Annotated in this window: 62 protein-coding genes (1 of these 62 only partly in view); 12 read left to right on the forward strand and 50 right to left on the reverse strand. The window is 49.4% G+C overall.

Annotated elements, in window-relative coordinates:
- The 20 genes from ACSHWX_RS00005 to ACSHWX_RS00100 form a co-directional block, all read right to left on the reverse strand.
- Positions 1–512, reverse strand: a 512-nt coding sequence (locus ACSHWX_RS00005) for a glycoside hydrolase family 108 protein (protein WP_435666112.1), incomplete at its 3' end; no start/stop codon positions are given.
- Between the two features lie 3 nt (positions 513–515).
- Entirely contained in the window at positions 516–1,853 is a 1,338-nt protein-coding gene (locus ACSHWX_RS00010; protein ID WP_435666113.1) for a DUF2793 domain-containing protein, read from the reverse strand.
- On the reverse strand, positions 1,850–5,692 hold the full coding sequence (locus ACSHWX_RS00015; RefSeq protein WP_435666114.1) for a baseplate multidomain protein megatron: 3,843 nt from the start codon (positions 5,690–5,692) through the stop codon (positions 1,850–1,852). The genes ACSHWX_RS00010 and ACSHWX_RS00015 overlap by 4 nt, the downstream gene beginning before the upstream one ends.
- A 3-nt stretch (positions 5,693–5,695) precedes the next feature.
- Positions 5,696–6,127, reverse strand: coding sequence for an NlpC/P60 family protein (locus ACSHWX_RS00020; RefSeq protein WP_435666115.1), 432 nt, complete (start codon positions 6,125–6,127; stop codon positions 5,696–5,698).
- Positions 6,127–7,017 carry a DUF2163 domain-containing protein gene (locus ACSHWX_RS00025; RefSeq protein ID WP_435666116.1) on the reverse strand — a complete coding sequence of 297 codons (891 nt, stop codon included), beginning with the start codon at positions 7,015–7,017 and terminating at the stop codon, positions 6,127–6,129. The genes ACSHWX_RS00020 and ACSHWX_RS00025 overlap by 1 nt, the downstream gene beginning before the upstream one ends.
- Positions 7,014–7,637 (reverse strand): phage distal tail protein, Rcc01695 family, encoded by a 624-nt coding sequence (locus ACSHWX_RS00030; RefSeq protein WP_435666117.1) that lies wholly within the window; start codon positions 7,635–7,637, stop codon positions 7,014–7,016. Before ACSHWX_RS00030 ends, ACSHWX_RS00025 begins: the two co-directional genes overlap by 4 nt.
- Positions 7,637–8,191 carry a phage tail tape measure protein gene (locus ACSHWX_RS00035; protein WP_435666118.1) on the reverse strand — a complete coding sequence of 185 codons (555 nt, stop codon included), beginning with the start codon at positions 8,189–8,191 and terminating at the stop codon, positions 7,637–7,639. Before ACSHWX_RS00035 ends, ACSHWX_RS00030 begins: the two co-directional genes overlap by 1 nt.
- The gene (locus ACSHWX_RS00040; protein WP_435666300.1) at positions 8,184–8,399 is read right to left on the reverse strand and encodes a rcc01693 family protein; all 216 of its coding nucleotides are present in this window, start codon (positions 8,397–8,399) and stop codon (positions 8,184–8,186) included. The genes ACSHWX_RS00035 and ACSHWX_RS00040 overlap by 8 nt, the downstream gene beginning before the upstream one ends.
- Positions 8,396–8,707: a gene transfer agent family protein gene (locus ACSHWX_RS00045; RefSeq protein WP_435666119.1), complete on the reverse strand. Its 312-nt coding sequence runs from the start codon at positions 8,705–8,707 to the stop codon at positions 8,396–8,398. Before ACSHWX_RS00045 ends, ACSHWX_RS00040 begins: the two co-directional genes overlap by 4 nt.
- A complete protein-coding gene (locus tag ACSHWX_RS00050; protein WP_435666120.1) occupies positions 8,707–9,123 on the reverse strand; it encodes a phage major tail protein, TP901-1 family in 417 nt (138 codons plus the stop codon). Before ACSHWX_RS00050 ends, ACSHWX_RS00045 begins: the two co-directional genes overlap by 1 nt.
- Before the next feature lie 11 nt (positions 9,124–9,134).
- Positions 9,135–9,548: a DUF3168 domain-containing protein gene (locus tag ACSHWX_RS00055; RefSeq protein ID WP_435666121.1), complete on the reverse strand. Its 414-nt coding sequence runs from the start codon at positions 9,546–9,548 to the stop codon at positions 9,135–9,137.
- Entirely contained in the window at positions 9,541–9,894 is a 354-nt protein-coding gene (locus ACSHWX_RS00060; protein ID WP_435666122.1) for a phage head closure protein, read from the reverse strand. The genes ACSHWX_RS00055 and ACSHWX_RS00060 overlap by 8 nt, the downstream gene beginning before the upstream one ends.
- The gene (locus ACSHWX_RS00065; RefSeq protein WP_435666123.1) at positions 9,891–10,469 is read right to left on the reverse strand and encodes a head-tail connector protein; all 579 of its coding nucleotides are present in this window, start codon (positions 10,467–10,469) and stop codon (positions 9,891–9,893) included. Before ACSHWX_RS00065 ends, ACSHWX_RS00060 begins: the two co-directional genes overlap by 4 nt.
- 78 nt (positions 10,470–10,547) lie before the next feature.
- Entirely contained in the window at positions 10,548–11,786 is a 1,239-nt protein-coding gene (locus tag ACSHWX_RS00070; protein ID WP_435666124.1) for a phage major capsid protein, read from the reverse strand.
- A 9-nt stretch (positions 11,787–11,795) separates the two neighbouring features.
- A complete protein-coding gene (locus tag ACSHWX_RS00075; protein WP_435666125.1) occupies positions 11,796–12,275 on the reverse strand; it encodes an HK97 family phage prohead protease in 480 nt (159 codons plus the stop codon).
- A gap of 170 nt (positions 12,276–12,445) precedes the next feature.
- Entirely contained in the window at positions 12,446–12,634 is a 189-nt protein-coding gene (locus ACSHWX_RS00080; RefSeq protein WP_435666126.1) for a hypothetical protein, read from the reverse strand.
- A complete protein-coding gene (locus tag ACSHWX_RS00085) occupies positions 12,635–13,840 on the reverse strand; it encodes a phage portal protein (protein ID WP_435666127.1) in 1,206 nt (401 codons plus the stop codon).
- Positions 13,841–13,859: 19 nt separating this feature from the next.
- Positions 13,860–15,125 (reverse strand): DNA-packaging protein, encoded by a 1,266-nt coding sequence (locus ACSHWX_RS00090; protein WP_435666128.1) that lies wholly within the window; start codon positions 15,123–15,125, stop codon positions 13,860–13,862.
- On the reverse strand, positions 15,112–15,543 hold the full coding sequence (locus tag ACSHWX_RS00095; protein WP_435666129.1) for a hypothetical protein: 432 nt from the start codon (positions 15,541–15,543) through the stop codon (positions 15,112–15,114). Before ACSHWX_RS00095 ends, ACSHWX_RS00090 begins: the two co-directional genes overlap by 14 nt.
- A 143-nt stretch (positions 15,544–15,686) precedes the next feature.
- Positions 15,687–16,145: a YcgN family cysteine cluster protein gene (locus ACSHWX_RS00100; RefSeq protein ID WP_435666130.1), complete on the reverse strand. Its 459-nt coding sequence runs from the start codon at positions 16,143–16,145 to the stop codon at positions 15,687–15,689.
- A gap of 137 nt (positions 16,146–16,282) precedes the next feature.
- Between ACSHWX_RS00100 and ACSHWX_RS00105 the strand changes: the two genes are divergently transcribed.
- The 3 genes from ACSHWX_RS00105 to ACSHWX_RS00115 are packed head-to-tail and all read left to right on the forward strand — an operon-like array spanning position 16,283 to position 19,561.
- Positions 16,283–18,445: a transglycosylase domain-containing protein gene (locus tag ACSHWX_RS00105; RefSeq protein ID WP_435666131.1), complete on the forward strand. Its 2,163-nt coding sequence runs from the start codon at positions 16,283–16,285 to the stop codon at positions 18,443–18,445.
- Positions 18,446–18,449: 4 nt separating this feature from the next.
- Positions 18,450–19,022, forward strand: coding sequence for a DUF1214 domain-containing protein (locus ACSHWX_RS00110; RefSeq protein WP_435666132.1), 573 nt, complete (start codon positions 18,450–18,452; stop codon positions 19,020–19,022).
- Positions 19,019–19,561, forward strand: coding sequence for a DUF1254 domain-containing protein (locus ACSHWX_RS00115; RefSeq protein WP_435666133.1), 543 nt, complete (start codon positions 19,019–19,021; stop codon positions 19,559–19,561). Before ACSHWX_RS00110 ends, ACSHWX_RS00115 begins: the two co-directional genes overlap by 4 nt.
- Before the next feature lie 38 nt (positions 19,562–19,599).
- Here the strand turns inward: ACSHWX_RS00115 and ACSHWX_RS00120 are convergent, their stop codons facing one another.
- Positions 19,600–20,481 carry a hypothetical protein gene (locus ACSHWX_RS00120; RefSeq protein ID WP_435666134.1) on the reverse strand — a complete coding sequence of 294 codons (882 nt, stop codon included), beginning with the start codon at positions 20,479–20,481 and terminating at the stop codon, positions 19,600–19,602.
- A 288-nt stretch (positions 20,482–20,769) separates the two neighbouring features.
- Here ACSHWX_RS00120 and ACSHWX_RS00125 point away from each other — a divergent pair, with 288 nt between their 5' ends.
- Positions 20,770–21,939: a DUF2336 domain-containing protein gene (locus ACSHWX_RS00125; protein WP_435666135.1), complete on the forward strand. Its 1,170-nt coding sequence runs from the start codon at positions 20,770–20,772 to the stop codon at positions 21,937–21,939.
- Here the strand turns inward: ACSHWX_RS00125 and ACSHWX_RS00130 are convergent.
- The 3 genes from ACSHWX_RS00130 to ACSHWX_RS00140 are packed head-to-tail and all read right to left on the reverse strand — an operon-like array spanning position 21,936 to position 24,935.
- Positions 21,936–22,271 carry a DUF1491 family protein gene (locus ACSHWX_RS00130; protein WP_435666136.1) on the reverse strand — a complete coding sequence of 112 codons (336 nt, stop codon included), beginning with the start codon at positions 22,269–22,271 and terminating at the stop codon, positions 21,936–21,938. The genes ACSHWX_RS00125 and ACSHWX_RS00130 overlap by 4 nt on opposite strands.
- Positions 22,272–22,275: 4 nt before the next feature.
- On the reverse strand, positions 22,276–23,115 hold the full coding sequence (locus ACSHWX_RS00135) for a peptidoglycan-binding domain-containing protein (RefSeq protein WP_435666137.1): 840 nt from the start codon (positions 23,113–23,115) through the stop codon (positions 22,276–22,278).
- Between the two features lie 17 nt (positions 23,116–23,132).
- Positions 23,133–24,935: an ATP-binding protein gene (locus tag ACSHWX_RS00140; protein WP_435666138.1), complete on the reverse strand. Its 1,803-nt coding sequence runs from the start codon at positions 24,933–24,935 to the stop codon at positions 23,133–23,135.
- Positions 24,936–25,191: 256 nt separating this feature from the next.
- Here ACSHWX_RS00140 and ACSHWX_RS00145 point away from each other — a divergent pair, with 256 nt between their 5' ends.
- A complete protein-coding gene (locus tag ACSHWX_RS00145; protein ID WP_435666139.1) occupies positions 25,192–25,485 on the forward strand; it encodes a hypothetical protein in 294 nt (97 codons plus the stop codon).
- Between the two features lie 150 nt (positions 25,486–25,635).
- Positions 25,636–26,043: a SufE family protein gene (locus ACSHWX_RS00150; protein ID WP_435666140.1), complete on the forward strand. Its 408-nt coding sequence runs from the start codon at positions 25,636–25,638 to the stop codon at positions 26,041–26,043.
- Between the two features lie 35 nt (positions 26,044–26,078).
- On the opposite strand, the gene ACSHWX_RS00155 is transcribed toward ACSHWX_RS00150, so the two are convergent.
- The 11 genes from ACSHWX_RS00155 to ACSHWX_RS00205 all read right to left on the reverse strand — a co-directional run bounded on the left by ACSHWX_RS00155 (position 26,079) and on the right by ACSHWX_RS00205 (position 34,789).
- A complete protein-coding gene (locus ACSHWX_RS00155) occupies positions 26,079–26,774 on the reverse strand; it encodes a DUF6456 domain-containing protein (RefSeq protein WP_435666141.1) in 696 nt (231 codons plus the stop codon).
- Positions 26,775–26,791: 17 nt separating this feature from the next.
- Complete coding sequence (locus ACSHWX_RS00160) at positions 26,792–27,202, reverse strand: helix-turn-helix domain-containing protein (RefSeq protein WP_435666142.1); 411 nt, start codon at positions 27,200–27,202, stop codon at positions 26,792–26,794.
- A gap of 201 nt (positions 27,203–27,403) precedes the next feature.
- On the reverse strand, positions 27,404–27,778 hold the full coding sequence (locus ACSHWX_RS00165; RefSeq protein WP_435666143.1) for a MucR family transcriptional regulator: 375 nt from the start codon (positions 27,776–27,778) through the stop codon (positions 27,404–27,406).
- Positions 27,779–27,972: 194 nt separating this feature from the next.
- Entirely contained in the window at positions 27,973–28,308 is a 336-nt protein-coding gene (gene mnhG, locus ACSHWX_RS00170) for a monovalent cation/H(+) antiporter subunit G (protein WP_435666301.1), read from the reverse strand.
- A complete protein-coding gene (locus tag ACSHWX_RS00175; protein WP_435666144.1) occupies positions 28,305–28,619 on the reverse strand; it encodes a cation:proton antiporter in 315 nt (104 codons plus the stop codon). The genes mnhG and ACSHWX_RS00175 overlap by 4 nt, the downstream gene beginning before the upstream one ends.
- Positions 28,616–29,098 (reverse strand): Na+/H+ antiporter subunit E, encoded by a 483-nt coding sequence (locus tag ACSHWX_RS00180; protein WP_435666145.1) that lies wholly within the window; start codon positions 29,096–29,098, stop codon positions 28,616–28,618. Before ACSHWX_RS00180 ends, ACSHWX_RS00175 begins: the two co-directional genes overlap by 4 nt.
- Positions 29,095–30,708: a proton-conducting transporter transmembrane domain-containing protein gene (locus ACSHWX_RS00185; RefSeq protein ID WP_435666146.1), complete on the reverse strand. Its 1,614-nt coding sequence runs from the start codon at positions 30,706–30,708 to the stop codon at positions 29,095–29,097. Before ACSHWX_RS00185 ends, ACSHWX_RS00180 begins: the two co-directional genes overlap by 4 nt.
- A gap of 16 nt (positions 30,709–30,724) precedes the next feature.
- Complete coding sequence (locus tag ACSHWX_RS00190) at positions 30,725–31,102, reverse strand: Na+/H+ antiporter subunit C (protein WP_435666147.1); 378 nt, start codon at positions 31,100–31,102, stop codon at positions 30,725–30,727.
- Positions 31,102–31,527: a Na+/H+ antiporter subunit B gene (locus ACSHWX_RS00195; protein ID WP_435666148.1), complete on the reverse strand. Its 426-nt coding sequence runs from the start codon at positions 31,525–31,527 to the stop codon at positions 31,102–31,104. The genes ACSHWX_RS00190 and ACSHWX_RS00195 overlap by 1 nt, the downstream gene beginning before the upstream one ends.
- On the reverse strand, positions 31,524–34,004 hold the full coding sequence (locus ACSHWX_RS00200) for a putative monovalent cation/H+ antiporter subunit A (protein ID WP_435666149.1): 2,481 nt from the start codon (positions 34,002–34,004) through the stop codon (positions 31,524–31,526). The genes ACSHWX_RS00195 and ACSHWX_RS00200 overlap by 4 nt, the downstream gene beginning before the upstream one ends.
- A 182-nt stretch (positions 34,005–34,186) precedes the next feature.
- Positions 34,187–34,789, reverse strand: a complete 603-nt coding sequence (locus ACSHWX_RS00205) for a GNAT family N-acetyltransferase (RefSeq protein ID WP_435666150.1) — start codon at positions 34,787–34,789, stop codon at positions 34,187–34,189.
- 198 nt (positions 34,790–34,987) lie between these two features.
- Between ACSHWX_RS00205 and ACSHWX_RS00210 the strand changes: the two genes are divergently transcribed.
- A complete protein-coding gene (locus ACSHWX_RS00210) occupies positions 34,988–37,060 on the forward strand; it encodes a S9 family peptidase (RefSeq protein WP_435666151.1) in 2,073 nt (690 codons plus the stop codon).
- 135 nt (positions 37,061–37,195) lie between these two features.
- The gene (locus ACSHWX_RS00215; RefSeq protein ID WP_435666152.1) at positions 37,196–37,792 is read left to right on the forward strand and encodes a superoxide dismutase; all 597 of its coding nucleotides are present in this window, start codon (positions 37,196–37,198) and stop codon (positions 37,790–37,792) included.
- Positions 37,793–37,886: 94 nt separating this feature from the next.
- Here the strand turns inward: ACSHWX_RS00215 and ACSHWX_RS00220 are convergent, their stop codons facing one another.
- Complete coding sequence (locus tag ACSHWX_RS00220; RefSeq protein WP_435666153.1) at positions 37,887–38,366, reverse strand: GNAT family N-acetyltransferase; 480 nt, start codon at positions 38,364–38,366, stop codon at positions 37,887–37,889.
- 85 nt (positions 38,367–38,451) lie between these two features.
- Positions 38,452–39,483 carry a ribosome small subunit-dependent GTPase A gene (rsgA, locus tag ACSHWX_RS00225; RefSeq protein WP_435666154.1) on the reverse strand — a complete coding sequence of 344 codons (1,032 nt, stop codon included), beginning with the start codon at positions 39,481–39,483 and terminating at the stop codon, positions 38,452–38,454.
- A gap of 345 nt (positions 39,484–39,828) precedes the next feature.
- Here rsgA and ACSHWX_RS00230 point away from each other — a divergent pair, with 345 nt between their 5' ends.
- Complete coding sequence (locus tag ACSHWX_RS00230) at positions 39,829–40,365, forward strand: response regulator (RefSeq protein WP_435666155.1); 537 nt, start codon at positions 39,829–39,831, stop codon at positions 40,363–40,365.
- A gap of 6 nt (positions 40,366–40,371) precedes the next feature.
- Here ACSHWX_RS00230 and ACSHWX_RS00235 read toward each other — a convergent pair whose 3' ends face one another.
- Positions 40,372–40,938, reverse strand: coding sequence for a hypothetical protein (locus tag ACSHWX_RS00235; RefSeq protein WP_435666156.1), 567 nt, complete (start codon positions 40,936–40,938; stop codon positions 40,372–40,374).
- A 6-nt stretch (positions 40,939–40,944) separates the two neighbouring features.
- Positions 40,945–42,495, reverse strand: a complete 1,551-nt coding sequence (locus tag ACSHWX_RS00240) for a helicase HerA-like domain-containing protein (RefSeq protein WP_435666157.1) — start codon at positions 42,493–42,495, stop codon at positions 40,945–40,947.
- A 175-nt stretch (positions 42,496–42,670) separates the two neighbouring features.
- Between ACSHWX_RS00240 and ACSHWX_RS00245 the strand changes: the two genes are divergently transcribed.
- Both ACSHWX_RS00245 and ACSHWX_RS00250 read left to right on the forward strand, forming a co-directional pair.
- Positions 42,671–42,997, forward strand: a complete 327-nt coding sequence (locus ACSHWX_RS00245) for a YbjQ family protein (RefSeq protein WP_435666158.1) — start codon at positions 42,671–42,673, stop codon at positions 42,995–42,997.
- Positions 42,998–43,103: 106 nt separating this feature from the next.
- Positions 43,104–44,444: a TIGR03808 family TAT-translocated repetitive protein gene (locus ACSHWX_RS00250; RefSeq protein WP_435666159.1), complete on the forward strand. Its 1,341-nt coding sequence runs from the start codon at positions 43,104–43,106 to the stop codon at positions 44,442–44,444.
- Positions 44,445–44,454: 10 nt separating this feature from the next.
- Here ACSHWX_RS00250 and ACSHWX_RS00255 read toward each other — a convergent pair whose 3' ends face one another.
- From ACSHWX_RS00255 to ACSHWX_RS00305, 11 genes are all read right to left on the reverse strand, one after another.
- Positions 44,455–45,483, reverse strand: a complete 1,029-nt coding sequence (locus ACSHWX_RS00255) for an asparaginase (protein WP_435666160.1) — start codon at positions 45,481–45,483, stop codon at positions 44,455–44,457.
- A gap of 70 nt (positions 45,484–45,553) precedes the next feature.
- Complete coding sequence (locus ACSHWX_RS00260) at positions 45,554–47,467, reverse strand: beta-galactosidase (protein ID WP_435666161.1); 1,914 nt, start codon at positions 47,465–47,467, stop codon at positions 45,554–45,556.
- Positions 47,468–47,469: 2 nt separating this feature from the next.
- A complete protein-coding gene (locus tag ACSHWX_RS00265) occupies positions 47,470–48,321 on the reverse strand; it encodes an SMP-30/gluconolactonase/LRE family protein (RefSeq protein ID WP_435666162.1) in 852 nt (283 codons plus the stop codon).
- A complete protein-coding gene (locus ACSHWX_RS00270; RefSeq protein WP_435666163.1) occupies positions 48,311–48,928 on the reverse strand; it encodes a 2-dehydro-3-deoxy-6-phosphogalactonate aldolase in 618 nt (205 codons plus the stop codon). Before ACSHWX_RS00270 ends, ACSHWX_RS00265 begins: the two co-directional genes overlap by 11 nt.
- Positions 48,925–49,842 carry a 2-dehydro-3-deoxygalactonokinase gene (locus ACSHWX_RS00275; RefSeq protein WP_435666164.1) on the reverse strand — a complete coding sequence of 306 codons (918 nt, stop codon included), beginning with the start codon at positions 49,840–49,842 and terminating at the stop codon, positions 48,925–48,927. Before ACSHWX_RS00275 ends, ACSHWX_RS00270 begins: the two co-directional genes overlap by 4 nt.
- 5 nt (positions 49,843–49,847) lie before the next feature.
- On the reverse strand, positions 49,848–50,618 hold the full coding sequence (locus ACSHWX_RS00280; protein ID WP_435666165.1) for an SDR family NAD(P)-dependent oxidoreductase: 771 nt from the start codon (positions 50,616–50,618) through the stop codon (positions 49,848–49,850).
- Positions 50,618–52,333 carry an IlvD/Edd family dehydratase gene (locus ACSHWX_RS00285; protein WP_435666166.1) on the reverse strand — a complete coding sequence of 572 codons (1,716 nt, stop codon included), beginning with the start codon at positions 52,331–52,333 and terminating at the stop codon, positions 50,618–50,620. The genes ACSHWX_RS00280 and ACSHWX_RS00285 overlap by 1 nt, the downstream gene beginning before the upstream one ends.
- Positions 52,330–53,703 (reverse strand): alpha-glucosidase/alpha-galactosidase, encoded by a 1,374-nt coding sequence (locus tag ACSHWX_RS00290; RefSeq protein ID WP_435666167.1) that lies wholly within the window; start codon positions 53,701–53,703, stop codon positions 52,330–52,332. The genes ACSHWX_RS00285 and ACSHWX_RS00290 overlap by 4 nt, the downstream gene beginning before the upstream one ends.
- A 7-nt stretch (positions 53,704–53,710) precedes the next feature.
- Positions 53,711–54,559, reverse strand: a complete 849-nt coding sequence (locus ACSHWX_RS00295) for a carbohydrate ABC transporter permease (RefSeq protein WP_435666168.1) — start codon at positions 54,557–54,559, stop codon at positions 53,711–53,713.
- 1 nt (position 54,560) lies between these two features.
- Entirely contained in the window at positions 54,561–55,550 is a 990-nt protein-coding gene (locus ACSHWX_RS00300) for a carbohydrate ABC transporter permease (protein WP_435666169.1), read from the reverse strand.
- A gap of 69 nt (positions 55,551–55,619) precedes the next feature.
- Entirely contained in the window at positions 55,620–56,855 is a 1,236-nt protein-coding gene (locus tag ACSHWX_RS00305) for an ABC transporter substrate-binding protein (protein WP_435666170.1), read from the reverse strand.
- A 139-nt stretch (positions 56,856–56,994) separates the two neighbouring features.
- On the opposite strand from ACSHWX_RS00305, the gene ACSHWX_RS00310 reads away from it, so the two are divergent.
- Positions 56,995–57,306, forward strand: partial view of an IclR family transcriptional regulator gene (locus ACSHWX_RS00310; RefSeq protein WP_435666171.1) — the 5' end (the start) only. The gene runs 471 nt beyond the window's last position; 312 of the gene's 783 nt are visible here — the first part of the coding sequence; the start codon lies at positions 56,995–56,997; the stop codon falls past the right edge of the window.

Genomic DNA, 57,306 nt, shown 5'->3' on the forward strand with positions numbered 1-57,306 from the left:
ATACGGTTGCGCCAACCTGTTCCAAAAACCGGGTAGGTTTTCAGCTTTCTCAAAAAGCTGTGCCGATTTTCGATGTATTGGGAAAGAAGTGCCTTCAAACTCGACCGCTCACAGTATTTTTCAATGGCCGACGTGGTTTTGGGTCCAATCACACCATCTACTTCTGTTTTCACGATTTTTTGCAGTTCTGAAATGGCTCTTTGCGGACCGCTATTCACGGCATAATCGAACATGGTGAAAGCGAGTGCTTCGGGTAACTCATCCGCTCGTATTCGGCTCCAATAGTATTTGAAGTAAATTTGTGCGGCTTCAACCCGCCCCATTTGCCTAACGGCCATTTTGGGCAACTTCCACCAAGGAGAGACCTTTCGAAATCGCGCTAGTGTTTTTCTTGTTATGCCGAACTTGGTCGCGCCACCCGGGTCCCTGGGATGATCCACATAACCGCCCTCATAGCGCAAAATATGTGATAGTGCCGATTGAAATGCTTCGTTTTTGGTTGGGTCAGACATCGATTAACCCACCATCATCATTGCAGGCACGATCCCATCATCTCGCCCTACGCGCACTCTGTCAGGAATGACAGCAGGCAAAGCGATTAACATTTGCGTTCCACTTGAGGCGAACGCGGGTAACAGCTCAGAAATTTGATGTGATGCAAATCGAGGGGCAACGTCTGAACACGCGTTGACATGTTGCCAACCGTCGGAGGGGTTTAACTCAATAAAATCAGGAATGCGTGCTCCATTTACCCAAAGCTGGTGGTTCAAGCCAGACAAGCAAACTGTGCCCGACAGCGCACAGATATAAACGCTAAGGGTTTGTCGCGCGCCGCCAATTAGATCGTATGAGCAAAGCCGATATTTTGAACTCCCGCCTTGGGTATTTTCATATTGAGTTCCCGCCCCAGCAACAATTTTGGCGACCCAAAACTCTGCGAAATATCTTGCCGCCGACGGTTCTCTGATTTGGTCCACCAATTGCTTGACGATCACATCATTGGCAGCACCTACGCCACCATAATCAACGCTATCGAAATTGAATTTGGCATGGCTTGAAATTGCCGCCCCATTTTCCATTTGCAAATAGGTCGGCGCGTTAAAGGTTGAGACTGCACGTGTTTTTTCCGTTGCAAACCGACCACTATCACCAAGCGCATTGATCTTGTGTGTGCTGCCTTTGCTATCAGGGGAAAGGCCTTGCGTTAGTTCAATTTCACCAGTTTGCGAGGAGATGCGCAGAGATGACGTCCAGTCAGATCCGTTGTGGCTGACTTTAATGGCGAAGTCATCGTCGCCAGCGATGCCCATTTCAGCTCGGCCAGACCAATTGCTCTGGAATGTCATGCTCGATGTGTTTGATACACCAGCTTTGTTGATGTTTAGGCGCACATCACCTGAACCCGTCTCATCGTTGGAAAACAAGATATTGTCTGATTTCACCGCCAACTTATTGGTTGCGTCTGCTGTTGCCCCAACGCCGACGAACTGGGCGTTTTGCAACAGCGAAGGTTGTTGGTCAAATCGCTGCCAACTACCAGCCGAAAACGAAAAGAGTTCTTTACTAGGTTTCACCCAAACCAGAGTGCCTTCAACGCCCGCATGATATTGCCATCCGTTGACATCATAGGTCGCAATTTTGCGTTCTTTTCCCGACCAAATGCCTGTCGGCATCGCCCCGATGATCCAAGAGTTACCGGGTTCAGGCGATGCAGGTGGATCATTGGTTTCAACGCTCTCCACCGCGAGATGCAATAGCGCATCAATCGCTCGGATAGATTCATTGTGAGTAATATGTTTTTGCGCCTGATTGGTTTCAATCAATGGCAGTTTATGGCGATCAGTATTTGTCAATTGAAGACACCTAAATTGCTATGGCCTGGCCCAAGTGCCAAGCTAATTTCGCGGACCTTAAAATCAAATTTTTCAGGTAAAAGCCCGAAGTCGGCGGTTTGATCTGCTGTAGAATATTGGAAAATCGGCGTCCCCGTTTCGATTGTTCGTAAAACGCCTGACGTGCCGATTATGTCGACTTGAAACCCAGAAGTTGCTACGTCTTGGGCAATATCGCTGCCCAACCAGATGTTTCCGTCTGCCCGGCCACGCCTTTTCCATGAAAGAGTGACGTTGCCGGTCACATCTCTTTGGGCGCGCAAGTGAACAGGAGCCAATGGAAGGTTGGGGCTAATCGAACTGATGCAATCGATCTTCTCGCCATTAACATCGTTTGGCCCAGCCAAAGCGGCTAAACTTGAGGTTTCTAGAGTGCTTGTAAATCTCGCAGCACCGTCTATGAGCATGATCGGCGATCCGGCGGATGCCGGTGTTTGAGCCGCATATTCTGTTTTGCCCAGTCCCCGCAAAAGATCAGATATTTTGTACCTATGTGGCGCTATTAGTGACGCCGTCGCAAAGCCAATAATTTCCCATTGGGCCAGATCATTTTTAACCAATAGCCAATTTTGCCCAGCAAGCACGCGGGCTCTATCAAGAGAAGAAATATGGCCGCTAAATAGTTCTATTTCCAATTCGGATTGCATGTCCCATGTTGCTAAATTCCGGGCCGCTGAAAGTTCGGATTTCAAAATACCAAGGGCGGCAGGTTTCGTTAGTTGCGCAATTTCGAGCTGATGTTCATCAACAATATTTATGATCCCCGGCCATGGCTTGGCATAGGAGCCAACCATCAAGTGCGATGAAAACTCGTCGGTAGCGTTTATTGCAGGCACTTGAGCAAAATAAGTGATTGGCAGCGACGCAGAAGCTTCGACAATCGCTGGCGCCGGTCGATTGCGAGAAATTGCTGACGCGACCTGTGGTTGTTGACCAATGCTTTGCGCCGTCACTTGGCGGGCAATTCCGTCTACAATCTTCATGATCACATATTTGGCGGGATCACTTGGAATTGAAATGACATCTCCAACTTCAAGCGACAGCCAAGCGGTAGAAACCGAAAGACCTATGGTCTTTTTATCCTCGCTGGCCGCGTCCAATTGAAAATCTGCAATGCGTCCGGCCGCGCCTTGGTCGAGCGTAAAGGGCAGCGTGACATTGGCAATTGCGCCATCTTTTTCAGAACTGTTGCGAAACAGGGAAGCCGAATTGTAATCCGCAAGCCGGTCTGCATAGCTTACATTCACCCGGCGAACGCGCTCGGCTCGGTCTTGATGTGAGCGCTCCAATCGTCCGTCACGTTCCATGACGTAATCGTTTTCGCTAAGTTGATGCACAATATTATCGCGTTGCCTGGTCAACGAAAGCCCATCTGGCCGATCTCGCAGCAACAAATGATCTGTCTTGATCAGCAATTCCACGTCTTGGCGCGCAGCTGAAGGCGCGCTGACCAAACAGCCCTCGACGAAACTTGGCGCACTGTCATCAACTTTAAGGTCGACACCAATATCTTGGGCAATTGAAGCCGCTAACTCACTTGCTGTCGCACATCCAAATCGTCCGGTCGTCCAGTGTCCCGTGTAAAATGACGGGCTATCCGACCAAACATCTTCTCGCAACGGAAAAGCAGGAAACGGACGGGCATCCCACGCCCATAAATATGTGCGTTCCGGGTCCAGCATTTTGCCGTCATATAAAGGCGAATTGGGATTGTTGGCGGAAACAAATTTTTGTTGCTCAGGCTGCCAATGGTCATAATGGGCGCGCAAAAACTGGCGCTGCATAGTTGGCTCTGTCTGCCCGATTGAATGGTATGGCGATTTATTTTCCGCGCTTTTCGGATCGGTAAAAGCGTTGGGCTGATTAGCCCCATTATTGACCGCACCGCACCCTAGTTCTGTAAACCAAAATGGTTTTGAGTGAGGGACCCAAGCCGTCGCTACCCCCTGTCGAATGCCACCCACTCGGTTGTGGTGGGCGTTTGACCACCAGCCTTGCAAATCCTTATATTTCCAAACCCAGTCTTCGTTGTGGTCTCCGTCACTGATAGGCGAGCGGATCTGCGCATTTCTGTCAGCGTCGCTCGCATAGTACCAATCAAACCCTTCACCTCCGGCGATATTCGACTTGAGATAGTCAAGGTCATGAACGATATTCTGTTGGATGAAATCAACATTTTCGCCAACATCGCGCCAATCGGAAAGCGGCATGTAATTGTCGATGCCAATGGCGTTAATTTCGCTATCGCCCCACAGTTCGTCGAGATGAAATAGTTTATCGCCTGACGCATCTCCAGGTTGATATCCGTGATATTCGGACCAATCAGCTGCATAGGTTATCTTTGTTTGGGCACCCAGAATTGCCCTTGCGTCATGGGTGATCGATTTGAGTGCAGAAACGAAGGGAAAACTCGTGGCGTTTGCCCGGACAGTGGATAAAGCGACCATTTCCGAACCAACCAGAAAAGCATCAACACCGCCTGCAGCCCGCGCGAGATTAGCGCAGTGCAGAATAAATCGACGGTATGACCATTCGTCAGGCCCAGTGTAAGTTGGCATGTTCCCGCTGACCGAGAAATGGCTTGCCATTGCTGTTCCAACAAAGTTGCTAATCTGCGCCGCAGCACCGGCGGTTTGGTCAACTGTTCCCGTTCGACCGATCGCCGGGTTGCAGGTAACCCGCCCCCGCCACGGGTAGTTTGCCTGACCAGTTTCGCCGCTATAGGGGTCTTCAAGCTGGTTACCCGCTTCAATGTCCATCATCATGAGCGGATAGATCGTGACTTTAATCCCGCGTGCTTTAAGGTCATTAATTGCCGCGATGACACTTTGGTCACTTGGGGTGCCACCATAAGCAGGGCCACCGTTGACTTGGCTACAAACTTTTGCTTGCTGGCGGGATAACCCAGCAACGCCCCACTCTACATCCTTGATGTTGCGGTCATGCCCCATAACGCGCGGTGTAACGGTACACTCCCCGCTGCGCAGGTCATCACCAAACCAACTCACCACCAATGCGACGTGCTTTAGGTTGGGACAAAGGGACGTTAGTTCTGTGATTGAAACTTCCCAGTCGGACTTGCCCAAGGTCTGGTGACTATTTTCTGACAGAACCTCGCCGTTGCCCAATAGACGGACGCGTGGCGTGGGGTCATAGCCGAATTCTGTCGCGCCGGGGATGACGCATATAGCTTGCGTACGTTCCTCAAGATCGCCAACTGGCTTGCAAAGCTCCACAGAGATTTGCGGAATGCGGTTGCCATATGGGGTTAGATCAAGCTGTTCAAACACCAAATAGGCTAGATTTCGGTACGCGGGTGCGTTGCCGGCACCCTGCTTTCCCTCGATCAAACTATCGGCCAATTGATCTTTTGTGCCGGTGTAAAAGCGATGGTTGACCTGCCGCAGGTCCATCAATTCTCCATCCGCCCAAATCCGACCGATATGGGGCACCGTTCCTTCACAAAGACCTATGGCAAAGTTTGCCGCGATGACCTCATCTTCTGATCCGCCGATAGATTTTATGCCCCCACCCGCCTTGGTAAGCCGTTCTAGTTCCGTTGCCCAGATGATGTTGCCTGAAACACGGGACCAGCCATAAAGCCGAGAAACGGGGTGCCCTTCCCGCGAATTGAGAAGCCTGATGTCGTTGGAAACAGGCTGTGAATGTTGTCCAAACAGTTGATTATCAACCACATTGCCTGCAAGTGCGCCGACGGCTCGTCCAATGGTCGCGCCCAAGGGGCCACCAAGCGCGCCGCCGATAAACTGGCCGCCCGCAGCAAGAAGTAATGTTGCCATTTGTTAGGCTCTTTCTGGAAAACTAAATTGAGCAATAATCCGACGTCGCCACCAATTGCTAAATGGAACTTCAACGACGCCCACCCGTTCTTGCGCGTGGATAAAATGATCGCTGTCGACAATAATCCCGCAATGTTTGGCTGCAGCGCCTGCCCGCATGTTGAACAGAACGACATTGCCTGTTTTCAACGGGGAACAGTTTTGCGTGATCAAGTATTTTGCGGCAATTTTGCCCAGTTCATGGGCATGTGTCTGGTCTCGCCAATTCGCGGAATATGGCGGCAGATCAAATTGGATGTCATCGATCAGATCACGCCAGACCCCCACAATCAGCCCTAGGCAATCGCAGCCCGCATGTTTTGTGGCCGCCTGATGGCGGTATGGTGTGCCAACCCAACTTCGGGCGCTGGCGACAACTTCATTTTGGGAAGCCATCAACGTACAAGAACTTTGCCGTCCAACGGATTTTCTCGCGTTGGATATTTCAACACGAACGCTTCACCAGGGATGTGAGGAAACCCTTGGAAGTTGAGCTGGTTTGAAAACTTAGCCATGCAAGTGCTAAAAGACTTATCGCACCCAACCACCACTTTTACCTGATCGCCAACAGCAACCAGCTCATTGTCAAATTGCTCGATGAACAGCGTGACTTCATTTGTAGATTTTGCGTGTTTTACAATGCGAATGGATCGGTTCTTACGTTCGCCGCTCATCCAAACCAGTGTGCCACCATTTGCCCAATTTTGTTCCCGTGCCTCAAGACCCGTCACCGTCAGCATGTTGTTGACCGGCGGTGCTGAGACCACGCAATTGGATGAATAAAGTGGATCATTTGCGTCAATAGCACATGCAGCATCGCCGAAATTCGCATTGCAATCTCGCTGATACAACCGCCCGCGCATTTGGTTGAAAGCAATATGTTGAGATCTCAACTCTGCTTTAAAGACTCCATCTTTTTCTGTAATTTCCCCAACAATATCGCGCCGAAAATGATGCCTGACCGATGAGTCACCCCAATTCACTTTCCATGTATCAACAATGGCACCTGCATATTGGCCATCTCGGATGTGCGACGCGATTATCCGATTGTCATCCAACCATCCCATCACGTCAGATGTATCAATGGAGCTTTCACTTTTTTGCACGGTGGCGGTCGGCGAAAACCCAGCAGAGGGGTGAAATTCAAGGCCATCAAAATTTATGGCCTGATCATGATCCGTAAAACCGAGCTTCTTGTCGTTGGTCTTTGTGATTATCCAGCAATTGCAGAGACTGGTTTGGCCAGTTTCAATATGGGTTTGAAATGCAGGATCAAACGTTCTCATAAACGGACCTCGACAAGTTTGATGGTTGGTGCAATCGCGGCGTTAAAACTGGTGATTTCAATATCTAGCCGGTCAGATGCAAAACGTACTGGCACGTCAAATTCAAACCCTGCTGAAACCAGAACACCAGCCGCCGGGGCCACATTTAGTGTGACGATGCCGGTGGCTTCATCCACGCCATATTGACTTGGAGCAAGCGCAACCCCAGCAACGCCGATCAGCGCGGTTCCCGCAATTGGTTTGTTGATCTCACGAAAATAGGGATCGAACGCAGCGCCATATTTCTTCTTCAATTGAAATTGTGTTTTTATCCCATCGCCAGTGCCAATCGCTTGATCCAGCGCTGTCGGGGCGTTTTCAGACGAGCTAAAATCAATAGGGTCTTTAAACAAAAACCCATGGAAGCTGCCGCGACGCTCTTCGAAGAAACTTAAGATTGTGCGTAAATCTGCCTTTGATTTCACCCCAAAACCAGCGTCATAATGGCGGCGTGAGTGTGCCCAACGTGAATTGCGATGTTCCGCGCCAGACGATAGTTCCACGATGTCTGTCGCCCATTGTGGACCACCTCTCGCCCCTAAAGATATCTCCACTGGAAATCGAATATGATGAAAGCCCATTAGCTTGCCCTCTGCCCTCTTCTGACGGCCCCAAGCAACGATGCGCCAATCTCTGCTTCTGCATGTTGGAAACTCTGCGCATCCGTCGCGTTTACGGTCATTGAAATATGCACTGGCGCGACGGAATTGGCCGCAACACCAAGCTGGCCAGAACTATCTCGGCTTAGCGGTAAAATTGCTTCAGCCCCTGCTTCACCCGCCAAACCAATACCGCCAGAATTCGGAAAAAATGTCGGGCGGTTAATCACGCCGCCTTTGGCGAAAGCCTGAACCTTTGGCAGCACTGGATTTGCCCCCGTGAAAATACCTTGTACAAGGTCTGAGAACATCCCGCCGACCGGCTTCAGGGCAGCCTTTAGGGCAATGTCAGCAAAACTCTTCGCAATATTGTTCAAGATAGAACGTAACGAACTGCCTTTGCTGATTGCATCGCCAAGCCCTGCGGCCAATGACTTACCGACCCCATCCGCGAGTTCCTTTATTCTTTTGACCTCGTTGTCTAGGTCGTCGAACTCATCGCGCCAATTCTCAGCAATTTTCTCGTCATCATTCATTAATTTGGTCCTCATCCGGGTACTTACGCGCAAGCTCTTCAAATGAATTGCGGTCTAGATTTAGGGGAACGGGGTGGCCACTGGCTTTGGCGATCATCAGCAACTCGCGGGGGGTTAGTTTCCAAAACGCGGTGGGCGACAGCCGTAAATAGTCAAACCCAATTCGGGCTGCGTCTTCCCACGGGAAACCTGTTACTTTGGAAATTATTGCTCACCAAAAGCTGCTGCGAGCAATTTCACAGCAATCGTAGCCGCCCCACGCGCGCCACCATTGATGCTCATATTTGCCAGTTCAACATCGCTTACCGCGTTGCCACCACCACGCAGGCCCGCCCCCACAATGGCGATCAAGTCTCTGGCCGAGACCCGTCCACCCTCAAACCGTTCCGCTAGTCCATTGAGGTCGCTTGATTGCAGTGATGCTTCTAGTTCGGCTAGCGCGCCAAGTGTGAGACATAATGTGTAGGTTTTACCGTCGATTTCTGCGTCGACTTCACCACGCATTTCATTTGCCATTAAGCTGCTGCCGAAAAGCTGATTTGACCGGCACTTTCCAGCGCAATTTCGAATGAAACTTCGCTTGTGTGATCAGCAGAGAACTCCAATGATGTAATTTGAAACTGACCTTCAATCGTGCCGAAGTCTGGCAGAATAAGTTGCCAATTGCGCAACTCACCTGAGAAAAACAACTCGCGAATTCGGGCGTCTGATGTCGCATCTTTAAAAACGCCACCACCCGATATGGAGGCTGTTCTGATACCGCCGCCCGCCAATAATTCACGCCATTGGCCAGCGGAATATGAATCTGTCGTATCGATGGACTGTGCGTTAAATGACATTTGACGGGTTCGAATGCCTGCAACAGTTGCGAAGGCTCCTGCGCCGGTCTCATCAAGCTTTAACAGCATGTCCCGTCCGCTTTGTGCGCTCATGAATAATGTCCCTATATATTTGAAATATCTAAATTAAACTGGGTTTGAACCACAACTTTGGTCCAACCGTTTCGCTTTTCGATCATGGTTTGCGTGCTGATATGGCTCGCTTGAATCAGCGAGTATGAGCCGCCATCTTTGGCGGTTGAAAGCACCACGTCACATAGGCGATCCGCTATCTCCAGTGCGCGAGCACGGTGTGGTTCCGATAACCAAACATGCCAATCGATCATGTGTGTTGAAAGCGAAGTATCTTGTGCGGCACGCCACCTCGCATTATGTCGAGAGACGGTGACATAGGGTGGTTTAACTTGTTTTCCCGGTGCATCAAAAATTCGATTATTGCCAAGCAAACCGTTCAATTGAACATCCGCTAGCAGGGCCGAAACCAGCGCGGTTTGTAAGTCTTTCATCGCCTTATTCATGGCGCGACCCGATGCTCGTTGGCTCCGAACAATAGCAGCGCAAATAAGCACGCCTGCCGTTGATATCGACAACATGATCGATATCATATTGCGCATTGCCAACCTTCATGCGATCGCCAACAGAAATATCTGCGCGAAATCGGATTGTGACCGTTTTTGCCAAAAACGATGATGCAGCGTCGCCTTGTTCGCCAATGCCTGACGCTTGGGTTCGTATGTTTGCCCATACCGTTCCAATACTGGAAAAACTCGTCACCTGCCCGCCACTTGCATCAATTGCTGTCTGGCGTGAAATGAGTTCGACCCGCTGATTGAGCGATCCCAAAGCGGGGATTTTTACGCTCATATATTCATCACCTTGTAAGGGGCGACAAGTTGATCAAATCCCAGCGGCACAATAGCGCCGCTGCCCGCCATCACAACTGCTTCGCGATTTTGGTACCAATGGCCGATGAGTGTTAGCAAAGACTGTTTGAGATCAGCAGGCACATCGTCGCTGGTGTTGCCGAAACCAACTTGATAGTCGATTTCAATCGCTGCATCCTCGCGCAACATCGGTTGACCAGAAATGGATTTCGGCAGCAAAAGCTTTGCAGGTGCAGAATGGTCTGCGCCGATAAATTGGGCCAGCGGTAATATCACAGGGTCACCATTCGTGTTGAACACACGTACTGCCACTAGATTTTGAAACGGGCCAAGTGGCAATTCCACTAGATTATTTTGTGGCCAGCAATCCAAAGTCTTGCGCCAGACTTGGGAAATGAGCGCGCGCCGTGTGAGGGTTTCAACATGCACACGCGCTGCGCTGATGAGTGTTGAGATCAGTTGATCATCCACATCGTCCGACACGCGCAAAAAGGTCTTGGCGGTCTCAAGGGTGACCGGCTCGACCGCAGGCCCTGTTAACAAAAATGATGTCATGGAAACTCCATAAAAGGGCCGACCCACCAAGCGAGAGGAAACTTGATGGATCGGCAAACTCAGTTCGCTATCAAAGAATTAGCTGGCTGAGTATTTGAGCAATTTGATTGCATCGAAGTCCAAGACGCCGCCGCCGACACGTTTGGTCGTGTAGAAAAGGACATATGGTTTTGCTGAATATGGATCGCGGATAACGTTCACACCCAACCGATCAACGATGAGGTAGCCACGACGAAAATCACCAAAAGCAATCGGCGTGGTGTTTACCCCGGCGTCAGGCATGTCCTCAGCTTCGACAAGTTGAAAACCCATGAAGCTAGGGCGCATACCGGGCTGATGACTTGGTTGCCACAAATAATTGCCGTCTGAATCTTTAAGTTTACGCAACTGTGCTTGAGTTCGGCGGTTCATCACCCAACTTGCATTTTGGCGGTAGCCAGCCTTCAGATTGTAAACAAGATCAATCAATACATCGCTGGCGTTAGATGAAGGCAAGTCACCCGCCTCACCTGTTGGCACATAACCAATATTGCCCCAAGACCAACTACTATCATCAACCTGCGGTGCATTCAGAAAGCCAGTCGGCTTTTTAACGCCATCGCCTGCAATAAAGGCAGCGGTTTCTTGCTCGGCAAAGGCCACTTCAACTTCTTCAGCAATCCATTGCTCCACATCGACTGCGGCATCATCAAGGAAACTAGCGGTCGCCGCAGGCATCGCATAAAGCTCAGTCGTTGGATATTCAATTTCAGCCAAGGTTGATGCGGATGTTTCAGGCCGCGCGTCCTTTTCGCCAACCCAGCCAACGGCAGGCCCGGAAATTGCGATGGGTTTTTTGTAAATAGCAGAAGAAACTTGGCGAATACTCGCGATTGAACGGATCGGCGAAATCGAAGCGAGACGTCGACCGATATCTTGGTCTGTTTCAGCTGGAACCAAATATCCGCCATCAGCATTTACACCAACGGACAAGGACTTTTCTTCGCCCTTGCGGACATAGGCTGAAAAGGCATCTTTATACTCTGTATCACCAGCCAAAGTTCCAGCATCTTGTGCCAAACCCGGGCGCATTTTTTGGCCCAACAAATGGTCCATCGTTGCCTTTTGATTGTCCATCGCGGCATTCAAACGATCAAGTTTTTGATCAAACAACACATCATCATTTTTGGTTTCAATTGCCATCAGACGCGCATTGTTGGTAGATTTAAACTCATCAAATGCATGCATAAAGTCGTCAAACAAATGCGTAACGTCGTCGTTGGCGTCAGCACGTGCGTGTGCCTTCACCTCAAGGTCGTGAGACTGGGTGGTAGTCATTGATATTCCTTATTGAGTTGAGGTTAGTAGCTTGGTCGCCTGCTTGATATTTTGCGCCAATTTGGGCGCACTGATGCGCGCCACGTCGAGCATTGGAAACGTTACGATTGAGATTTCCCAAAGGTCGATTTCAAATAGCCGTCTAGAGACAGCACGGGATTTCGCCGATGCGCGAATGGTACGAAAACCAATGGAAAGCCCATCAATTCCCCCCTCGCGGACAAGTGAAATAAGCTCTCGCCCGCGCGCAACATTTTCACTTAGTTGGCCGGTTACTTTTAAGCCTACATCGGTTTCTCGGATCGAATGCCAAACGCCAATCGGCTCTTTGGGATCGTGCTGAAACAACATGCGAATTTTGCTTGCACCGCGCGTGTTAATCGATTTCTCGAACGCCCCACGCATAACAACATCGCCGCCCTGATCGATCTTGCCAAAAATGCTCGCATAACCGGAAAAAATGCCGTCTTGGCTTATCTTAATGGTCATTTTGATTTTGAGGTCGCAGATTTTCCGGTCGCACGGCGCGATACCAGCCTGCGAGGTGGAGATTTGACAGACGAGGACTTGGCAATGCTGGAAACAATATTCCAGGCAAATTGTTGAAATTCACTTTTAACGGCATCAGACATGATGGCATTTCCTTTCAATTTTCGGCCTTAGCCTTTTCGCTTGAACAGCTTGTTGATCGCCGTAATTTCGTTGACGAAATGGTCAAAACGACTGTTGGCGATGGCCAATTCTTTCAGTGTCCAAACCAGTAAAGCGCTTGAACTTGCAGCCCACAAAAAAAGAGCGAGGTGCGCTAAGTCACCTCGCTGTGCAAATGTTTGAGCAATTTCATTCATTTAGTCCTCCCTGTGCTCCGTATTTACGGGGCTAATATTGCTTGAAGTATGTTTTGGCAGTCCGATCAGCTCGCGCTTTTCGTCCGCAGTAAGGGTGTTGATGGCGTCGATTTGCGCCCAGTTCGCTAAACGCTCATCTGCAATGGCTTCGATGACCTCAAAATTGGGCACCAAACGCCATTCACCGGGGATTGCAGTTCGCAAACATCGTGTCAGCGAAGCGCAGGTTTTTACCATCTGTGGGATGATGGTTTGCCGCCAAAATGCGCGGTTTGCCTCGCGATAATTCGAATATGTGTTATCGCCTGCAAGACAAAGCAACATTGGGGGTACGCCAAACGCCATCGCAATATCACGCGCGGCGCTGTTCTTGGTTTCTATAAAATCCATATCGCGTGGGGACATGGACAGTGCCTTCCAATCCAGCCCGCCTTCCAAAACCATCGGACGGCCTGCATTTGTGGCCCCTTGAAAACTATCGTTAAGTTCGGATTTTAGTCGTGCGAATTGGTCAGCGGTTAAATTCCCCGCCTCTGCGCTGTAAATCAAAGCACCTGAAGGTCGCGCCGCATTGTCGAGCAGTGACTTATGCCACTCGCAAGCCTTATTGTGCGTATCAATTGCATCCATCGCTGCGCTGATTGGCGCAAGCCCGGAATGGTCGTTCGTTGGGTGAAAATTGCGCAGATGAATAACCGGCACCGGATTATTCTTATTCGGCGTAATTCGCCGTTTTTTGCTGCCAACTTTGTAATCATACGCGTTGATCCAACCGTCATTGCCCACGACGGGGAAAACGCGGTCTGGTCGCAGCGGGTAAAGCTGAAATTTCGCATCGTCGAACTGCAACAACTCCAAATAGGCGTTACCGCTCAATTGAAGGTGCGCGAAAATTGTTTCCAGCAATTCAGGACCCGCGCAGTCAGGGTTTGGCGCACTCAACAGATCAAGCACCGGATGAGCAGCCAGGCGCTCCCCGCCATCATCGACCAGTAACGGCACCCTCGCCGCACTTTGGGCGATCAATGTCACCGAGCGATGGGCAACCGGGTTTTTCATCAAGCCATGTTGGGCAAATGAGGCATAAGACCGACCCGACCAACTGGCAGATTGTGTATCGACCATCGAAATATAGGAGTGCGCCGATTTCGTTTCGGCAGGTGGAAGCGCCCGGCGCGAAAGCAACCGGTCAAAGATATTTCCCATAAGAAACCTTCAAAAAAATTTAAATGTTGCGGATGCGTGGTCGATTTGAATTGACCAAAACCAATTCAGATATGGCCCAAACCAGCGCATCTAACCTGTCTGGCGAATGTCCGTTGGAACGTCCGTCGGGCGAGAAGTTGCACATCTCGTCCTCCAGCTCTGCGAACATGCCAACATGGTGGACCAGTCCGCGCTCATAAAGCAGCGCAACTGGCTCGGCCCGCAGCCATTTACCGCGTTTCGCATGTACTGTTTTTACCGGCAATGTGGGGTTAACCTGATGCAGAGCATTCACCACCAAATCACCGCCTTGGTTGACTTCGGCAACCACACAATCTGCTTGAAACTGCTCGAAAAGTTCCCCCACCCGTGTTGCCCATTTAAGGGGAGACGCGCGACCAATTGTGCCGTCAGCCAGCACATAAACTTCGTCTTGTCCCAGCGCCGCAATCACAATTCCGCAATTATCAGACTTCTCGTGACTGGAAATTGGCGGGTCAACCGCAACCACAATCCGTTGGATGTCAGGGGCATGTTTTATCCGGTATCGATCCATTTGCGCCCTTGTCCAAAGCGCATCATCGCTGCTTTCCAAAATCTCGCCGTCTAGTTCCTGCCGGCCAAGCGAGGTGCCCTTATATTGGCTCACAATATTGGTCAGGAAAGACGGCGATAAGTTTTGTCTATTTTCATCTGTTTTCACCTTTGTGACTTTTGAATTTTCGGCTTGTATGAGCTGTTTCAGCAGCTTGATCGGTTTAGGTGTCGTGGTGACCATTTGCTGGGGCTGTTGCCCAATGCGCAAACAGAATTGAAGCATGTTCCATGCCTCTTCTGGGGCAGGCCACTTGCATAATTCATCGCTCCAAGCGCAGGAAAACTGTGGGCCACGTAAGCTTTCCGGATCACTGGCCGAATAAAGTCGCGCCGTCGCCCCATTTGGCCATTCCAGTAAATTTCTCGCCCGGTGAAATGTCGGGCGTTCTTCCGGAGGGTGGATGGCCAGCAATCCTGAGTGCCCCTCCACCATAATCGAGCGCGCATCGCTGATTGTTTCACCAATCAATGCGATGGGGCTTTTGGGGTGGCTACAGGTCGCATTTTGGCGAACCCATTCGGCACCTGCGCGGGTTTTACCCGCACCCCGTCCACCCAGTAAGAGCCAAGTGGTCCAATCGCCAGCTGGTGGAATTTGCGATGGTCGCGCCCAGATTGACCAATCAAATTTTAGCTTTAGCAGTTCAGGCTCGCTGAGTTGCGAAAGCAGATGATCAATTCTGTTCATTCATACCATTGGTATTTTGCGCGTTTTTCATATTCTGCGCCAGTACTTCACGGAGCAGCTTTAACGCCTTCCCGTCTGATTTTTGCACGCCGGAAGGTTTGTCCTCACCGCCCAGCTCGATCAGTTTCTCAAATGTTTTTGCAATATTTCCCAAGGCAACCACGTCAACGGGCCCATCCGGCGAAATTCTTTGGTCAATTTGTTCCAATTGCTTATTCAGCACGCCATACATGCGTTCGATGAATTCTGCCTTTTTAACTTGGCGATCAACCCGACGTTTTGGCCAATGCTCTCTTTTGGCCTGACTGTATAGGCGAGAACGGGTGACCGAAAATTCTTCACATAAATCTGAAATTGTCCCCTCGCCGCTTGCATATGCGCGTGCGATCTCGGTCCAATTGGGTTTGGATTTGCTCAACGTTCCGCCTGTCATAGAAAAACAAAAGGCAACCACGCTATTCGCTGGTTGCCATCTTGGCCGCACTTCTTCGACCATACCCAGAACTTAGCAAACAACCGTCACGCTGTCAAGGATTATATTCCTATTTCTGGAAATTTTTCTTATTTGGGTTCTTCGCTTGGGTCAAATTCGGGCCAACCCACAATATGGTCTTCCCAATCGCTTTCCTGCACTTTTTCTTCCGAAATCGATCGACCCTTCACCGAAATCCCTGCATCAATAACCGTCTGTTTATCGCCAGAAACCAGTGGGTGCCACCATGCAAGCCCCTTGCCCTCTTGCAAACGACGATAAGCACAGGTCACCGGCATCCATTCAATTTCACCCACATTCTTTGGGGTCAGTTTAATGCAATCGGGCACAAGGGTTTGACGATTTTTATAGTCGGAACAGCCGCATGTTTCTTCATTCATCAGTGAGCAATGGACGTCAGACGTTACGATTTGTCCGGTGTCTTCGTCCTCCAATTTGACCAAACAACACCGCGCACAACCGTCGCACAACGACTCCCACTCCGCCTCGTTCATCTCATCAAGCGATTTCGTTTCCCAAAAATTCATCGTCAATCGCCTTGTTTCGATCAAAAAATTGCGCCATCAATTGCTAAATGTTGCATAATGCTCACTTAATGCACTTAGCGTTAAGGCTCAAGCATTTATGCCAGTTCTAATAATTTGAAGTTTGGACAAAGAAACCTGTGTCGGATCCGTTTTATCAAAAGAAGAAAGGCCGCAAGACATCCAAGTTTATTCGGCTTGATTCTTGGCTGGATTCTTCGCTGTTCGAAACGTTTCAATCGCTTGGGATCGGTTACCAGCGGTTCGGTGATTTCATGTCGCGGTTTCATGTCTCTGGATTTCGACGCTTTGTGGTTGAAATTGTTTCCGACGGCATGACATTTTTCGCGCTTGGGCTGGTTTTAATGACCGCCTTGGCCATTCCTTCGTTTCAATTGACCGCCACCGGCGAATTCAATGAAGTCGACGACTACGCAATTACCTTTTTAGACCGATATGGCAACGAAATCGGGCGACGCGGCATTCGTAGCGACGACAGTTCAGAATTGGCGACGTTGCCTGAATATTTGATCAACGCAACATTGGCGACCGAAGATCGACGCTTTTACGAACACTTCGGCATCGATATTTTGGGCATTGCCCGCGCTATGGTAACCAATGTACGCGCTAGTTCGTTTGTGGAGGGCGGTAGCTCAATCACCCAACAGCTGGCAAAAAACCTATTTTTGTCGTCAGAAAAAACGATCTCACGCAAACTGCATGAGGCCTTTTTGTCCCTTTGGCTTGAGTCACATTATAGCAAAGATGACATTCTGAAATTATACTTCGACCGCGCTTACATGGGCGGTGGAAATTTCGGCGTTGCAGCGGCTGCCGATTATTACTTTGGTAAGAAAATTCAAAATGTTTCGCTTGCAGAAGCTTCCATGTTGGCTGGCCTTTTCAAAGCCCCCACCAAATACGCACCCCATGTCGATTTAGCGGCAGCAAGGGGCCGCGCTAATGACGTGCTAACCAACATGGTCCAAGCGGGCTTTATGACCGAGGGCCAAGTTACAGCGGCTCGATTTGCGCCAGCTACGCCAATAGATCGCTTTGATGATGTTGAATCACCGAACTACTTTCTTGATTGGGCGTTCATCGACGTCAAAGAAATCATCAAAGATTATCCCGTCGGATCCGCGTTTGTGGTGCGCACAACGGTAGATCCAGTATTGCAAAAGCACGCCGAGAACTCTGTAAATTCGCTATTACGCGAAGAAGGCGCAGCATATCGGGTGGAACAAGGCGCAATGGTTGTGATGGAGCCAGACGGTGCCGTCCGCGCCATGGTTGGGGGATCTGACTATGGAAAAAGCCAATTCAATCGGGCGACCAGCCCAACCCGACAACCGGGCTCGTCATTCAAGCCATTCGTTTATGCGACGGCGTTAGAAACAGGCAAGTTCAGGCCAAGTACCGTTATCACTGACGGGCCAATTTGTATTGGTGATTGGTGCCCCAAAAACTATGGCCGCTCCTATGCCGGGCGGGTGACGCTTAAAAGCGCGTTAGCGCGTTCCATCAACACTGTACCTGTTCGGCTGTCCCAGTCTACCGGGCGTCAACCTATCGCCGACCTCGCGCATAAAATGGGGCTTCAAAACTCTTTTCCTGTAACAAGATCGCTCGCTCTTGGGGTGGTGTCTGTTAGCGTATTGGACATGGCCTCCTCCTACGCCGTTTTTGCGAATGAGGGAAAAAAGGCAAAAGGGTTTGGCATCAGTCGAATATCTAACCTAAAGGGCGATGTCATTTTCGACGCGAAAAAAGCCTACATTCCTGAACAAGTGCTCAAAATCTCCACCGTTGAAGGCATCAACGAAATGTTGCGGGCAGTTGTTACCTCTGGCACCGGCAGACGCGCCCAAGTCGCAGGAACACCTGCTGCTGGCAAAACCGGCACGACCCAATCCTATCGTGATGCGTGGTTTGTTGGGTATACTGGCAACTACGTTGCTGCAGTTTGGTACGGCAATGACGATTACACGAAGACCAACAATTTAACAGGCGGTCGACTGCCAGCGCAAACATGGCAAAAATTCATGTCCTATGCTCATTCCAATACGCGTATTGCGGATTTGCGAGGTGCTGATTTTGAACGCTTGTCGGAAACTGAAACTGCAATATTGGACGAAAATGATGATAGTTTGCAGCTTGTGCGCCCGCCTTCACTAACCGAAGCCGCTGGCGAAAAACTACGTCGATTGGAACGCGCTCTTGAAGACCTTGCTCTACGGCTCGGAACCACTAGTTCTGCTGATATCTCTCCCTCAACCGATAAATCAGTCCCGTTAGGCTAGCCGCGTGTTCGCAAAGTTCATCTATTTGTGCCTGACTTTGGCTGTTGCCCTTAGCGTTGGATTTGGCTCTGCCTATTTTATGCTTGAGGATGGACGTCAGCTTTCTGCCCAAAAATACGGGTCATGGTATGGATGGCCAAATTCAGGTGCAGCTGACATCGATCCTTACTTGAAAGCCAGTCTCGCGCGGTCTGGAAATTTGCAAATGGGCCGCGCTGAAGGCGTTGTGTTCACCGCAGACACGGACGATGATGACATTTCCCTTAGTGCAAATTGCAGCTACCAGATTGCAGGCACAACCCCCAATGCATCGGTTTGGACGTTGCGCATTCAACATGCGCAAATTGGTGGGCAAGTTATTGATCCGCACTATTTGGTCAGTTCAGAGATCGTTTATAATTCGGATGGCACCTTCAACATCAACGTGTCGCAAAATGTTCAACCCGGAAACTGGCTGCCCATACTGTCGGACAAAGAATTTGCCTTCATCATGACGTTTTACGATACCAACGCATTTTTGGTGGTTGGAAATGAAGTCGCTCGTTTGCCATCTGTTCGCAAGGTGAGTTGCCTGTGAGCAAGTTTTTCACCCACATTTTTGCAGGATTGGTGCTGGGTGGCATTTTCCACCTGGCGTTCATTTTAATCCTACCCGGCCAATCAATGCACAATGCATGGACCACGATTGATCGATTGGGTACAAAAAACCAAATGATGGTCATCAAAGCCACGGGGGACAGCGCCTGGTCCCGGCTTAACCTAGACCCGGCATTTGTTTATGCAGCGTGTCAAATTGATCTTTCAGATGGACCTGTATCGATTTCAGGTAGATTACCCTCAGCGTTCTGGACGGCTTCTTTGATCGCCAAGGACGGAAGTGTGCCATATTCGACGACCAGTCGAACCAGCAACGATCGCGACTTCAACATCGCGACCTTCAATCCATCACAGTCAAGACGATTGACCAATGCCGAGTTTGAATTGGACCCGACATTGCTGATCATCAAGCTTCCAGCTGACGAATATGTTGCAATTATCAGAGTTTTACCCGCCCACCGCGCATTGGCGAAAGCCTATCGAGAAAACCTTGCAGATTTGACTTGCAGCACTCTCTAAATAGGCGGGCGGCCTTTGATTGGCCGCCGGCCTATTGGTTATTTTAGATACACGTCGTCAGTCGGTTTTTCCATTTGCGTGGCATAGCGCGAATCTAGCAATGGGAACTTTTTATCGTGATTGTAGCTTTCATCGGAAAACGGATCACAGAACTCACCGTTTTTGGCACGTCCAACCAACACCGCGAAACGGTTTAAATACTCATTTGCGGTGTGCGCTTCTTCGTGCGGCGTTTCCACCAACAAGCGATTGAGCGCAACGTCGTAGGATTTATATCGATAGTCCACAGCGCGCGCGAACCAATTGATTACGTTCTTGTTTTCATACTCGCGAGCCAACACCTGTTTTTTAACTTCGCGGTTTTTCGCATAAAGTCCTTTGAGAGCAACTTGGCGGCGGCGCTCAATTTCCATCACTTTGCAAATGCTGGCAAAGGCACCGGGAATAGTCTGAATGTCGTCATTCGCGTCCTCAGCCAAGCGCATATAGCGACCACGCGAAGATGCATATTCGTCTAGGCGTAAATGGCGATAATATCTGTCAGTGCGAAAATTCAGGTCAACAGGTTTGCCAATTCGGGTGCGCTGCATTTCAATTGCAGAATCAAACATCCAATCGCGCGCGTGGTTCGCCACCAAAAACCGCCAGACGCGGTCGCGCATCTCTTTTTCTTCGTTTGTTAAATTGAACAGGGATACCGGTTCTTTATTTTGGTGAGCGATAAGCGCACCAGCACGCGGCAAAACTTCGTCATGCAACACATCTGACTGAACGCGACCAAAGTCGCCTACAGGGCGCGCGCACGCAGCCAAAGACACAACCAGTCCAACCAGACTGATTGCCTTTAGTAAATCAACGATGCTTGTTCCGACCTTTGTCGTGCTTTGATCGCAAACGTTCATCGTGAATTTGTCTTTCATACCGTACTCCAGGAAATATTATAACGTCGCCGTTCCTACCGACAGTATCCCTGTCCTTGCACGGTTTGCTCTTTTTCAAAAATGATAGGATCTTCCCCATGGGAGACCTCACAAAACTGTGTTTAGTTGACTTTCTTGTTCACAAAAACTCACTGACTCTATTTCCCGATTGAAAAACCGGGGACAAACCCATTAAGAAATCGTCAAGGTTAACAGTCTGCTAACGAATTGATGGAATTAGTAAGTTAATTGATTTGTTTTGAACCAATTTAGTGATTTTGGGCGATTATGATCGGCTTTCAACCCTACGAGACGTTTCAGCTGCTAATTGAAACTGGCGGCGTCGACAGAGCAAACACTCTGCTTATCGCGGCATGCGACGCCTATTCGCGTCGTCCAAAGCCATTGCCGAACGAACGTATGCAGTTTGAAGCCCTCGCCCTGCGCCTATTCCCAACAGCGACCCCTTCTGCACGCCAACGCGCAGCATCCAAGCTTGCGCGCTCGCCTCACCTTTCCTCGGTCTTGGAAAAACTTGTGGTTGACCATATTGGTGACGAGTTGGGTTTCTTTTTAGAAACCAACGAATCTATTTCAGAAGAAATGCTTTCCAGCATCGTTGAAGAAGGTAATGTTGAAAAAGTCGCGTTGATTGCCAAACGGAGCGGTCTATCGAAAAAACTTGTCAGTCAGATCTTCCCGGTGAACAGCCGCAAAGTTTACCGCTCGCTGGCAGAAAATCGGTCGATCCATTTCTCTGGGCCTTATCTGCGTGCGATCAGCAAAGCGGCTGGTATGGACCAGCAAGTGGCTCATTCGCTTGCCGCGCGGGAAGACTTTGATAAAGCATATCTGTTGGCTGCATTTTTTGACCTTTCCGAAACTGAGCGACTTGAAGTTCTAAAGTCATTCCAAGGCCGCAAAATTCCGCGCACAAATATGCATCGGACATACGAGCATATCTCCGTTGCAACGGCTGAATTTACACAAGCCATGATGAAATTGTTGTCGAAGAATCGACGCCCAGAAGTCACACGGCTACTGGTGCAAATTACAGGTTTGGATGAAGTTCGCTGCGGTGAAATTGCACATGACGCAAGTGGTGCTGCATTATTCGTTGTTTTACGCGCATTTGGTTGTAATGAATATGATGGACTAAAAGTGCTCATTCACGCAACAGCCCACGACCAAAACAACTCCGGCGCGTTGGCGCAATATACGCGTTTATTTAAGCAAATTGAGCCTGAAGCCATGGTGTTTGCCATGTCGGTTTGGCGTGGTGATGTTGAAATGACTGCGTTGGCGCGGGAAGCAAATTCTGCTCCAATTTCGCACAAGCCTCTTGCGCCATACAGCAAGCGTACGCCTGAACTTGATCGGGCAGCGGACAAAGCATCGGATTCGGTCGAACGGGCAATGGAAGCCGTGCAAAAGCTTCGCGGCAACAAAGCTTCCTAACTCAAATCCGATATTGCTAGGCCCAGTTCGTCATCTCTGGTTTCAATTGAAATAACCCAAAAATCTGGATCAAAGTCCGCTTCTTTTTCAATGCGTTCGCGCACGTCTGTTGGCGTGCCCGCCTCTATGCGGCGCATAAACTCTCGGTCTGAAACGTCCGGGTTGGTTGGCGCGGGTGAAAAAAGCGAAACTTTGCCGTTCAGATGATCAACTTCAATCCAAATCTGCCCCGCATCCACATCCCCGCGTCGGGACACAACACAAAAATTGCCAACATTATTGTGTCGTCGCACAAAGGCGGACACCCAAATGTCTGCGCGCAATTTCGACATGGGGTTAAAAGTCCGGGTTGGCCGCTTTGAGCAACGTGATCAATTCCGGGCTTACTTCGCCTGTTTGATCATAATTATTGAAGGATTCGAATTTGCGAATTGCTGTGGAGGTAGATTCTCCCAAAATGCCATCGATCTTGCCCACATCATATCCCAAGGCATGAAGCCCTTTTTGAATTCGAACCACCATATCTGTGGTCAGAGCAGGTTGATTGGTCCCATTTGGGTTTGTTTTCTGCGCGATCTGCAACAATGGGTCTCCACTGCCAACTTGGGTCGGCATCGTTTGCGACTCAGTTTGCGGTTTGGCAATTGTGCCGGTCGATAGAATAGCAATTAATGCGTCGTTGATGGCGCCAGTTGCTTCCAGTCCATTGTTCACTTCAAATTCGCGGATTGCTGTCGCCGTTTTGGGTCCGTAATAGCCGTCTACTTTTTCTTGAAAATAGCCAAGATCAAACAGTTTTGACTGCACAAGAAAAGCATCTGGATTGCCAGTAACCGGTCCAAAATCAGATCGCGTTGCATTGGGTTGTGCTGATGTGTTTGTCGATTCGAGCGTTGGACGGCTTGGCGGCGGCGTAAACTCCTCCACCGGCTGCGTAACTTGCACGTTGGCCGTTTGCACACTGGTCTCTCCCGCAAACAATGGGGCCGGATGCCCATCGGTTTGAAGGAAAAGCGCATTGGATGCTGCCCAGCCAAGGGATATGCACATTGCCGCAGCAAAAACAGTATTGGCCGGCGACTTTGCCATAGCCTTAAACATGGGTGCGAAAGTTTCAAATTTTAGACCTGGCATACGTAGCTGCGGCCCCTGATCAATGTTGGCATAGTTTGCCATGGTAATTCATCTCCCAATTAGCCTGCTTTTGTGTGCAAATTTTGGCGCTGTTTGCGTTCTTCTGCAGCAAACTGCCGATCACTTAACTCTTCAAGAACCCCAGTTTGTTGCTCAGGTCCTGGTCCATCAATTGGCAGATCGATTGTGATTTCAGTGCCTTTGCCCAATGTGGATCGGATACTTACATCACCATCGTGTAACTCTGTTAGCCCCCGCACAATAGACAGCCCAAGGCCAGTACCCTCATATTGTCTATTAAGGCCATTTTGTGCCTGGAAAAATGGTTCGCCCAAACGATCAATGTCGGACTGAGCAATACCAATACCCTCATCTATTACCCGCATAGATATTTTCTTACCGATCACCCGCATGTCCAAGCAAATGGTTGCATCCTGCGGACTGAATTTTATGGCGTTTGTCAAAAGATTGATGAAAATCTGGCGACAGGCGCGTTCATCTGCCAATATTTTTGGCAAATATTTGCCTAACTTGGCTTCCAGTTTGATGTTCTTTTTGTCTGCAGCATTTTTCACAATCGCAAAACATGGCCCAACCAACGTTTCTGGAGAAAACTGCTCTGTTTGAATCTCAAACTTACCTGCTTCGAGTTTGGACATATCCAACAACATCGTAACTGTATCGAGCAAATGAGTGCCCGACTGCTTGATTAGCTCAGCATATTCCAAATGGTCATCCGATAGTTCCCCACCGATATTGTTGATCATCATGTCTGAAAATCCAACAACAGCATTTAGCGGCGTTCTTAGTTCATGCCCAATGGTCGCCAAGAACCGAGATTTAGCATCATTGGCCGTTTCAGCCTGTTTCTTTGCGTCTTCCAAGTCAGATTCTTGTGATTTTCGCACGGTGATATCACGCATAATAGCGATCACCTCAGAACGACCCTCATCATTCTTGCGCTCATGAACAGCCGATAGGGCAACTTCCACCCAAACGAATTCAGACTTTTCTTCTCGATCGCAGCGGATGCGGACATCAATCGTTTTTGCTTCGTGCTTATACCCGACGTCGGCGATAGCACTCATATACTTTGGGCGATCCAGAACGTGGACACGTTGTAAAAGTCCACTGCCAGCCAATTCATATCGGCGGCAACCAAAAAGGGTTTCCGAAGTATGGGAGAGATAGATCAATTGACCGTCAGGCGCATATCGAGCGACTGCATCGCGAACGCTCTCGACTAAATGCTTAAACGCGCGAACTCGTCCCTGATCATGGGCCGAAATTGCACGTTTTAGTTCAATAAATGAAACGATCAACAGCACGTAGGCACAGATGATAACCAGCAAAGCCAACATCTGAGTTGAAACAATGCCTGTTTCGACCTGCAAGCGCTGACCGCTCGCCAAGATTGCAAACTGTGCAGCCAAAGCGCTAAGTGCCAAAACAACGCCTGCGCCATATGTTTTTGAATGACCAAGGGCATACCCATAGATTGTGGCGGATATGACGATCGCGACACCTGCATAAATGGTATTCGGATCTAAAAATGTAACAAACGGCCCTGCCAAGCATAAAGCAACAGCCTGAACAAAAATCGATGCCTCTGGCCCAACCTTGCGGGCAATCATCATCGAAATCGAATATAGAAAAGTCGCACCGGCAACCACCATAGCCAACTTCGGTTGACCTGATGCAAAAAGATAAAGGGTTAAGGGCAGCGCAGCGATTGCAATCACCATGCTGGCGCGCGTGTTAAATTCCACCGCACTGGTTCTCACCTGATTGAGATTATCGCCAAGTTTACTGCGGTTGGAAGGCTTGAGCCAAACAAACAGTGCAGCCAAGAGGTTACGCATTACAAATTGCCACTCGATGCAAATTAACTGATAGCCCAAACTCTCACGCAAGAAGCTAAGACGACATTAAATAGGCCCATATGAGGCTCAAATCTGCATTGGTTTTTTCCGGCGTGGTAAACAAATTCTTTTCATGTTCATTTCATCTTCAATTGATGGAAAATTGGCAGATAGATAAAATTTTAGCTTTTTGTCGCACGCAGGATTTACATCTGATGTGTAATTTGGCCTCAACGGAAATTTTTGGTCGGGGAAAATGTTTTTAGTTCGTTGTACATTTTGGTTAGCGGTAGGCTTCATGGTGATTAAGCCATTTGTGTTGGACCCCAACACGGCTGTCGCTATAGCCAATTCAACCTTACAAAGCGGGAAAAACATTGCCATCGAGCAAGCGCTGCAGCTGGATTGTAACGATGCTACTTGCACCACGATTAAAACTGTTGCTGCGGTGAGTGCATTGACATCAAACCAGTTAAGCGTGCCGACACTAAACAATAAAATTGAGGAAGGTGGTCCAACACCTCCTCTTCGCCCAGACTGGGCAAACTGAACCAACAAGAGGCCGCATCACTTCCCCGATGCTACTCCAAATGCGGTTTCTACTCGAGCCACAACACTTCCCCGGTGTTGCGGCTCTTTTTCTTCATGGCGAAATTCTCAAACATATACTAATAAGAGACAAATTTTGATGGGGTGAGTCATGGACTTCGATGAAATCAAGGAAAGCTTGGAATTCTTAGACGATTGGGAAGACAGATATAAATTTGTCATCGATCTTGGAAACGAGCTTCCAACGTTGCCAGAACACGAAAAATCGGCAGCCAGCAGAGTTGAAGGATGTGTTTCCCAAGTTTGGCTGGTGGTCGACGAGGCCGAACAACAAAAGTTGAATTTCCGAGGCGATAGCGATGCTATGATCGTTAAAGGGCTCGTGGCCATTGTTGTTGCATTGTTTTCGAACAAAACGCCAAAAGAGGTGCTCGACACGCCCGCTCAAGAGGTATTTCAGGAGATTGGGCTAAACGAACACCTAACGTCACAGCGGGCTAACGGTCTTCGGGCGATGATTGACCGCGTTTATGCGGAAGCGCGTGCGCGCGCCGCTTAGTGATATCAGGCGCGCACAGCATTTTTGAGAGAACTTCAGCGCCAGTTGTTTATTTGGTTGCCGGTTGCGGTCACTTGCAATTGCAATAGCTCTGCGACCTGTTCTAACCCCATCCGTAGGATCAATTTGGCGCTTCTTCTTGGCCAACGGCGCTCGAACTCCACCTGCTGTAACCCTTTGTCAAATCCACAAATATCGATGACCACACCGGCGCAATCCTTGGGTAATCGGCCGGTTATATCTGCAAGACGTGTCCGACAATCAATCGCCATATCAGATATGTCATTGTCGTTACCTTGCGAGTTCCGCTTGGTTTGAGAAAGCTCTGATAGATTTTGCGTAACACTTGGACGTAGCTGGCTCCTCTCAACGAGGGACGAGACCCGGTTCGCTGCCAGAATGTGATGAGGGGACAAAAATGCGGCTTCCCCATTACTGCCCTTTGACAATCTTAAAATCGTACAGTTTTCACTTTGAACAGGTTGATTGTCGACATTCATTACACTGGCGGTCTTTTCTCCGATCAACAATAATTGCTGGCGCTTTAGCCATGAACGCGCTTCCTTTGTAGGGGAAAACTGACCCTCCTTTTGAGACAAAACACCTTGCCTAAGTAACGAAATGCAATCGGCATTAGGCAATGAACAACGAATTTTGCCACTGATCAGTGTAACAAGATTTTCGTCGCTCAATTGCATCGTTTGGCCAAAGAGCATACGGACGAATTTCATCTGTCTGCGCATATCTCTCATTGGGCAGAGCTCTTTTTACAATTAGGTTGCTGAGTGATGGCAAATTTCAAAATCTGCTCGAAAGATGTCAAAACGGCATCGAACTCTCTATTGTCGCGCAAGTCCTCTATTCGAGCGCAGGCATGGGAAACCGTGGTCCGGTCGCGACGAAACAAAACGCCTGTTTTTGTCAGTGAGTATCCCAGCGCCACATGTGCCAAATACATTGCAACTTGCCGACAAAAGGCAATATGCGCGCGAGAACGAGAAGTACAGCGAATGTCATGCGCCGAAACCCCGTTCACTGCGGCAACCAGACCAATGATCATATCAATATTTTTGTAATTGCTGTGTTCGAGCCGGTCTGACATCGGCAAGACGGAATATCCAGAATTTGATTTAGTATTTGAACTTAAAACATGCATCATTATAAACACTTTCGTAATAGGTATATATTCCTATAACGTGTTTTTAGTGAGGCGGGGATAAATAGGGGTGGTGGATTTTATCAAAATTTGAATAAAGCTTTAGGTTTCTTAGAGAAATCAACATTCTCCACAACCCAAAGTAGAACGAAAAATGGGCCGCTAAGCGACCCATACTGAAAATCTTCCTAAGAAACTTGTTCGCTAGCTCGCCGATTTGCGGCCCAAGCCCATTTCTCTTGCGAGGCGTGACCGTGCGGCAGCATAGTTTGGCGCAACCATTGGGTAATCGACAGGCAGACCCCATTTTTCGCGATATTCAGCAGGAGACAAGTCGTAATGAGTTCGCAAGTGTCGTTTGAGCGATTTGAATTTTTTGCCATCTTCCAAACAAATTATGTAATCAGGCGTAATCGACTTTTTGACCGATACCGCAGGCTTACGTACTTCCTGGGCAGGAACTGCCTCTTTTGATGACAAACCGTGCAGTGTTTCATGAACATCCATAATAAGCTTTGGCAAATCGCTTTGCCCTACGGCATTATTACTAACATATGCACAAACAATTTCAGTACACATGTCGATAACATCATTACTCGAATTTACTTTGCTTTCGGGAGTTTGTTCCACGTTTCACGACCATTTGTTCGAATTAAATAAACAACAAGAACTATTTAACTTGTTTTATTGCTCTACTATGCTCAAAGCATCGCGCGATCAAGCGCAAATCGAAAAATAAAGTATTTACCGAGTATTATATAGAAAACCTGTGACTACTTGTCTTTTTCCATGTCATTAACGCGGGTTATTTCTGAAGGTCTATAACCGGCCGCGTAAGCAGCTTTCGCCAACAAATGAGCTGAGACGGGTGCTGTGAGTAGAAAAAACAGAAATCCAGCCAACGCACGCAATGCAACAGATCCATCCATTGCGATGACGGCTATTGCAAGAAACGCCAGCCCAGAACCGAGCGTGCCAGTTTTTGATGCGGCGTGCATGCGCGTATAAAGGTCAGGAAGACGCAAAATGCCAATTGCTGCTGCAAGGCTAAAGATAGCGCCAACGACCAAAAGAAGCCCAGCAACATAGGAGAGAATGTCTAACATTATTTTGTTGCCTCCGCATCGGTCTGATTTTCTCTAATCTGCCAACGCTGCAACACAAACCTTGCAAACGCCACTGTCGCCAAAAAGCCGACCAAGCCCAATGAAATTGCGATATCTAGGTACAGCGTGTAACCGGTTTTAATGGCAATAACCGCAATATACCCAATGCCCACTGATACCATCATATCAAGGGCGAGAATACGGTCTGGTAATGTTGGGCCGCGCACAATTCTGACTATAACAAGCAGCAAAGCCACTGTTAAAATGCCAAGTGCTACAGTTATGGAATATTCTAAAAACTCTGGACCAGTCATGCTTGAAACACCTCGATGATTTTCGCCTCAAAGCCCGTTGCTATATCTTTGATCATTGCTTTTTTATTTGGCGCAGAAAGGGCATGGACATAAAGAACCGATCGATCTTCAGCGACATCTATGCTCAACGTGCCTGGCGTTAGCGTAATCAAGTTGGCGAGCAACGTAATTTCCAAATCCGACTTAACTGTGAGGGGAAAAGCTATGATGGCCGGCTCAAGCGATTTTTTCATGTTTGGTGACAAGACCAATATCAAAACTTTGACCGAGCTTAAAACCAACTCATAAAGAAACAACAGTGCCAAGCTGATCACTTTTGGGATTTTTCCCAAAAAAGCCGGGCGAGCGATTTGCATGCGGATAACCCACAAAGACAAAATGCCAATTGCGCCGCCCAGTAACAAATTGCCCAAGCTAAACGTGCCTGTTATGGCCGCCCAGGTTATGCCGAGTAGAACCACTAAAGCAAGAAACGTCATCTGCCCTCTCCCCCCAACACAGGTTGGATATAAGAGCTGGCGGCGTTAGTGACATCAAATGCCGAGCGTGCGCCAGCTTCAATATATAATGACGGCCAAAGCCCCATCAAAACGATCCCTGCGACAAGCGCTGCGGTTGGCAATAACCCCCAAACAAAGCCGCGCTGATCAAGTGGTTTCAACTTGTCATTTGGCACTTCAGACTGTTTACCCTCGCGACCATTGCGCCAGAACACATGCGCCCAAATTCGCGACCCTGCAATAGAAGTCAGGATCGAGTTTATAAGGATTGCGCCGACCACCCACCATTGATGAACGGCTAGTGGACCTTCGCCCACTGTTAGCGCTATGCCGGATTGAACCAATACAAGCTTGGGCCAAAACCCTAGAAATGGCGGCAGTCCAGCGGCGGCAAAAACCAAGATCAAAAACATGATGGAAAGTGGAGAACTTGCCCGATAAATCCCACCAAGATGGCGAATATCGGACGTGCCACCAATGCGTTCTATCAACCCTACTGCCAAATAAAGTGCAGTCATTGTGAGCATTGAATGCACGGCATAAAGGCTGGTGCCAAACACACCAGACCGTGTGCCAAATGCTAACCCTGCGAACATTGCGCCGATGCCACCAATCACGAAAAAGCCAAGAGCGCGCCGAATATTTGTTTGGGCGAGAGCCCCCATTGGGGCGAGCACCAAAGTCGTGACGGCGACGATCATGATGACGATTTGCAATTGGGCATGTGACTCTGGAATTAGCATCATATGCACCCGCAAAAGCGCATAAACACCCACTTTGGTCAAAAGTCCGGCAAACAGTGCAGACACCGCAGGATCAGGCGCGTGATAGGAAGCGGGCAACCAGCTATTCACTGGAAACGCTGCGGCTTTCATCGCGAAGGCTAAGAAGAACAGCGCCGCGACAGACGCAATTGCGCCATTTTCGACATTTGGCACCTTTTGCATGATGTCGGCCATATTGAGTGTGCCAACGAGGCCGTAAAGATAGGCAATTGCGATGAGAAAGAATGTGGTGGCCAAAAAGTTGATGAAACCATATTTGATAGCGCCATCCAGCTGTATTTTGCGTCCACCGATCACCATTAACCCGAATGAAGCGATCAACATCACTTCAAACCAAACATATAGGTTGAACAAATCGCCGGTTAGAAACCCACCCGACACACCCGCAAGCAGCAACAGCATGAGAGGGTGATAGCCGTGAACATTTTCTCGGTTTTCAATCTCGCTTTGGACAAAAAACAGCACCACCAACATAACAATTGTGGCCACCAGCGCGAACAACGCGCCAAGGCTATCGGCGGCGAAGCTGATCCCGTAAGGCGGGAGCCAGTTGCCCATCGTCATCGACAGCGTACCGCCGGTGTAGACTTTTTGCAGAAGGGCAAAATTGCTCAGCAAAACTGCTATCAATATGGCAAACGAAAATGGCGCTTGCCATTCTGTACGCTTCCGAAACATAAGAAGGATCGCTGCGCCGATAAGGGGCAACGCGACAGGCCAAACGATCACCCAGTCAGAAACAAGCGTCGCCGTTTCGAGCATTGCGTCAGGTAGATCAGTTGGTGTTGTTGTGGAACTCGCCATATTGGTGAGACCTCTCCTAATAGCTCAAAGGTGGTCGTGGACTGTCTTCAGGTTCCGCCACACGCATTGTGTCAGTGTTGTCAGCGTTTAGTTCTTCATATGCTCGATAGGTCAGCACCAACAAGAAAGCGAACAACGAGAAACCAATAACAATCGCTGTAAGAATAAGTGCTTGTGGCAGCGGGTTCGCAATGCTTTCTAGCGGCGCATATTGCCCCTCAGGCACGATGGGCGGCACCTCTCGTGTCACGCGCCCAACGGTGAAAATCAGCAAGTTCACCCCGTTGCCCAAAATCGCAACGCCTAAAAGCATGCGGATCAGCGACCGTGACAGAAACAAGTAAATGGCAACTGTAAAAAATAGCCCAATAAGGACAGCGAGTGCGACTTCCATTAGTGCCCCTCCTCATTTTCTTCCAACGCCAACGCGATGGTTGAAATTGCGCCAAGCACCACAAAATAGACGCCGATGTCAAACATCATCGGTGTTGAAAGCGCCAGTTCCGAGCCATCACCAAGTTCAATGAACAGCCAAAGTCCTTTAAGAAAAGGCGCATCAACAAATAGCGACATAAACCCACTAATTGTAGCCATGAAAACGCCAAATCCAGCAAATGTAACAGGGTGAAAGACTAACGCTTTGCGCACTTCTTCAACCCCTGCAGAAATGCCATAGATCGCAATTGCAGAAGCCGCGATCAAGCCACCGATAAAGCCGCCGCCCGGCTCGTTATGGCCGCGCAAAAGAACGAAGATCGAAAACATAATCATCAGGGCTGCCAAATAGGGAGCAACTGTGCGGAAAATGATTGTATTCATGTTGCACTCCTCGCGCTTGCCGGTTTTCGTGTCGCTTTGCGCGGACGAGACGTGGGCTTAACGGTAGACGACTTGGTCACTGAAGACTTAGACGCAGAAGACTTGGAAGCCACCCGCTTGGATTTCGCTTTGGGTACGCCAACACCACGACGTGGGCCACCAACTCGAACGCGGATAAGTGCCAAAATCGCAATTGCGGCCGTCATAACCACCCCAATTTCGCCCAACGTATCGACGGCACGATAGTCCACCAAAATAACGTTGACGATATTTCGTCCGTGGGCAATCGGCACACTGGTTTCAATAAAGAAGTTAGTAAGCGTAAGGTCGAGGTCCGTGTTCATCACCGCAAGCAACAATGTTGTGAGGCCAATACCGCAAATCAACGCCAATCCGCCATCACGAATGACTTCCTCAAAAATACGCGTGTCCCGCTGATCAAGGTGAAGTTTGGTCATAACCAATGCCAGAATAACCACCGACAATGTCTCGACCATGAATTGGGTGAAGCCCAAATCCGGTGCGCCAAGGAGAAGGAAAATCAGGGCCACCGCAAAGCCCTGGATGCCAAGAGAAACAATGGCGACCAAACGCGTGCGGCCAAATACAACAGCAAGTAAGCCAAGCGCCGCAATCGCCAAAATGCCCCATTCATAAAAATGTAGATGTGGGATGTGCCGTGGCATCGCCGGTAGGCTGTTTGTCAGCAACATGGGCATAAATAATGCTGCGGCAAGCGCGACAAATATCAAAATCAAATATTGTTCCAGCCGCCCGTGATGGATGAAGCGTGTAACCGCGTCTGAAAACCGAATAAGGCCAAACATGAACTGATCGAACCCTTGATCTGGGCCCCAGGTCCAAACTTGCGCCACACGGCGAAGGAAGCTACGCACCTCGTTGAGTTTCCAAAACACCAACGCGCCCAAAAGCCAAGTCGCAATGGATAGAGCCAGCGGGATTGGGTCGTAATGCAACTTTAGATGGACATGTAATTCTTCGTTGAGCACCGCACCGGCAGCTGGGGCGATGAAGAAATCGCCAAACTGGGTGATCAGCACACCCGCGCCGATGCCCATAACCGCCAAAATGGCTGGTCCCACAAGCATCGATAAAGGCGCTTCGTGCGGCTTTTTGGGCGTTGACAAACGTGGCCCAAGGAACGGCTTGATCGCAATCGCAGCGCCGGCAGCCATCATTAGGGCATTGCCCAAAAGCGCGACGCCAATAATTGCATAATTCTGCCATTCGGGCACTTTAGCGAACAGATACATTTCCTCTTTGGCGAAAAAGCCCAATGAAATTGGTAAGCCTGCCATTGAGATCGCCGCAAGTACCGCGCCAAAAAACGTTACTGGCAAAGCACGCCAGATGCCGGAGACTTCTGTAATATCGCGTGTGCCCGTTTCATGGTCGATCGCCCCGACCACCATGAACAGCCCGCCCTTGTAGAACGAGTGAGCCACCAAAAACAGCATCGCCGCGAGAATGCCCTCTTTACCACCAGCGCCGATAAGCATCACCAACATGCCTAAAGAACCAAGGGTCGTATAGGCGAGCATTTGCTTCATATCCGTCTGGCGCAGCGCCAAAATGGAGCCGACCAGCAAGGTGACGCCGCCAAGTATCGTCAGGGTAATGCCCCAAGTTGGGCTCCACCCCAAAACAGGGCTCATCCGCGCCAACAAATAAATACCGGCTTTAACCATCGTGGCGGAATGCAAATAGGCCGAAACTGGTGTCGGTGCTTCCATCGCATTCGGCAACCAGAAGTGGAACGGCACTTGCGCAGATTTTGTTGCCGCGCCGAGCAAAACGAGGATAAATATGAGCAAATAGGCAGGTTGTTCGCCCAAAAACTGTGCGCTTCCCAACATTTGACTGATATTTTGCGTTCCAGTTGTAAAGGAAAGCAGAATCAATCCTGCCAACAAGGCCAATCCACCGCCACCTGTCACTACCAATGCTTGGATCGCTGCTCGACGCGATGCTTGTCGAGAGTGATCAAATCCAATCAATAAGAACGAAGTAATCGACGTCAATTCCCAGAAGACGAAAAGCGTTATGACATTGTCCGCGAGCACAAGACCCAACATCGATCCCATAAACATCAAAATAAATGAGAAAAAGCGCCCGTGGTGAATATGACCGTTTAAATAACCACCGGAATAGATAACTATGAGTGTTCCTATACCGGAAATTAGCAAACCAAAAACAAGGCTCAAGCCATCGAGATAGAAGCTCAAATCAATATTCAGATACGGAATCCAAGTTAATCTAAATGGCACGGGTCCGACATGCACAACCAAATCGATAAAACTTGCGAGGAACAAGAATATGCTCGCAGGAACAAGGGCTAGTATCCAACCAACATGGTCTGGTGCGAACCGCTTCACGGCTGGTGCAACGAATGCTGCAAGAAATGGCGCAATTGCGACGAGCAGCATCGAGAAGTCCGGCGATGGAGTTGGTGTCATTATTGCCCCTTGATTGCCTCTGGCCACAATATCTGGTGCGGGACGCATACTCGATACGTTCAATTCCGCGAATCATCCCATAGTTAACGCCATTTGACCTGTCAGCCTTTGAAACAACAAGGGTGCGCGCCTGAATTTCAGGCAAAAACCGTGCAAAACTTAAAAACAATATCCAATTGGGCTTATAGCGATTTGCCCAAGATCAAAGCGCCATCCCGCGTGACTTCTTCAAAGCCCATAGCTTGATAAAATCCGATGGCCTTTTGGTTGGTAAATGAAACACCCAAATGCAGCTTGGTCGCCCCAAGTTTAAGAAGCCTATCGCTTGCTGTTTCAATAAGCTTACGCCCCTTTCCGCCGCCCTGCGCTTCTGGCAACAGATTGATATGGAGATGGGCGGGAAAGTCATCTGCATAGTTAGGCGCCGGAGCCTGAACGCGCTCCAGCGTATCCAAGAAGTCCTGATCATTGGGTGCTTTGACTTCAAAATGCGACAATCGTTTGCACACTTCTGGCCACCAGAAGTCGCGCTGCCACGCCTCAAATGCCCTAGTATCCGGCGTCGTTACGATGTACCCAACGACCTCGCCATCCCTCTCAACAACAAAACAATTATCTGGCGAATGCACGAGGTATGGCGTCGACCAAACCAGCCCAGGCAGTTCAGGCCGAGAATAAAGACCAGACGCATCTTCGCCAGAATTTGCCGTTTTCAGACAAACGAGCGCAATCTCCATTTCGTCAGACGGCCTCGCTGTTCGAATTAGAATGTGATCCGTGGGCACCAAAATCGCTCAGTTCTTGTTTATTGCGTTTGTTTGCAGGTTGATTAGTGTGAACAAAAGCAATTCGATTCCTTCAATTTTTCAAATCAGACCATATGTAATGATATAGGTCGAGTTCAATAGAGCTGAAAAATCGTAAAGAGTTGGCGCCAAAACGCCAGCCTCGCCAGTAAAGCGTCATAGCGCGGAGAATGTTCAATGGGTAAATCCACCCCACCTATCGCCGAAAAACGTCCACATTCCATTGAAAACCACGGCATTGTACGAAACGACCCGTACAATTGGCTGCGGGATGATAATTGGCAGCAGGTAATGCATGACCCGTCTGTGTTGCAGCAGGACATTCGGGCCTATCTTGAAGCGGAGAATGACCATTTCAACGCATTTATGGGCGACCATGAAGAATTGAAAGACAAGATTTACAACGAGATCCGTGGACGCATTAAAGAAGACGATTCTTCGGTTCCGTTTAAGCATGGGCCCTTCGCCTATTTCAGCCGAACGCTGGAGGGGCAACAATATAATCAGATTTGTCGCACCAATAGAGATGGTAGCGATGAAACGATCCTGATCGACAATAATGTTGAAGCCGGTGACGGGTATTTCCGTTCTGGCGGCGCGGCGCATTCACCTGATCATAAATATATTGCGTGGTCATGTGATCGAAAGGGCTCGGAATATTTCACCATTTTCGTTCGTGATCTAGAAACCGGCAAAGAACGCGCCGACGAGATCATCAACACATCAGGTGGTGCGACTTGGGCGGCAGACAGCAAGAGCTTTTTCTATGTGATCCAAGATGACAACCATCGCCCCCATAAGGTTTTTCAGCATAAGTTGGGTGATGATACAGCCAATGATCGACTGGTTTATGAAGAAAAGAACCCCGGCTTTTTCATCGGATTGCATAAAACGAGTTCGGGCAATCTCATTCTGATCGACGCCAACGATCACGAAACCAGCGAAGTGCATTATATCGACGCGCACAATGCTGACAGTGACCCCATCCTGATTGCAAAACGGCAAGAAGGCCGTGAGTACAGCGTCGAAGATCGAGGGGACACACTCTACATCTCGACAAATGCTGATGGCGCAATCGATTTTAAGATGGTCACGACATCCATCAACTCGCCCGGTGTTGAAAACTGGCAAGATTTGATCCCTCACCGGCCTGGCATTTTGCTGCAGGGATACTTTTTAAAAGACGGCTACTTGGTGCGCAAAGAGCAGTTCGAGGGATTGCCCAGAATTATTGTTCGCGACCTTTCCACTGAACAAGAAGAAGCAATCAGCTTTGACGAAGAGGCCTATACGCTTTCAGTTGCAGGTGGTTACGAGTTTGATAGCAATGAAATCCGCTATTATTACTCATCCCCCACAACGCCGTCCCAAGTGTTTGATTGCGATTTGAAGTCAAAAGAGCGCACTTTGCTCAAAACGCAAGAAATCCCTTCTGGGCATAATCCAGCCGACTATGTGACAAGACGCCTTTTTGCGACGTCACATGATGGCGAGCAAGTTCCCGTCACGATACTTCATCGTGCGGATTTGACGTTGGACGGTTCGGCACCACTCTTGCTTTATGGGTATGGGTCCTACGGCATGTCGATGCCTGCTGGCTTTTCCGAAAGCAACCTCTCCCTAGTTGATAGAGGCATGGTTTATGCCATCGCGCACGTTCGCGGCGGCATGGAAAAAGGTTACGCGTGGTATACCAATGGTAAACGTGAGCACAAAACCAATACGTTTGACGATTTCATCGCTTCGGCCAATATGCTGATCGAAAAGGGTTACACTTCAAGCGGCAAAATCGCTGCGATGGGTGGTTCAGCCGGTGGCATGTTGATGGGTGCGGTTGTCAATAAAGCGCCCGAATTGTTTGGTGGCATTATAGCACAAGTCCCTTTTGTGGACGTCTTGAACACCATGCTGGATGACACGCTTCCCCTCACCCCGCCGGAATGGCCGGAGTGGGGTAACCCTATTGAATCAAAAGAAGATTATGACCGCATTGCGTCCTATTCTCCTTACGACAATGTCGAGGCGAAAGACTATCCGTCCCTGTTCGTTATGGCTGGTTTAACGGATCCTCGTGTCACCTACTGGGAACCAGCTAAATGGGTCGCCAAATTGCGAGCCACAAAGACTGACAACAACCCGTTGATCCTAAAAACCCATATGGGTGCGGGACACGGTGGTATGTCAGGGCGATTTGAACGGATTAAAGAAGTGGCTATGGCTTATGTTTTCGCGTTGGAAGCGACGAAATAGCCCGGGAAACTACAAAATCGCTCGGATTTAAAAAGGAATTCCTTTCTCAAGTATTGTTGTCGCGGTGAAGAGGCTTTATAAAGGTCTCTGAACTGCGGCGTATTCGCGATAAGCAAAAATAATTTGGAGGCAACTATGTCTTTTAAACTTCCTGATCTACCATACGCACATGATGCGTTGGCACCTTATATGTCAGCTGAAACTCTTGAGTTTCACCATGACAAGCACCATCAAGCCTATGTAACCAATGGTAATAAGCTTCTTGAAGGTTCAGGCCTTGAGGGCAAGTCTTTGGAAGACGTAGTGCGCGAAAGCCACGGCAAAAATGCTGGCCTTTTCAACAATGCGGCCCAGCATTATAACCACCTGCACTTCTGGAATTGGATGAAGGCAAATGGCGGCGGCGCCATTCCGGGTCAGTTAGAAGCAAAAATCAACGCTGATTTGGGTTCAGTTGCTGAATTCCGCGAAGCATTTCTAAATGCTGGCGCGACCCAATTTGGTTCAGGCTGGGCATGGCTTGTGTTGAACAATGGCAAACTTGAAGTGACCAAAACACCAAATGGCGAAAACCCATTGATTCACGGCCAAACACCACTACTTGGCTGTGACGTTTGGGAACACTCATATTATATCGATTATCGCAATGCGCGTCCTAAATACATGGAAGCATTTTTCGATTCATTGGTGAACTGGGAATATGTAGCTGAACTGTTCGACGCAGCCAGCTAATTCTTAGAATTTTTAAAAAATTCAACCCGCTTTGCCCTTGGTAGAGCGGGTTTTTTTGCGCCAAGTCGCTGCGCATTCATACGATGCCACTCAATTAGTGACTGATTTTTTGGCATTGAAGTAACATTGGGAAACCCTCACCCCAGAAATCCAAAAACTCCTCAAGTGGTTCAAAGCCGACGGTCGCGTAAAACGAACGCGTTTTTGCATAGGCTGCATTTTCACGCGATGGTCCGAGCGTTTTGACAGTCAGGTAATTTGAACCATTACTTCGCGCATATTCTTTTGCAAATTCTACGAAAGTACGACCGGTTCCTTTTCCATGATCGTCGGGTCTAATTGCCAAAAGATGGATATCCATTGACGCATCTGTGGTTTTGGTCAGAACCATTATACCGACGATTTCGCGCTCCGTTTGAGCAACAAAAACCGGGCGGGTCGCTAGATCATCTAAATAGTCTTTATAGACATCATATGGCCCAAACCAGTCGGGCAGCGCTGATAGAATGCTGTCGCAAACCTTCACACTTTCCTTTTTGCAAGTTAGTTCTGTTATTTGAACGCCCTGGGTCATGTGGTGTAATAATTCCGTCAGTATTTTCAAGTGTAAGATATACAGGGTTTATGCATTAGCCATTTGGTGGCTAGTTGAAGTGCCTTTAGTCTTTTTTCTTGCGCCGGTTGGCTTTTTGCTTTGTCACTTTGCGGACCATTTTGCCAAAAGCTTTGTCTTTGTTTCGGCGATCGGAAAGACTTGCTGAATTAAAAGCCTCTTCCGCCGTTAGTTTGCGCCATCTGGCCAATCGAGCCGCATCGATTTCCTCGGTTTCCAGTGCCTTCAATATGGCGCAGCCTGGCTCTGTTTCGTGCCGACAATCGTTGAAGCGGCATTGGGTTGTCAGGCTTTCAATATCCGCAAATAATTCGCTAATGCCTCCAGCCACATCGGTTAGCTGCAATTCGCGCATACCCGGCGTGTCCAGCACCACGCAGCCGCTAGGAACGAAATGCAATTGCCTTGTCGTTGTGGTGTGACGGCCCTTGGCATCGCCCTCGCGGGTCTCTTGGGTTTCAATTGATTGGGTTCCGGCTAAAGCATTGGTCAGCGTGGATTTACCCACGCCAGACGAGCCTAAAAACGCCACCGTTTTGCCCGGCTTGCACCATTCCGCCAACATATGTATTGCCTCATCTGTACGGGCGTTTAGGGTGACAACTGGCACTATTTTTGAAATCGCACGGGCATTTTCAACAAATTCCTCGGCGTTAGAAACAAGATCAACTTTCGTCAGCACGATGACCGGCGCGATTTCCGCTTCAAGCGCCAGCGCGATATATCGCTCCAGGCGAGCAACATTAAAGTCCTGATTGCAGGACGATACGATGAAGGTCGTGTCGATGTTTGCCGCGATTAGCTGCACGCTATATTCAGCGCCTGCTGCGCGGCGCTTAACGACACTTTTCCGGTCCAAAACCTTGCTGGATTGCAGATGTGAATGATTGATCAGCACCCAGTCGCCAACGGTCGCGTCTTGTCTTGGGGGGATCATTCCGGCGAAATCGGCACCGATGACATGCAACCCGCTACGATGCACTTCCACCACGCGAGCGGGTGGCGTATTTTCCCAATCGTCCACACTGATCTGCTGCGCAAAAAAGGACTGCCAGCCCAATCTGTCAAGTTGTGACATTTGTGTTTCTGAACTCTCGCCCAATGCGACAGGTAATAGGAATTTTGGAAATTCCGAAGTCATTGTGGCTTAACTTTCATATCTCGACCTTGGTTCGTGTTTTAACTTTTTGGGAATGGGTGTTGATTTCTATCCTACACGACGTCCGCCAATATGTGGCAACTTTTCCCACCCACGCATAGATCAAATTCATACGACACGGTTTTGGCAAAATTCGGACGTCTACTTCCCTGAAAATGGCAACAACGAAACATCATTTTTGAAGAGAAGTTGGGGAAAGCAAACTCTGATGCTTTTCATTGCGCAACTCCGGTGTTAACTCTTTGTTAACCGAAGAGGTGTGGCGTGCGAAACTTAAAAGTTATTGGTATCATTGCACAAAATCGCGCGCTTAGCTCGATTCTGTCCATGGTTCTGCGTGACTGCGAAGATGTGCGTATCCGTGTATTTGAAAGCCAAGCGGCGTTGAAATCATATTTGCGGATAGCCCCCATCCACCTGCTCATTTGTGACTATCAGCTTGCAAATTTGAGCTGTCCGGTGTTGATCGCCGCTTTGAAATGCAACCCGCAAATGCATACAGAAAACATGCAGGTCATCGCACTGACCCAAGGCATTGATCGTAAAATGCAAAAGGCAATTGGCGCTGCGGGCATTGATGAAATTATCGTGAAACCAATGTCTCCGGCCTATATTCGCGAACGCGCTGACGCTCGCTTGATGTTGCCAACAAAATATAAGCGTGTTCCCAAGCAAACAGAGCAAAAAAGCTTCCGGTCGACTTACAATGTCCAGCAAGTTGATACTGATCTACCGTGGGCTGACAATGTCATTCCGTTGTTTGGTAACCGTCAGATGACCCCGTCGCCTGAACTCAGCTAGAACGCCCTAATTCGCCAGCAATTCGGACAGTTTTTCCCATCCCTCAGCTTCACTACGCGCGAAAATCAAACGCTCAGCGGCCATTGGGTTTCCAACTGAAACTATTTCCTGAACAAAGCCACGCAACAGCAAAAATTCATCTCTTGGGGAAATACAAACTAAGGGTCTAAACCCGGACGCAATCCACGTCGTAAGGTATCGATCCAGATCAGCCATTACCGGCGGCATTACCCAAAAATGGCCAATTTGCGCCAAAACATCTTTCTCAGCCTCGCCACCCGCACTAACAAATTGCGCGCCTTCGGGTGCATTCGCCATCCCGGCTTGTTCTTCGCCATATATTGTGACTGTACCCCCGGTTGACAACGCGCCGGTTACAAGCGCTACACCGACTTCGCCCTCAGGATTTGTGCAAACAATCGTTGTGCCTTTATCCGAGAGAAACTCGCCACAGCTATGGGCTTCTTCAACGTGAATTTGTTGGGTTGCACGGCCGCGAGGCGCCAAAAACCCTACAGGGTCTTCAATGTGCTGCAGCTTGGCCAGTTTTGTTTTGGATTTAAGATTGAACAATTTAAATTACCGACCGCGTTTGAGACTACCAAGAATGCCGCGCACCAACTGATTACCCAACTGGCGGGCAACGGTACGGGCAAAGCTATTGATAGCTGATTCTGTTGACGTTTGCCGACGAGAGCGGCGGGTTTTAGATCGCGAACGCTTTGTGGGGCGATCGTCGCGATAACTATCTTCATAACCAGAACGCGGTCGCCGCATCCGGCCCCTGTCTTCACGTTCTCGCTCTTCGCGTTCTCGCTGTTTTTCTTCTTCGCGCTGGCGTTTTTCTGCGCGTTCTTCAAGCACTTCTGAGGCGGATTCTCTGTCTATCGTTTCATCATAGAGATCAGCCATCGGGCTAGCACGCAAAATCGCCTTGCGTTCTTTTACCGTTATTGGCCCCAATCGCGATGATGGGGGACGCATCATGGTGCGCCCAACAATTGAGGGGACACCTTTTTTTTCCAGTGTCGACACCAAAGCCTCACCAACACCAAGTTGAGTGATGACTTCCTCGGTATCAAAATCAGGATTTGGGCGAAATGTTTCTGCGGCAGTTCGAACTGCTTTTTGTTCGCGTGGCGTATAGGCCCGCAGGGCATGTTGTACGCGGTTACCCAACTGGGCCAAAACAGGATCAGGAATATCCAGCGGATTTTGGGTCACGAAATAAACGCCGACGCCCTTGGAGCGCACCAGCTTTACAACCTGTTCGACCTTGTTCAGCAGCGCTTTTGGCGCATCGTCGAACAACAAATGTGCTTCATCGAAAAAGAACACCAAATGCGGTTTTTCAGGGTTGCCAACTTCTGGCAATTCTTCAAACAATTCCGACAAAAGCCAAAGCAAAAATGTCGCGTAAAGCCGTGGAGATTGCATAAGTTGATCAGCGGCCAGTACAGATACAAACCCGCGCCCATCCTCATCGATGCGCATTATGTCTTTGATATCTAAGGCGCGCTCGCCGAAGAAGTTTTCCGCGCCCTGCTGCTCCAACACAAGAAGCGAACGCTGTATCGCACCAATTGATGAGCGAGAAACACGACCATAGGTCTTTGATATTTCGTCTGATCGCTCATCGATCTCGACCAAAAGCGAACGTAAGTCCCGCAAATCTAGCAGCAACAGTCCCTCATCATCAGCCAGCGCAAATGCAATATTGAGCACACCTTCTTGCACATCTGAAAGATCAAGCAGCCGCGATAATAACAATGGGCCCATATCGGAAATGGTTGCGCGGATCGGATGACCTTGCTTGCCGAACAAATCCCAAAAAATGGTCGGGAAACTCTCGTAAACATAGTCCTTAAAACCAATGTCTGACGCACGGTTTTCGAGAAAATCTTTGGGTTCACCGGCTACAGCGATGCCGGACAAATCGCCTTTTACGTCAGCGCAAAAAACAGGCACACCAGCTCGCGAAAAGCCCTCGGCCATGATTTGCAAGCTCACGGTTTTACCTGTCCCGGTGGCCCCGGTGATTAGACCATGCCGGTTCGCCAGTTTAAGATTGAGATATTCACCCCTGGTGCTGGTCCCCAGATAAACCGTACCGTCAACAAATCGTTCCATTGTGGCCCTTTGCATTTCCTCACGCGCTATATAAGACGCTCCCTTGATCAATCTCAATAGATTTTGCGCAATTTGTGGTCATCAAAACTGTTTTAAACAGAACTATTGTCATCACCCACTTGGAAACCGGACAATTCTGACCTATCTGCAAGGGGCATTTGAAACTGGGGGCACCATGTTAACGACGACAACCGACACACTACAAGGCTTAGAGATCACGGAATATTTGGGACTTGTGATGGGCGAAACCATTTTGGGCGCGAACATTATTCGCGACATAATGGCGACTGTGACTGACTATATTGGTGGCCGTTCCGGTGCTTACGAAGAAACTCTTTCAAAATCCAGAAAAGCTGCCCTAGAAGAAATGACTGATCGCGCACGCATGATGGGCGCAGACGCTGTGGTCGGCATTACCTTGGATTACGAAACCGTGGGCGCGAGAGGCTCTATGCTGATGGTCACCTGCTCAGGTACAGCTGTTCGCCTTCAAGAGAATTAGGGCCCTCAATCGAAGGGTCAGCGTTAACGCCAATAACAAGCATTGATTGCAACTCGCGCTATTTGATGATCAATTTCCATTCAAATGAGAATGGGATTCTTCTATCATGTTTACCCGACGCAAGTTTTTTCACTTTTTCGGCGCGGCATCAGCTGCAACCATGGTTTCGAACAGCAACGCATTTGCTCAATTTGGGGCAATTGATGCGAGCGAATTGGGCCTTGTGCCAAATGCTAGCGGTGATCAATCCACGGTGTTGGGTGACATTTTGGCGCGAGCAAGCCAACAAGGCCAAACGGTCTTTTTGCCTGCAGGCGAATATAATGTAAGCGACGTGCAGATCCCTTCAAATGTGGGTATTTTGGGCGCGAATGGGCGCACAATTTTACGTTCAGTTGGCGAAGCACCAGTTTTAACCAGCAATAGTGCGCGCGACATCAGCGTTGAGAATATCGTTTTCTCTGGACCCGGCGGCACCAGCACTGGCGAGAGTTTTGGCCTGTTGGATTTTACAAATTGCAGCGGTTTAGTCGTCAAGAACTGCCGCTTCGAAAATGCTGCAATGCATGGCATAAATCTTTATGGCTCTGACGGCACCATTGCGGGCAACGAATTTGGTTCGATGGCAAACGCCGCGATCATGTCGATGGATGCGAGCGAACTCACCATCACCGACAACCACGTTGATGGCTGTGGCAATAACGGCATTTTGGTTTGGCGCAGCGACAAAAGCCACGATGGAACAATCGTCACCAACAATCACATTAAAAATATTGATTGGCGCAATGGCGGCAACGGCCAAAATGGCAATGGTATCAATGTGTTCCGCGCAGCGGATGTTATCGTTAGCAACAATGTGATCTCCGATTGCGCTTTTTCGGCAATTCGGGCGAATGGCACAACAAATTGTCAGATCATCGGCAATAATTGTCGCAACCTTTCCGAAGTTGCTATTTTCTCGGAGTTCGACTTTGCAGGTTCCGTCGTCGCCCAAAACATCATTGATGAAGCCGCGCAAGGCATATCCATCACCAATTGGAACGATGGCGGCCATTTGGCGGTTTGTTCGGGCAATATTATCCGAAACATTTGGAAATCCAGTCCGACGAACCCGGATACTGTGCCGGTTGGTATTGGGGTGGAAGCCGATGTTGCGGTGGATGGAAATGTTATTGAAAATGTACCCGGTGCCGGCATTGCTGCTGGTTGGGGGCCCTATATGCGCAATATCAGCATTACGGACAATCTGATCCGGGATGTTGACGTTGGCGTTTACGTTTCTGTAGCTGATGGCGTTGGTGCTGCTCAAGTGAAGAGCAACCTCATCAACAACGCACGGCGCGGCGCGATCGTCGGCGCCCGTTGGGATGATTTTGTTGAAATGGACCTACAAAAGAACGCGCAAAAATACCCATTTCTGAGCGTTGATAATAACCAGATTGGGTAGTCGATATAGACTAGAAGTAACTCGCGATTGCGGTAGCTGACTGCAACTGACCAACTTCAAAGCCGCGCCAGTTTTTCTCTGGTTGAGCTGTCTTCGTTGCCAAGACTTGCTGAATAGCATCTGGGTGGCCGCCAATGGCACTCAGTAAGCCTGCAACAATTGCATGGGCCGCAGCCATATTGCCGTCATCACACTTTAGGGCAAACCCCAAATTGCGGCCGCGTAAAGCGCCACAAAACACCCCTGCTGCGCCAACTTTTAGCATTAAGTCGCCCGCAAAAACATTCATTGCATCGGTATCGAACCCACCAGTTCCGGCCACAAGTTCGGCATTTGTCGCTGCCGCTTTAAACAAACGATCGCCCGCGTTCGCGTAGATTGCTGGAAGATCATTTGAGCCTGACGACATCTTTGCAAAAGCCTGTGCAAAACTGACCAATGGCGCACCCCAAGTTGGGATGGAGCACCCATCACGTCCACAATGATCAGGCGTCAGTTCAACGCCTAGAACGCGCTCAACGCACTCGCGCACCAGCACTTGCACCGGGTGATCTCGTTCAATATAGCCGACCGAACTTACCCCAAGGGCTTTGGCGACCGCCAACATGCCGGTGTGTTTCCCCGAACAATTATTATGCAAAGCAGAAGGCTGCGCACCTGTGGCACGAAGGGCCGTCCGCGCAATCTTGTTCATCGGCGCGTGGGCGCCACATTCTAAATCAGCACTGGTTGCACCGATTTTCTCCAGAAAACGCAAAACCCCATCAACGTGGAATTGCTCACCTAGATGGGACGAACACGCTAGTGCTAAATCCTGATCATTTAAGTTGAATTTCTCAACCGCGCCGCTTTGAAAAAGAGCAAGTGCTTGCAAGGACTTAATGGCAGACCGAGGGTAGATCAACGCATTGACGTCCCCTGCACTGCCTACAATCGCGCCATTTTGATCAACCACACAAAAAGCACCGCGATGCCGGTTCTCAATCATGTTGCCGCGAATATATTCGGCGAGGACTGGATTTGCTTTTTGCTCGGTCATTTTGAACTCTCGATCTGAAAAATATCTCCCCAAAGGCACTATCAGAGAATTCAAGCCGATGAAATAGATTTTAGGTCGAGCTTTTAGGTTTCCAAAACACGCCTGCGGGTTCAATTGTTTGGCCCGCGATCTCTTGAGCCGTTGCACCATAATTGAAATAGAAGTGCTGTGTGCGTGTATCGCGTCGCCGCACGCTGGCTGGCATAATTTCAGTTTCGATCTGATTTTGTGCGCAAATTTGACCGAGTACCCGACCAAGTGCGGATTGGTCCAGCCACGCGGCTACATAGATCATGTTGTTTTGTTCAACAACGGCAGGGACACCTTTAAGTGTCTTCTCAACAACGTTAAATTCGCCCGAAATTTCCTCACGCCATTTACCAAGAGCGCCGCCATTTTCAAGTTCGATGCTTATCGTGCTCCGAAGGCTTTCAACATATTCAATCGTGCAATTCAGCCCCGGTAAATTGGGCGGTAATGGCGTGGGAATTGCAAACTCAGAGGTTTTAGCATTGGTGCGTGGACCGGCCAGCACCGTGCCGTCAAAGTTCTTGATAGCTTGACGCAATGGATCGCTAAGTGTTGTCAAACCGGGGATCAGAACCAATTTGTAGGCCGAAAGATCAGCGCAGGTCGGCGGCAAAATATCAACTGAGAGCCCAAGTTTTCGAAGCGCGCAATAATGGTCAAATACCAAATCAAAATAATGGCAATCTTTGCCTTGAGGCTGAATATCTGTCGCCCAATTACTCTGATAATCAAAAACCAGCGCCACGTCCGATTGGACATGATCATCGTCCCCCAAATCATTCAACTCGCGAACAACTTGCGCCGCTTCGTCGAACGCTGGAGCCGTTTCGCTATCGGGGCGCAACAAACCAGAATGCATTTGTTCCTGTGCAAATGGGGCTTGTCGCCAGCGGAAATAAACCACATTTTCTGCTCCATGGGCGAAAGCTTCCCATGTCCACAGTCGAACCATACCCCGCAACGGAGCCGGATTGTATGGTGCCCAGTTCACCGGCCCGGGTTGCTGTTCCATCACCCACCAGCGTCCCTTGCCGACTGCACGATATAGATCATGGTGAAACGCTTGAAAGTCTGGGTGACCTTGCCGTGCATGATCATGCTTAAACTGATCATCAGCAACAATTCGGTCTTCCAAGAAACCCAGCGGATAGCTGTCCCAGCTAGCAATGTCTAAATCATCACCAACGTCGAAATGATCAAATTCGGTAATGCGTCCCATGTAATTGTGAGCAACGGGTGCATCTGTATATTGGCGGATGATATCCACTTGCTGACGGTTAAACTGCACAACTTGGTCGGAAGAAAAGCGCCGAAACGCCATACGATGGGCCGGATTGGCTTCCGTCACCGTTAAGTTCGGCAAGTCAATTTGTTCGAACGACGAGTATTCCATCGACCAAAACACGTTACCCCAAGCTTCGTTAAGCGCTTGAATTGTTTTGTATTTCGCCTCGCACCAAGCCCGAAATGCCTGCTGAGCGGGGGGCGAATATGAAATCACGGTGTCGTGGCAGCCATATTCATTGTCAGTTTGCCACGCCACAACGTGCTTGTTCAGCCCATAACGTTTGGCGAACATTTCAGTAATCCGTTGGCTTTCGGCCTGAAAACCAAGATGGGAAAAACAATAATGGCGGCGGGAACCAAACTTGCGCGGATTGCCCTGCTCGTCGACCGCGACCATGTCCGGATGGCGGTCGATCATCCAACGTGGTGGCGTGGCGGTGGGGGTTCCCAGAACAACCTTGAGGCCCGCTTTTCCGAGCACCTCAATGGCCTCGTCTAGCCACTGCCAATCGAATTCGCCGTATGCCGGTTCAATGCGGCTCCATGCAAATTCGCCTATGCGCACCCATTGCAAGCCCAACTTGGCCATACGCTGGGCATCTTCTGGCCACTGTTCGCGGGGCCAGTGTTCAGGGTAATAACAAGTGCCGAGTGCGCGTTTGACCATGTTTACAAAATGACCTGATGTTCTTGTTGGCCCTTAATGCCAATATCAACAAGGAAGGTTTCACCCGCTTGGGGTTCTTCTTTTTCCAAGTCGACTTTTGCGGATGTGATGTGCATTTTGTCTAAATTTTCGCCGCAAAAAGCTGGGCAAGTGATTTGGCTCGCTGGAAGTTTGATTTCTGACAAAAACGAACCATTTTCAGAATATTGTGCGACGCGTCCCGCGCCCCATTGTGCGTTCCAAAGATTGCCATTAGCATCGACAACCGAGCCATCCGGGTTCAATTCTTCTGCTGCTAAATCTACAAATATGGAGGGCTCGCCCATCGGCCAACCTTCATTTTGGTCTAGTGCGACCTGCATGATTTTCTTGGTCACTGTGTCGGAGAAATAGGCTGTTTGTTTGTTGGGTGAAAAGCAGATCGAGTTTGGAATATCAATATTTCCAAACAGTTGGCGGACTTCACCACGATAGTAGCGATAAATTGCTCCGGCAGCTGGCTCTGCTTTTTTGCCCATCGTACCGATCCAAAACCCGCCAAACGGGTCAGCTCGTCCATCATTGGAGCGGGTGATCGCATTGTCTTTTTCGATATCGGCAATACGGGTTTGGTCGCCATTGTTCAAATCAAATTTGAACAGGCCAAATTCGTCGGCAATCAGCAAATTGTCCTGATCCAGCCATCCGGCGGCGGAAACATGTCGATTAAACTGGGTTTGTACCGTTTTAGTCTCGAAACGTCTCAAAAGCTGTTTTTCAATAATATCGAACCAGAAAAACTCGCCTCTTTTCGGGTGCCACAATGGCCCCTCGCCCAAACTGCACTTTGTATCGTCAAAAGTTTCAATCTTCATTCGCAAATACCGCGTCGTAGGCTTTCACAATTTTATCCGCTTTTTGGCGAACCGTGGATGCATTATCGCCCGGCTTATAGATCGCGGTGCCGATACCAAATCCGTTTGCACCTGATGATTTCCATTCATCAAAATTATCCGGACCCGCACCGCCAACTGCATAGGCGTCGATTTGTGCTGGCAAAACAGCGCGCAATGCCTTCAGCCCTGATGTGCCCAGCACACTTGCTGGAAACAGTTTAAGCGCATCTGCACCTGCATGAATGGCGGCGAAGCACTCGCTGGCGGTAAAGACACCAGGGAATGACTGCATACCTGCGGTTTTGGTGGCTTTGATGACGTCAACATTGCAATCCGGCGAAACGACAAATTGACCATTATTCGCGGCGAGCTCGGCGACATTTTCAACGCTCAGAACCGTTCCCGCGCCAATGATGGCTTGCTGATCAAAGGCTTGTCGCATGGCAGCGATGCTTTTAAACGCCTGTGGCGAATTGAGCGGCACCTCGATCATGGTGATGCCTGCATCGATGATTTCACGCGTAATTTCAACGGCTTCGTGCGGTTGAATGCCGCGCAAAATGGCGATTACTTTACGGTGGTTCATGATGCTTGTTCCAGTGCGGAAACGGCCACGGCGTGCAATCCGCCCAACGTCATCATATCGCCATCCGCAATTGTTGGCTGACAATTGTAGAACCCAAGCGCTCTATTGTAGTGCTCGGCCAATTTTGGATCACCGATGATGCACACATCATTTGATGACCATAAATGTTCGGTTGCCCGCAATTCCATCCCGATCAGCAAACCTGACAAACGAGCGCGCGCTTCGTTTGCGGGCAAATCGTGCAGCATGGATTGTGGCCTGATCGCGAAAAGCTCTTGGCCCATCTGTTCGGGCGTCTCCATGGAAAGTTTAACCCCACCGATAAAGGCTGAACTGTCCCAACCACGACCGCCAACCGAATGACGCAACACCGAGTTTTTGGACAAAAGACCAAAAAGTTCGCCCGTCATAAAGGTGGTAAAATGCTTGACCGTGCCGTTTTCAACTGTTGCCCATTTCGAATGGGTGCCGGGAAGACAGACCACACCGCTAAATGTTGGCATGCTGGCTAAAAACCCAGCAATTTGAGTTTCTTCGCCGCGCATGACGTCTGCTGGTTTATCTTGTGAAAGACCCGGCACAATTAGCACTTGCACGCGCGGATCAGCCGTTGGTGCTTCAACCAATTGTTGATTGCGTGGCGGCGTACACGGAGTGCTCAGATATGCAGCTTCAATCCACCCCTGTTTGGCCCCAACCATACCGCAAGCAAATGCGATGAGCGGGTTTGTGCGCCCAGCAAGCCAAGGCTCGATTTGTTGGATGAAAACCGGTTCAAACTGGTCTTGCTTGAGGCTGCCCATGCCTTGATCACTTTTGACGTGATCCAAGATTTGACCGCCTGGCCCCATGGCCCAAGCCCGAAAATGCGTTGTGCCCCAGTCAAGAGCAATCCATTCAATCTTATTGTTCATTTTGATTACCCTGTTACGACCACACCGCCATCAACAACCATGGCTTGGCCTGTCATCATGCGGCTGGTTTTTGACGCTAAGAACAGCGTTGCGTCTACGATATCGTCTGGCTCCAAATGCTCTTTTAAACATTGGCGCTCTAAGTGGGCGGCCAGACCCTCAGGTGTCGCCCACATATCAAGTTGTTTTTGGGTGAGCACCCAACCTGGCATTAAGGCGTTCACGCGGATTTTGTCTGGCCCCAACTCTCGGGCCAAAGCGCGCGTTAGCCCCGTAATACCAGCCTTTGCCGCAATATAAGACGCGTATCCAGCGCCACCCATCATATAAGAGATTGAGGAGAAATTGATGATTGAGCCACCACCGGCTTCCTTCATCCCGTCCACAACCGCTTGAGCAGTGAAATAATGAGGGCGCAGATTTACATCCATCGCCATGTCCCATTCTTCAACAGTATAGCCGTCCATGTCGTGCCGTTTATCGTTGGCGGCATTATTGACCATTACAGTGATTGGCCCATGGGTTTTCACGGCCTGTTTGATGGCAAATCTTAGCTTTGGGATATCCGTGATATCGCACTCAAGAAAAAAGGGCTTATTGCCGTATTTCTCGCCCATTTCGGTGGCGAAGTCAGATGCGTCTGAGCGCTGAACGAAAGCGACGTTGGCGCCTTGCTGCAAGAACCCTTCGGTAAGTGAAGCGCCGATTCCTGAGCCGCCGCCCGTGATGAATACGCTTTGACCTTTAAGATCGTGAAACGTTACATTTTCGCTCATTAGTGGCTCTCCCGTGTAACTGGCCGTGTATCCTTACCAACCAAAAAGTCAAGGTCTGCGCCCTTATCGGCCTGCAAAACATGATCAATATACAGCTTAGCATAACCGCGCTCGTAGTGAGGCTGGTCTGGTTGCCAGTCTTTGCGGCGCTGCGCGAGATCTTCATCGCTGACCAGCAGCTCCAATTTGCCCTTGGATGCGCTGACTTTTATTCTGTCACCGGTTTTGACCAAAGCCAAATTGCCGCCTGCTTGCGCCTCGGGGCTGACATGCAAAATAACTGTACCGAAAGCCGTACCCGACATGCGCGCATCTGAAATGCGCACCATGTCTCTAACGCCTTTTTCCACCAAAACTTGTGGAATTGGCATATTGCCCACTTCTGGCATGCCCGGATATCCTTTAGGGCCGCAGCCTTTGAGGACCAAAATCGTGTCTTTGGTGACGGGCAAGTCCGGGCGATCAATATTGGCTTTTAAATCTTCGATGCTTTCGAAAACATAGGCATCTGCTTCATGTTCAAGCAACTCATCGGTTGCTGCAGAAGGTTTTACAATCGCCCCGTTTGGCGCGAGGTTACCGCGCAAAACACGTAGGCCCGCAGCTGGTTTTAACGGTTGATCATAGGCATAAATGACGTCGCGATTGAAACATTCAGCACCTTCCGTGAAGGTTGAAATGTCTTTGTTTAGAACCGTATTGGCAGGGCGAAGCATTTCGCCAAGTTCTTTGAGCACAACCGGCATGCCGCCGGCATAGCAAAAATCTTCCATCAGATATTTGCCCGATGGCATGCAGTTGACGAGCAACGGCACTTCACTACCCAATTCAAAATCTTGCAAATTCAAATCAATGCCAACCCGTCCTGCCATGGCCAGCAAATGCACGACGGCATTTGTGGAACCGCCAACGGCCGCGTTGGCCAAAATCGCGTTCTCAAAACTGGCTTTGGTGACCACTTTGGACATGATCAAATCTTCTTCAACCATCTCAACAATGCGCTTGCCGGTAAGGTGCGCGAGGGCTGTACGTCGCGCATCAACTGCAGGCAATGCAGCGTTGGTGGGCAAACACATGCCCATGGCTTCGACAATTGACGCCATGGTGGAGGCTGTGCCCATCGTCATGCAAACACCAGCAGATCGGCTCATACCGCTCTCAGCGTTCATGAAATCCTTCAAGGTCATATCGCCTGCACGAACCGCTTCGGAAAATTTCCAAACGTCTGTACCAGAACCGATATCTTCGCCCTTGAATTTACCGTTGAGCATGGGGCCAGACGACACCACGATGGTGGGCAAATCGACCGACGCTGCGCCCATCAATTGGCCCGGCGTTGTTTTGTCGCAACCGCCTAAAAGCACCACGCCATCAATGCCGTACGCCCTAATGCTCTCTTCGACGTCCATCGCCAACAAGTTACGGAACAACATGGCGGTCGGCTTCATTTGGGTTTCGCCAAGGCTCATGACGGGAAACTCAACTGGGAAACCACCGGCCTCCCAAACGCCTCGTTTCACCGCCTCAGCCAACACCCGCAATCCCGAATTGCAGGGTGTAAGTTCTGACCATGTGTTGCAAATACCAATAATCGGTCGCCCGTCAAAAACGTGATCCGGAAAACCCTGATTTTTCATCCATGAGCGATGGATAAATCCGTCTTTATCTTTTTTGCCGTACCAAGCTTGAGAGCGACGGTTTTTCTTATCGGTCACGCAAAGTCTTTCTTTGAAACATTGTTTGACAGCCATTCGGGCAGCCAATCTTTGTGGGCTTCTAACAGTTCACCCGTCATCGCCCAAATTGTATCTAGATCAAGTTCTGCCGCCGTATGTGGGTCGAGCATTGCGGCGTGATAGACATGATCCACATTTTCATTGAGCAAGGCCGCGACTGTCAATTCCTGCACATTCACATTGGTGCGCATAAGGGCGATCAGTTGGGGCGGAATATCATTTACGACCGTGGGCTGAATACCGTTCGCATCCACCAGACATGGCACTTCAACTGCGCAGCCATCAGGCAATTGGGGGATATAGCCACTATTGGCCACATTGCCGTAAATCACAGCAGGTTCGCCCGTGGCAATTGAATTCATGATGGTTGCCGCATATTCGTGCGACTTGCAGACTTCGATTGTTTTCGCCTCGGCAAATTCTGCGGCTTGTGCTTTCCAGTCTTGAACTTGTTCGATGCAGCGTTTTGGATATTCGTCCAGCGGAATGCCGAACCGCTCGATCAAATCATCTCGGCCATTTTTGATGAAATATGGCGTATATTCCGAGAAATGTTCCGAGCTTTCGGTGACGAAATAGCCAACGCGGGTTAGCATTTCATAGCGAACGAGATTGGGACAACGCGGTGTATGCGGGTTGGTTTTCGGTTTCAACGAACCATTCGCGTAACCACTTCGCAATGCGGGATAAAGGTCGCGATAGCTACCATCAGGCAGGCGTTCCTCAAAGTTCAGGTAATAGGCCATGTGGTTGATACCTGCACATCGATAGCGCAACTTTTGATGGTCTACGCCCAAATCGGTTGCCAGTTCTTTAGCTGTGCCCTGCACTGAATGGCACAAGCCAACGTGTTTGATGTCGGGATATTTGGCGGCGATGGCCCACATATTGATCGCCATCGGATTTACATAATTGAGCATCAGCGCATCGGGGCAAACCGCGCGCATATCTTCGCAGATGGCCCAAAGGTGGGGCACAGTGCGCAGACCGCGCATAATGCCGCCAATGCCAAGCGTATCGGCTATGGTTTGGCGCAGGCCGTGTTTCTTGGGGATTTCAAAGTCTGTAATTGTACATGGATCGTAACCACCAATTTGGAAGGCAACGACAACAAAATCCGCGTCAACCAATGCTTCGCGTTGGTTCAAATGGGTCGTAACCGTCGCGCTAACCTTCATTGAGGAGATCATTTTGCGAGCGACAAGCGCAGACTCATCAAGACGGGTCTGATCGATATCCATCAAGCCGATGTGGGCGTCATTGAGCGATGAATAGTGCAGCGCATCGCCGATGATATTTTTCATGAATATCGTCGAGCCTGCACCAATAAAGGCGATTTTTTTAGTCATGTTGTACCTATTTAACTGCACCTAAGGTCAGTCCTGTGATGAAGTGTTTTTGCATCAAGAAGAACATTGCCACAGGAGGCATCGCCGCCATAATTGAGGCGGCTGAAACCAAATGCCAATTGTTCACAAATTGTCCGTTAAGCGCCCTCACCCCGGCGGTGATGGGTTTAACGCTTTCGCCTTGAGTGAGCACATTTGCCCAGAAGAAATCGTTCCATACGAATGTGAAAATGAGCACCGAAAGCGCGGCGATCGCGGGGCGCACAAGTGGCAACACGACGTGCCAAAAAATCTGCCATTCTTTGACGCCTTCAATGCGCGCACTTTCAATGAGATCGAACGGCAACGCCTTGATGAAGTTACGCATGAAGAGCGTGCAAAATCCGGTTTGAAACGCGCCATGGAATAGCACTTGGCCTTGAATGGTGTCGTAAAGGCCGGATTGCACAGACATATCGCGCACCGGCACCATCAAAATTTGATAAGGCACAAAATTGCCAGCGACGAACAGAAAGAACAATGGCAGAGCTACACGAAAACGGTAGATGGCCAACGCATAGCCTGCAAGACAGGAAAGCGCGACGGAAATGATGACCGACGGAATGGTGATTAGGAACGAATTTGTTAGATATTGCAACGCAGCGGACTGGGTGAAAACCGCGATATAGTTTTCGATCAGCGCAATACGCGAAGGAATGCCAAAAACGTTGCCAGTGTTGATGTCTGCAGCTGGACGGATTGACGTCATGAAAATGGCGATTAGAGGCAAAAGCCAGATGAACAGCGCGATAGGAACGATCACCTGATAGCTGAACAGTGCGACAGGACCCGAACTTTTAATGGAACGCGGAAACATATCAGTGACCTCCCTTTTCGTCTTGGTACATCCGCCACAAGAAGTAGCTAATGTAAAAGAGCATGATGACGAACAGCACCGTTGCGATTGCAGAGCCATAACCATAGCGCTCGCCATATTCAGAAATCGCAGTTTCATACATGTAATAGGCCAACACATTGGTGGACCCGAACGGGCCGCCTTGGGTCATAATGGCGATCATGTCAAATGAACGGAGCGCACCGATTACCGTTACCACGACCGCGATAAAGGTCGCCGGGCGTAATTGGGGCAACACGATGTACCAAAGCATTTTCCAGCCCTTAGCGCCGTCTAAACGGCCAGCTTCGATTTGATCAGCTGCAACATTGTTAAGGCCCGTAAGGTACAGGATCATGCAATAGGCGATCTGGGGCCATAGCCCCGCCGCGATGATGCCGTATGTGGCAAACTCTGCGCTTGAAAGAATGTCTGGTGGGGTCTGCGCGCACCGATAGGTGACGTTGCCAAGCAGATTGAGGGTCTCTTCGCAGTAAAGGGCTTTCCAGATGGAGCCAACAACACCAAAATCGGGGTTATAGAACCAGCCAAAAATTAGACCAACAACAACTTGGGAAATAACAAAGGGGAAAAAGAAAAGCGACTTATAAAGCCGCATACCCAGCGTTTCTTGGTTGAGAAACAGCGCAATAAAAAGCCCCACAGGCACAGCCAACATGAACAGCACAAGCCACAAAACGTTGTTTTTGAGCGATGTCCAGAATTTGGGGTCTGACCAGAGTTTAATGTAATTATCGAACCCAACCCAAGCTGCTGTTGATGTGCCGTCTGCAAGGTAAAGGCCGTTCCACTCGTAGAATGAAAGCCAGATGGATTCAAAGATTGGAATAACAACATAGATCGCGAAGTAGATAAGCGCCGGCACGAGGAATAGCCAGGGCGCGATGTTGAGCTTATTTCGGGCGAGCCAGGATGCTCGTGATACCGTTTGCGTGTTATCAGTGACAGCCATGCCTCATCTCCCCAAAAGCCAAACTCGTGGAATGACGGTGGGCACCAAAAGCACCCACCATCGATTTATTTATTTGTAGACGTCAGCTTGAACTTCGTCGAGACGCTCAAGAATGGCCATCATTTTGGAGGTATCAAGCATGAACTCTTGGAAACCTTCCATGCCAGCTTTCGCCATTGCAGCAGGTGCGTCACGGTCATAGAACTGAGCAAGACCGGCAGCTGTTGATACGGTTTCAAAACCTTCTTTGATGAACTTGTCGTCACCAACTTCAGCTTTTGAGTTGATCGGCAGCTGGCCAATTGTTGAATTCCACTTTGACTGAACGTCAGGGCGGGCAACAAAAGCTAAGAACTTGCGTGCATCTTCTTTGTTTTTGGCATTGGTAGGAATGAAGAATGCATCCGCAGGCGCTTCTTCAGCACGAGGCAAGCCAGGTGTGATTTCTGGGAACTTGAAATAATCAATTTGATCTTCAGTTAGACCAGCATTTTTATAGCCATCTACTGAGAAGTTACCCATTACATACATTGCAGCATCGCCATTGGCGAAAGGTGCAATTGCATCCTGCCAGCTCATCGACGCGTGGTTATCCACAAAGCCACATTCCTCAATCAACTGTTTCCAGTTTTCAAAGGTTTTAACGATTTTTGGATCTGTGTATTTGATTTCACCAGCCGTTAGAGCGTTATGAACGTCGTAACCGTTGGTGCGCAAGTTAATGTAGTCAAACACGCCAGCCGCAGTCCAAAGGAACTTAGTACCAATGGTGAAAGGCGTAACGTTGTTTTCTTTCATCACAGAACAAGCTGCGAGCAATTCGCTCCATGTTTGCGGCTCTTCGATTTTTAGCAGATCGAAAAGATCTTTGCGGTAATAAACGCCCCACTGGTAGTACGAATAAGGCACGCCCCAGATCTCGCCATCACGAGTCATGGTTGGCTTGATCGCTGCTAGGTCTTCATTGAAGCCTTGCTCTTCCCATAGATCAGTTACCGGTGTGAACAAGCCAGCATCCACGAATGGAGCCATACGGTTACCCGGATACCATGACGTTACGTCAGGCGCATCAGCGGTTAGGAAATTACGAATAGCAGTTTTGTGCGCTTCGCGATCGTTGTTGTTGACGATGACATTAATGTCAGGGTTTTCAGCTTGGAATTGCGCAACCGCATCATCGAAGCCTTTTTTTGGACCAGGGTTCAAATCATCAAAATTGATGACAAGATCCCCTGCGAAAGCCGTTGCCGACATCATTGTCGCCGCAAGCAGTGCGGTTACACCGCGTCCTAGTAGTCGTTTCATGAGTTTTTCCTCCCGATTGGTTCCAACATATGAAACTTGGTTTTAACTATTGAAATTATTGTTCGTTAAACCTATTGTTGTCAACAGGGTCGTTGGATTAAATTGCCAAAAAACGACAATAGAGGGGCGTGGAGCGAAAATGAGTAGCCAAGCAAACAAAGACGGCACGGTAGGTAAGGCGTTGGAAATACTGGATGACGTCGCCGCCTTTGGTCGCCCTATCCGCTTCAACGACATACTCAGCAACAGCCGCCATCCCAAGGCAACCCTTTACCGCTTGATGCAAACGCTAACGAGCCAGGGCATGTTAGACTACAACCCTGATCACCAAACATATGCCCCTGGCGTGCGTTTGGTTAGGCTAGCGCATTCAGCATGGCAGCAATCATCTTTAGCGCCCATTGCAAAACCGTCCATCGACAGGCTTTCAACAGAGTTAGGACAAACGATC

Origin of the sequence: Maritalea sp. (assembly GCF_051251695.1) — a bacterium.
Lineage (GTDB): Bacteria > Pseudomonadota > Alphaproteobacteria > Rhizobiales > Devosiaceae > Maritalea.

Coding starts and splice junctions, on each gene's coding strand:
- ACSHWX_RS00015 (WP_435666114.1), bottom strand. CDS start 5,692: ATGGCAACATTACTTCTTGCTGCGGGCGGCCAGTTTATCGGCGGCGCG.
- ACSHWX_RS00020 (WP_435666115.1), bottom strand. CDS start 6,127: ATGGCTTCCCAAAATGAAGTTGTCGCCAGCGCCCGAAGTTGGGTTGGC.
- ACSHWX_RS00025 (WP_435666116.1), bottom strand. CDS start 7,017: ATGAGAACGTTTGATCCTGCATTTCAAACCCATATTGAAACTGGCCAA.
- ACSHWX_RS00030 (WP_435666117.1), bottom strand. CDS start 7,637: ATGGGCTTTCATCATATTCGATTTCCAGTGGAGATATCTTTAGGGGCG.
- ACSHWX_RS00035 (WP_435666118.1), bottom strand. CDS start 8,191: ATGAATGATGACGAGAAAATTGCTGAGAATTGGCGCGATGAGTTCGAC.
- ACSHWX_RS00045 (WP_435666119.1), bottom strand. CDS start 8,707: ATGGCAAATGAAATGCGTGGTGAAGTCGACGCAGAAATCGACGGTAAA.
- ACSHWX_RS00050 (WP_435666120.1), bottom strand. CDS start 9,123: ATGAGCGCACAAAGCGGACGGGACATGCTGTTAAAGCTTGATGAGACC.
- ACSHWX_RS00055 (WP_435666121.1), bottom strand. CDS start 9,548: ATGAATAAGGCGATGAAAGACTTACAAACCGCGCTGGTTTCGGCCCTG.
- ACSHWX_RS00060 (WP_435666122.1), bottom strand. CDS start 9,894: ATGAGCGTAAAAATCCCCGCTTTGGGATCGCTCAATCAGCGGGTCGAA.
- ACSHWX_RS00065 (WP_435666123.1), bottom strand. CDS start 10,469: ATGACATCATTTTTGTTAACAGGGCCTGCGGTCGAGCCGGTCACCCTT.
- ACSHWX_RS00070 (WP_435666124.1), bottom strand. CDS start 11,786: ATGACTACCACCCAGTCTCACGACCTTGAGGTGAAGGCACACGCACGT.
- ACSHWX_RS00075 (WP_435666125.1), bottom strand. CDS start 12,275: ATGACCATTAAGATAAGCCAAGACGGCATTTTTTCCGGTTATGCGAGC.
- ACSHWX_RS00080 (WP_435666126.1), bottom strand. CDS start 12,634: ATGAATGAAATTGCTCAAACATTTGCACAGCGAGGTGACTTAGCGCAC.
- ACSHWX_RS00085 (WP_435666127.1), bottom strand. CDS start 13,840: ATGGGAAATATCTTTGACCGGTTGCTTTCGCGCCGGGCGCTTCCACCT.
- ACSHWX_RS00090 (WP_435666128.1), bottom strand. CDS start 15,125: ATGAACAGAATTGATCATCTGCTTTCGCAACTCAGCGAGCCTGAACTG.
- ACSHWX_RS00100 (WP_435666130.1), bottom strand. CDS start 16,145: ATGAATTTTTGGGAAACGAAATCGCTTGATGAGATGAACGAGGCGGAG.
- ACSHWX_RS00120 (WP_435666134.1), bottom strand. CDS start 20,481: ATGAAAGACAAATTCACGATGAACGTTTGCGATCAAAGCACGACAAAG.
- ACSHWX_RS00125 (WP_435666135.1), top strand. CDS start 20,770: ATGATCGGCTTTCAACCCTACGAGACGTTTCAGCTGCTAATTGAAACT.
- ACSHWX_RS00130 (WP_435666136.1), bottom strand. CDS start 22,271: ATGTCGAAATTGCGCGCAGACATTTGGGTGTCCGCCTTTGTGCGACGA.
- ACSHWX_RS00135 (WP_435666137.1), bottom strand. CDS start 23,115: ATGGCAAACTATGCCAACATTGATCAGGGGCCGCAGCTACGTATGCCA.
- ACSHWX_RS00140 (WP_435666138.1), bottom strand. CDS start 24,935: ATGCGTAACCTCTTGGCTGCACTGTTTGTTTGGCTCAAGCCTTCCAAC.
- ACSHWX_RS00145 (WP_435666139.1), top strand. CDS start 25,192: ATGTTTTTAGTTCGTTGTACATTTTGGTTAGCGGTAGGCTTCATGGTG.
- ACSHWX_RS00150 (WP_435666140.1), top strand. CDS start 25,636: ATGGACTTCGATGAAATCAAGGAAAGCTTGGAATTCTTAGACGATTGG.
- ACSHWX_RS00155 (WP_435666141.1), bottom strand. CDS start 26,774: ATGAAATTCGTCCGTATGCTCTTTGGCCAAACGATGCAATTGAGCGAC.
- ACSHWX_RS00160 (WP_435666142.1), bottom strand. CDS start 27,202: ATGATGCATGTTTTAAGTTCAAATACTAAATCAAATTCTGGATATTCC.
- ACSHWX_RS00165 (WP_435666143.1), bottom strand. CDS start 27,778: ATGTGTACTGAAATTGTTTGTGCATATGTTAGTAATAATGCCGTAGGG.
- ACSHWX_RS00175 (WP_435666144.1), bottom strand. CDS start 28,619: ATGACTGGTCCAGAGTTTTTAGAATATTCCATAACTGTAGCACTTGGC.
- ACSHWX_RS00180 (WP_435666145.1), bottom strand. CDS start 29,098: ATGACGTTTCTTGCTTTAGTGGTTCTACTCGGCATAACCTGGGCGGCC.
- ACSHWX_RS00185 (WP_435666146.1), bottom strand. CDS start 30,708: ATGGCGAGTTCCACAACAACACCAACTGATCTACCTGACGCAATGCTC.
- ACSHWX_RS00190 (WP_435666147.1), bottom strand. CDS start 31,102: ATGGAAGTCGCACTCGCTGTCCTTATTGGGCTATTTTTTACAGTTGCC.
- ACSHWX_RS00195 (WP_435666148.1), bottom strand. CDS start 31,527: ATGAATACAATCATTTTCCGCACAGTTGCTCCCTATTTGGCAGCCCTG.
- ACSHWX_RS00200 (WP_435666149.1), bottom strand. CDS start 34,004: ATGACACCAACTCCATCGCCGGACTTCTCGATGCTGCTCGTCGCAATT.
- ACSHWX_RS00210 (WP_435666151.1), top strand. CDS start 34,988: ATGGGTAAATCCACCCCACCTATCGCCGAAAAACGTCCACATTCCATT.
- ACSHWX_RS00215 (WP_435666152.1), top strand. CDS start 37,196: ATGTCTTTTAAACTTCCTGATCTACCATACGCACATGATGCGTTGGCA.
- ACSHWX_RS00220 (WP_435666153.1), bottom strand. CDS start 38,366: ATGACCCAGGGCGTTCAAATAACAGAACTAACTTGCAAAAAGGAAAGT.
- rsgA (WP_435666154.1), bottom strand. CDS start 39,483: ATGTCACAACTTGACAGATTGGGCTGGCAGTCCTTTTTTGCGCAGCAG.
- ACSHWX_RS00240 (WP_435666157.1), bottom strand. CDS start 42,495: ATGGAACGATTTGTTGACGGTACGGTTTATCTGGGGACCAGCACCAGG.
- ACSHWX_RS00245 (WP_435666158.1), top strand. CDS start 42,671: ATGTTAACGACGACAACCGACACACTACAAGGCTTAGAGATCACGGAA.
- ACSHWX_RS00250 (WP_435666159.1), top strand. CDS start 43,104: ATGTTTACCCGACGCAAGTTTTTTCACTTTTTCGGCGCGGCATCAGCT.
- ACSHWX_RS00255 (WP_435666160.1), bottom strand. CDS start 45,483: ATGACCGAGCAAAAAGCAAATCCAGTCCTCGCCGAATATATTCGCGGC.
- ACSHWX_RS00260 (WP_435666161.1), bottom strand. CDS start 47,467: ATGGTCAAACGCGCACTCGGCACTTGTTATTACCCTGAACACTGGCCC.
- ACSHWX_RS00265 (WP_435666162.1), bottom strand. CDS start 48,321: ATGAAGATTGAAACTTTTGACGATACAAAGTGCAGTTTGGGCGAGGGG.
- ACSHWX_RS00270 (WP_435666163.1), bottom strand. CDS start 48,928: ATGAACCACCGTAAAGTAATCGCCATTTTGCGCGGCATTCAACCGCAC.
- ACSHWX_RS00275 (WP_435666164.1), bottom strand. CDS start 49,842: ATGAACAATAAGATTGAATGGATTGCTCTTGACTGGGGCACAACGCAT.
- ACSHWX_RS00280 (WP_435666165.1), bottom strand. CDS start 50,618: ATGAGCGAAAATGTAACGTTTCACGATCTTAAAGGTCAAAGCGTATTC.
- ACSHWX_RS00290 (WP_435666167.1), bottom strand. CDS start 53,703: ATGACTAAAAAAATCGCCTTTATTGGTGCAGGCTCGACGATATTCATG.
- ACSHWX_RS00295 (WP_435666168.1), bottom strand. CDS start 54,559: ATGTTTCCGCGTTCCATTAAAAGTTCGGGTCCTGTCGCACTGTTCAGC.
- ACSHWX_RS00300 (WP_435666169.1), bottom strand. CDS start 55,550: ATGGCTGTCACTGATAACACGCAAACGGTATCACGAGCATCCTGGCTC.
- ACSHWX_RS00305 (WP_435666170.1), bottom strand. CDS start 56,855: ATGAAACGACTACTAGGACGCGGTGTAACCGCACTGCTTGCGGCGACA.